This window comes from Pseudokineococcus sp. 1T1Z-3 (assembly GCF_037482365.1).
Taxonomy (GTDB): domain Bacteria; phylum Actinomycetota; class Actinomycetes; order Actinomycetales; family Quadrisphaeraceae; genus Pseudokineococcus.
This window is the reverse complement of record NZ_JBBHZF010000026.1, coordinates 1-55,609: the sequence shown is the minus strand read 5'-3', so window position 1 is coordinate 55,609 and position 55,609 is coordinate 1. Positions and strand designations below refer to the sequence as shown.

Annotated in this window: 53 protein-coding genes, 3 tRNA genes and 1 pseudogene (1 of these 57 cut by a window edge); 26 read left to right on the top strand and 31 right to left on the bottom strand. The window is 75.7% G+C overall.

Translation table 11 applies throughout. The features are described from left to right. Window positions 1-15: the 3' portion of a hypothetical protein gene (locus WDV86_RS12355; RefSeq protein ID WP_339567943.1), read on the top strand. 141 nt of this gene lie to the left of the window's left edge; only the last 15 of its 156 coding nucleotides appear in the window; the start codon falls outside the window, past its left edge; its stop codon occupies window positions 13-15. Continuing rightward, on the top strand, window positions 12-1,166 hold the full coding sequence (locus WDV86_RS12350) for a Fic family protein (protein WP_339567942.1): 1,155 nt from the start codon (window positions 12-14) through the stop codon (window positions 1,164-1,166). Before WDV86_RS12355 ends, WDV86_RS12350 begins: the two co-directional genes overlap by 4 nt. A 284-nt stretch (window positions 1,167-1,450) precedes the next feature. On the opposite strand, the gene WDV86_RS12345 is transcribed toward WDV86_RS12350, so the two are convergent. Further along, window positions 1,451-1,897 (bottom strand): hypothetical protein, encoded by a 447-nt coding sequence (locus WDV86_RS12345; RefSeq protein ID WP_339567941.1) that lies wholly within the window; start codon window positions 1,895-1,897, stop codon window positions 1,451-1,453. 433 nt (window positions 1,898-2,330) lie between these two features. Here WDV86_RS12345 and WDV86_RS12340 point away from each other — a divergent pair, with 433 nt between their 5' ends. From WDV86_RS12340 to WDV86_RS12325, 5 genes and pseudogenes are all read left to right on the top strand, one after another. Beyond that, window positions 2,331-2,576 carry a hypothetical protein gene (locus tag WDV86_RS12340; protein WP_339567940.1) on the top strand — a complete coding sequence of 82 codons (246 nt, stop codon included), beginning with the start codon at window positions 2,331-2,333 and terminating at the stop codon, window positions 2,574-2,576. Window positions 2,577-2,629: 53 nt separating this feature from the next. Then, window positions 2,630-2,803 carry a hypothetical protein gene (locus WDV86_RS12335; protein ID WP_339567939.1) on the top strand — a complete coding sequence of 58 codons (174 nt, stop codon included), beginning with the start codon at window positions 2,630-2,632 and terminating at the stop codon, window positions 2,801-2,803. Continuing rightward, window positions 2,767-3,039: pseudogene (locus WDV86_RS16285) on the top strand (helix-turn-helix domain-containing protein); the annotation flags it as partial. The gene WDV86_RS12335 and the pseudogene WDV86_RS16285, both read left to right, overlap by 37 nt. Before the next feature lie 110 nt (window positions 3,040-3,149). Then, window positions 3,150-4,097, top strand: coding sequence for a hypothetical protein (locus WDV86_RS12330; RefSeq protein WP_339567938.1), 948 nt, complete (start codon window positions 3,150-3,152; stop codon window positions 4,095-4,097). Window positions 4,098-4,188: 91 nt separating this feature from the next. Next, on the top strand, window positions 4,189-4,734 hold the full coding sequence (locus WDV86_RS12325) for a hypothetical protein (RefSeq protein WP_339567937.1): 546 nt from the start codon (window positions 4,189-4,191) through the stop codon (window positions 4,732-4,734). A gap of 13 nt (window positions 4,735-4,747) precedes the next feature. Here WDV86_RS12325 and WDV86_RS12320 read toward each other — a convergent pair whose 3' ends face one another. Next, the gene (locus tag WDV86_RS12320; RefSeq protein ID WP_339567936.1) at window positions 4,748-5,404 is read right to left on the bottom strand and encodes a tyrosine-type recombinase/integrase; all 657 of its coding nucleotides are present in this window, start codon (window positions 5,402-5,404) and stop codon (window positions 4,748-4,750) included. Window positions 5,405-5,425: 21 nt separating this feature from the next. After that, window positions 5,426-5,626 (bottom strand): hypothetical protein, encoded by a 201-nt coding sequence (locus WDV86_RS12315; protein WP_339567935.1) that lies wholly within the window; start codon window positions 5,624-5,626, stop codon window positions 5,426-5,428. Window positions 5,627-5,909: 283 nt separating this feature from the next. On the opposite strand from WDV86_RS12315, the gene WDV86_RS12310 reads away from it, so the two are divergent. After that, window positions 5,910-6,608 carry a hypothetical protein gene (locus WDV86_RS12310; RefSeq protein WP_339567934.1) on the top strand — a complete coding sequence of 233 codons (699 nt, stop codon included), beginning with the start codon at window positions 5,910-5,912 and terminating at the stop codon, window positions 6,606-6,608. An 82-nt stretch (window positions 6,609-6,690) separates the two neighbouring features. Here the strand turns inward: WDV86_RS12310 and WDV86_RS12305 are convergent, their stop codons facing one another. The 3 genes from WDV86_RS12305 to WDV86_RS12295 form a co-directional block, all read right to left on the bottom strand. Further along, on the bottom strand, window positions 6,691-8,031 hold the full coding sequence (locus WDV86_RS12305; protein WP_339568568.1) for a cytochrome P450: 1,341 nt from the start codon (window positions 8,029-8,031) through the stop codon (window positions 6,691-6,693). A 71-nt stretch (window positions 8,032-8,102) separates the two neighbouring features. After that, complete coding sequence (locus tag WDV86_RS12300) at window positions 8,103-8,399, bottom strand: GroES family chaperonin (RefSeq protein ID WP_445263076.1); 297 nt, start codon at window positions 8,397-8,399, stop codon at window positions 8,103-8,105. 147 nt (window positions 8,400-8,546) lie between these two features. Then, the gene (locus tag WDV86_RS12295) at window positions 8,547-8,909 is read right to left on the bottom strand and encodes a DUF3618 domain-containing protein (RefSeq protein WP_339567932.1); all 363 of its coding nucleotides are present in this window, start codon (window positions 8,907-8,909) and stop codon (window positions 8,547-8,549) included. Between the two features lie 134 nt (window positions 8,910-9,043). Here WDV86_RS12295 and bcp point away from each other — a divergent pair, with 134 nt between their 5' ends. Further along, a complete protein-coding gene (bcp, locus tag WDV86_RS12290; protein WP_339567931.1) occupies window positions 9,044-9,556 on the top strand; it encodes a thioredoxin-dependent thiol peroxidase in 513 nt (170 codons plus the stop codon). Between the two features lie 72 nt (window positions 9,557-9,628). Further along, window positions 9,629-9,710: transfer RNA gene (locus WDV86_RS12285), tRNA-Leu, on the top strand. 55 nt (window positions 9,711-9,765) lie between these two features. Here WDV86_RS12285 and WDV86_RS12280 read toward each other — a convergent pair. The 8 genes from WDV86_RS12280 to clpS form a co-directional block, all read right to left on the bottom strand. Beyond that, window positions 9,766-10,464 carry a fasciclin domain-containing protein gene (locus WDV86_RS12280; RefSeq protein ID WP_339567930.1) on the bottom strand — a complete coding sequence of 233 codons (699 nt, stop codon included), beginning with the start codon at window positions 10,462-10,464 and terminating at the stop codon, window positions 9,766-9,768. Window positions 10,465-10,673: 209 nt separating this feature from the next. Next, window positions 10,674-12,260 (bottom strand): molybdopterin-dependent oxidoreductase, encoded by a 1,587-nt coding sequence (locus WDV86_RS12275; protein WP_339567929.1) that lies wholly within the window; start codon window positions 12,258-12,260, stop codon window positions 10,674-10,676. 62 nt (window positions 12,261-12,322) lie between these two features. Beyond that, complete coding sequence (locus WDV86_RS12270) at window positions 12,323-12,955, bottom strand: non-canonical purine NTP pyrophosphatase (RefSeq protein WP_339567928.1); 633 nt, start codon at window positions 12,953-12,955, stop codon at window positions 12,323-12,325. Then, complete coding sequence (rph, locus tag WDV86_RS12265; protein WP_339567927.1) at window positions 12,952-13,773, bottom strand: ribonuclease PH; 822 nt, start codon at window positions 13,771-13,773, stop codon at window positions 12,952-12,954. The genes WDV86_RS12270 and rph overlap by 4 nt, the downstream gene beginning before the upstream one ends. A 10-nt stretch (window positions 13,774-13,783) precedes the next feature. After that, entirely contained in the window at window positions 13,784-14,656 is an 873-nt protein-coding gene (locus WDV86_RS12260; RefSeq protein WP_339567926.1) for an MBL fold metallo-hydrolase, read from the bottom strand. Between the two features lie 78 nt (window positions 14,657-14,734). Continuing rightward, window positions 14,735-15,553 carry a glutamate racemase gene (gene murI / locus WDV86_RS12255; protein WP_339567925.1) on the bottom strand — a complete coding sequence of 273 codons (819 nt, stop codon included), beginning with the start codon at window positions 15,551-15,553 and terminating at the stop codon, window positions 14,735-14,737. Between the two features lie 108 nt (window positions 15,554-15,661). Further along, complete coding sequence (locus tag WDV86_RS12250; protein ID WP_339567924.1) at window positions 15,662-16,273, bottom strand: DUF2017 domain-containing protein; 612 nt, start codon at window positions 16,271-16,273, stop codon at window positions 15,662-15,664. A gap of 135 nt (window positions 16,274-16,408) precedes the next feature. Beyond that, window positions 16,409-16,738 carry an ATP-dependent Clp protease adapter ClpS gene (clpS, locus tag WDV86_RS12245; RefSeq protein WP_445263075.1) on the bottom strand — a complete coding sequence of 110 codons (330 nt, stop codon included), beginning with the start codon at window positions 16,736-16,738 and terminating at the stop codon, window positions 16,409-16,411. A 103-nt stretch (window positions 16,739-16,841) separates the two neighbouring features. Here clpS and WDV86_RS12240 point away from each other — a divergent pair, with 103 nt between their 5' ends. Together WDV86_RS12240 and WDV86_RS12235 are read left to right on the top strand one after the other, a co-directional pair. Then, window positions 16,842-18,116, top strand: a complete 1,275-nt coding sequence (locus WDV86_RS12240) for a nicotinate phosphoribosyltransferase (RefSeq protein WP_445263074.1) — start codon at window positions 16,842-16,844, stop codon at window positions 18,114-18,116. Between the two features lie 135 nt (window positions 18,117-18,251). After that, window positions 18,252-18,899 (top strand): isochorismatase family protein, encoded by a 648-nt coding sequence (locus WDV86_RS12235; protein WP_339567921.1) that lies wholly within the window; start codon window positions 18,252-18,254, stop codon window positions 18,897-18,899. 31 nt (window positions 18,900-18,930) lie between these two features. On the opposite strand, the gene WDV86_RS12230 is transcribed toward WDV86_RS12235, so the two are convergent. The 5 genes from WDV86_RS12230 to WDV86_RS12210 form a co-directional block, all read right to left on the bottom strand. After that, the gene (locus tag WDV86_RS12230) at window positions 18,931-21,381 is read right to left on the bottom strand and encodes a HelD family protein (protein WP_339567920.1); all 2,451 of its coding nucleotides are present in this window, start codon (window positions 21,379-21,381) and stop codon (window positions 18,931-18,933) included. Between the two features lie 81 nt (window positions 21,382-21,462). Beyond that, window positions 21,463-22,881, bottom strand: a complete 1,419-nt coding sequence (lysA, locus tag WDV86_RS12225; protein ID WP_445263073.1) for a diaminopimelate decarboxylase — start codon at window positions 22,879-22,881, stop codon at window positions 21,463-21,465. Window positions 22,882-22,889: 8 nt separating this feature from the next. Then, entirely contained in the window at window positions 22,890-24,572 is a 1,683-nt protein-coding gene (gene argS, locus WDV86_RS12220; RefSeq protein WP_339567918.1) for an arginine--tRNA ligase, read from the bottom strand. 82 nt (window positions 24,573-24,654) lie between these two features. Continuing rightward, a tRNA-Arg gene (locus tag WDV86_RS12215) sits at window positions 24,655-24,729 on the bottom strand. Between the two features lie 52 nt (window positions 24,730-24,781). After that, entirely contained in the window at window positions 24,782-26,233 is a 1,452-nt protein-coding gene (locus WDV86_RS12210) for a GuaB1 family IMP dehydrogenase-related protein (protein ID WP_339567917.1), read from the bottom strand. A gap of 136 nt (window positions 26,234-26,369) precedes the next feature. Here WDV86_RS12210 and WDV86_RS12205 point away from each other — a divergent pair, with 136 nt between their 5' ends. Both WDV86_RS12205 and WDV86_RS12200 read left to right on the top strand, forming a co-directional pair. Further along, complete coding sequence (locus WDV86_RS12205) at window positions 26,370-30,476, top strand: multifunctional oxoglutarate decarboxylase/oxoglutarate dehydrogenase thiamine pyrophosphate-binding subunit/dihydrolipoyllysine-residue succinyltransferase subunit (protein WP_339567916.1); 4,107 nt, start codon at window positions 26,370-26,372, stop codon at window positions 30,474-30,476. 206 nt (window positions 30,477-30,682) lie between these two features. Then, window positions 30,683-31,312 carry a GDSL-type esterase/lipase family protein gene (locus tag WDV86_RS12200; RefSeq protein WP_339567915.1) on the top strand — a complete coding sequence of 210 codons (630 nt, stop codon included), beginning with the start codon at window positions 30,683-30,685 and terminating at the stop codon, window positions 31,310-31,312. Window positions 31,313-31,364: 52 nt separating this feature from the next. On the opposite strand, the gene WDV86_RS12195 is transcribed toward WDV86_RS12200, so the two are convergent. Further along, a complete protein-coding gene (locus WDV86_RS12195; RefSeq protein WP_339567914.1) occupies window positions 31,365-32,330 on the bottom strand; it encodes a zinc-binding dehydrogenase in 966 nt (321 codons plus the stop codon). A gap of 107 nt (window positions 32,331-32,437) precedes the next feature. Next, window positions 32,438-32,806, bottom strand: coding sequence for a hypothetical protein (locus WDV86_RS12190; protein ID WP_339567913.1), 369 nt, complete (start codon window positions 32,804-32,806; stop codon window positions 32,438-32,440). Window positions 32,807-33,083: 277 nt separating this feature from the next. On the opposite strand from WDV86_RS12190, the gene WDV86_RS12185 reads away from it, so the two are divergent. Further along, window positions 33,084-33,977, top strand: a complete 894-nt coding sequence (locus WDV86_RS12185) for a glycerophosphodiester phosphodiesterase (RefSeq protein ID WP_339567912.1) — start codon at window positions 33,084-33,086, stop codon at window positions 33,975-33,977. Window positions 33,978-34,010: 33 nt separating this feature from the next. Here WDV86_RS12185 and WDV86_RS12180 read toward each other — a convergent pair whose 3' ends face one another. The 3 genes from WDV86_RS12180 to WDV86_RS12170 form a co-directional block, all read right to left on the bottom strand. Beyond that, on the bottom strand, window positions 34,011-35,006 hold the full coding sequence (locus WDV86_RS12180; protein WP_339567911.1) for a YhjD/YihY/BrkB family envelope integrity protein: 996 nt from the start codon (window positions 35,004-35,006) through the stop codon (window positions 34,011-34,013). Between the two features lie 89 nt (window positions 35,007-35,095). Then, on the bottom strand, window positions 35,096-36,208 hold the full coding sequence (locus WDV86_RS12175) for a type IV pilus twitching motility protein PilT (RefSeq protein WP_339567910.1): 1,113 nt from the start codon (window positions 36,206-36,208) through the stop codon (window positions 35,096-35,098). Between the two features lie 80 nt (window positions 36,209-36,288). Then, window positions 36,289-36,516, bottom strand: coding sequence for a biotin/lipoyl-binding carrier protein (locus WDV86_RS12170; RefSeq protein WP_445263072.1), 228 nt, complete (start codon window positions 36,514-36,516; stop codon window positions 36,289-36,291). A 152-nt stretch (window positions 36,517-36,668) separates the two neighbouring features. On the opposite strand from WDV86_RS12170, the gene WDV86_RS16280 reads away from it, so the two are divergent. Then, the gene (locus WDV86_RS16280) at window positions 36,669-36,743 is read left to right on the top strand and encodes a 50S ribosomal protein bL37 (RefSeq protein WP_445263071.1); all 75 of its coding nucleotides are present in this window, start codon (window positions 36,669-36,671) and stop codon (window positions 36,741-36,743) included. Between the two features lie 127 nt (window positions 36,744-36,870). Here WDV86_RS16280 and rsrA read toward each other — a convergent pair whose 3' ends face one another. After that, entirely contained in the window at window positions 36,871-37,167 is a 297-nt protein-coding gene (rsrA, locus tag WDV86_RS12165; RefSeq protein WP_339567908.1) for a mycothiol system anti-sigma-R factor, read from the bottom strand. Continuing rightward, on the bottom strand, window positions 37,164-37,895 hold the full coding sequence (locus tag WDV86_RS12160) for a sigma-70 family RNA polymerase sigma factor (protein WP_445263070.1): 732 nt from the start codon (window positions 37,893-37,895) through the stop codon (window positions 37,164-37,166). The genes rsrA and WDV86_RS12160 overlap by 4 nt, the downstream gene beginning before the upstream one ends. Window positions 37,896-38,120: 225 nt before the next feature. Here WDV86_RS12160 and WDV86_RS12155 point away from each other — a divergent pair, with 225 nt between their 5' ends. From WDV86_RS12155 to WDV86_RS12135, 5 genes are all read left to right on the top strand, one after another. Beyond that, window positions 38,121-38,681, top strand: a complete 561-nt coding sequence (locus WDV86_RS12155) for a hypothetical protein (RefSeq protein ID WP_339567906.1) — start codon at window positions 38,121-38,123, stop codon at window positions 38,679-38,681. A 79-nt stretch (window positions 38,682-38,760) separates the two neighbouring features. Beyond that, window positions 38,761-40,104 (top strand): 3-phosphoshikimate 1-carboxyvinyltransferase, encoded by a 1,344-nt coding sequence (aroA, locus tag WDV86_RS12150; RefSeq protein ID WP_339567905.1) that lies wholly within the window; start codon window positions 38,761-38,763, stop codon window positions 40,102-40,104. Then, the gene (gene rsgA / locus WDV86_RS12145) at window positions 40,101-41,204 is read left to right on the top strand and encodes a ribosome small subunit-dependent GTPase A (protein ID WP_339567904.1); all 1,104 of its coding nucleotides are present in this window, start codon (window positions 40,101-40,103) and stop codon (window positions 41,202-41,204) included. The genes aroA and rsgA overlap by 4 nt, the downstream gene beginning before the upstream one ends. 14 nt (window positions 41,205-41,218) lie before the next feature. Continuing rightward, window positions 41,219-42,103, top strand: coding sequence for a histidinol-phosphatase (hisN, locus tag WDV86_RS12140; RefSeq protein ID WP_445263060.1), 885 nt, complete (start codon window positions 41,219-41,221; stop codon window positions 42,101-42,103). Between the two features lie 105 nt (window positions 42,104-42,208). Beyond that, window positions 42,209-42,439, top strand: coding sequence for a DUF6480 family protein (locus WDV86_RS12135; RefSeq protein ID WP_339567902.1), 231 nt, complete (start codon window positions 42,209-42,211; stop codon window positions 42,437-42,439). Window positions 42,440-42,449: 10 nt separating this feature from the next. Here WDV86_RS12135 and WDV86_RS12130 read toward each other — a convergent pair whose 3' ends face one another. The 3 genes from WDV86_RS12130 to WDV86_RS12120 form a co-directional block, all read right to left on the bottom strand. Then, window positions 42,450-43,931 carry a glucose-6-phosphate dehydrogenase gene (locus WDV86_RS12130; RefSeq protein ID WP_339567901.1) on the bottom strand — a complete coding sequence of 494 codons (1,482 nt, stop codon included), beginning with the start codon at window positions 43,929-43,931 and terminating at the stop codon, window positions 42,450-42,452. A 180-nt stretch (window positions 43,932-44,111) separates the two neighbouring features. After that, a tRNA-Met gene (locus WDV86_RS12125) sits at window positions 44,112-44,188 on the bottom strand. A 158-nt stretch (window positions 44,189-44,346) separates the two neighbouring features. Further along, the gene (locus tag WDV86_RS12120) at window positions 44,347-47,430 is read right to left on the bottom strand and encodes a UPF0182 family membrane protein (protein WP_339567900.1); all 3,084 of its coding nucleotides are present in this window, start codon (window positions 47,428-47,430) and stop codon (window positions 44,347-44,349) included. Between the two features lie 184 nt (window positions 47,431-47,614). Here WDV86_RS12120 and WDV86_RS12115 point away from each other — a divergent pair, with 184 nt between their 5' ends. Beyond that, a complete protein-coding gene (locus tag WDV86_RS12115; protein WP_339567899.1) occupies window positions 47,615-48,220 on the top strand; it encodes a PPA1309 family protein in 606 nt (201 codons plus the stop codon). 97 nt (window positions 48,221-48,317) lie between these two features. Here the strand turns inward: WDV86_RS12115 and WDV86_RS12110 are convergent, their stop codons facing one another. Further along, entirely contained in the window at window positions 48,318-49,445 is a 1,128-nt protein-coding gene (locus WDV86_RS12110) for a YlbL family protein (protein ID WP_339567898.1), read from the bottom strand. Between the two features lie 193 nt (window positions 49,446-49,638). On the opposite strand from WDV86_RS12110, the gene WDV86_RS12105 reads away from it, so the two are divergent. Together WDV86_RS12105 and WDV86_RS12100 are read left to right on the top strand one after the other, a co-directional pair. After that, on the top strand, window positions 49,639-51,126 hold the full coding sequence (locus WDV86_RS12105; RefSeq protein WP_339568567.1) for a zinc-dependent metalloprotease: 1,488 nt from the start codon (window positions 49,639-49,641) through the stop codon (window positions 51,124-51,126). After that, entirely contained in the window at window positions 51,123-51,749 is a 627-nt protein-coding gene (locus tag WDV86_RS12100) for an NUDIX hydrolase (protein WP_339567897.1), read from the top strand. The genes WDV86_RS12105 and WDV86_RS12100 overlap by 4 nt, the downstream gene beginning before the upstream one ends. Before the next feature lie 244 nt (window positions 51,750-51,993). On the opposite strand, the gene WDV86_RS12095 is transcribed toward WDV86_RS12100, so the two are convergent. Further along, window positions 51,994-52,629: a M48 metallopeptidase family protein gene (locus WDV86_RS12095; RefSeq protein ID WP_339567896.1), complete on the bottom strand. Its 636-nt coding sequence runs from the start codon at window positions 52,627-52,629 to the stop codon at window positions 51,994-51,996. 165 nt (window positions 52,630-52,794) lie between these two features. On the opposite strand from WDV86_RS12095, the gene WDV86_RS12090 reads away from it, so the two are divergent. Continuing rightward, window positions 52,795-53,898, top strand: a complete 1,104-nt coding sequence (locus tag WDV86_RS12090; RefSeq protein WP_339567895.1) for a hypothetical protein — start codon at window positions 52,795-52,797, stop codon at window positions 53,896-53,898. Window positions 53,899-53,974: 76 nt separating this feature from the next. Then, the gene (locus WDV86_RS12085) at window positions 53,975-55,381 is read left to right on the top strand and encodes an ABC1 kinase family protein (protein WP_339567894.1); all 1,407 of its coding nucleotides are present in this window, start codon (window positions 53,975-53,977) and stop codon (window positions 55,379-55,381) included. The last annotated feature ends 228 nt before the right edge of the window (window positions 55,382-55,609 follow it).

Here is a 55,609-nt window from a genome sequence, read left to right as displayed (position 1 = left end):
CGCCTCGCGCAGTGACCAAGTACCCCAGCGTGGAGGCCGTCATCCGCCTCCACGCCGAGGTCGTCGGCCAGCACGTCGGAATCGTCGACCGCGCCACACTCGAGGGCGCGCTCGCCCGCCCGCAAGCGGGCTACGGCGACCACATCGAGTACCCCACCGTCTGGCTGAAGGCGGGAGTGCTCCTGCATGGCCTCGCGAGCACGCAGTCGTTCCGGGACGGCAACAAGCGCCTCGCCTGGGCGGCCGCGCTGGCGTTCCTCAAGACTAACCGTCACCCGTTAAGGCTCATCAACACCCTGACCGCCGAGGTGCTCGTGCTCGCCACTGCGACCTCCGCGATCACCGTGGACCAGGTCGCCGGGTGGCTGCAGGAGCACGCTGCCGCAGCACCTCGCCCTGACAGCGACGAGATTGAGATGCTCCGCGACGTCGAGGTTGGAGCGGCACGCTTGGGCGGGCTCACGCGTGACGGTGGCTTCCAGGGCAACGTCGTGCGGCTCACCATCAAGTCAGGTGCATCCGGCGAGGTGATGGCTCAACTCGCTCGAGGTCAAGAGCCCACGACCGTCACGAGGCACTTCGCGATCGGTACAGAGAGGGCGAAGTGGCTGGCGGTCCGCCTCGCCATGACCGCGCAGCACCTCGACCCGTTGATACCGATGAGCGCGACCACCGAGGAGGTCACGCAGAGGCCGGACCCGGCGGCGCCTTCTAGCTCGGCGGGCGTGATGCCCCCCGCCACCTCCCCTGCCCCGGCCGACGTCAGCTCGGGCTCGGACGTGGAGCCTCAGCCCCGCTGCAGCGTGATGAAGTGCGCCGCGCTCGAGGAGAGGGTCTGGCACGGCGCCGCCCGTGGTCACCTGCAAGACGCCGGGGTCTGCGAGGAGCATCACGCGGCGATGAGCGTTGGCGAGCCCTTCGACATCGACGTCGAGGTCGTCGACGGATACTGGCAGACGGTCGTGCGTATGGGGACCGAGCGCGAGGACGGCACCTACGACCTGCTAGGCGCTCAGCAGAGCGCGCCGGCCACCGGCTACCGCGCGGCGCTGACGCTACGCCCGCACGGCCGCGAGGACCTGATGCCCGAGGTCTTCGACATTCGCGTCAGCGACGACATGTGGACCTCGCTCTTCGGCGACGACTTCGCCAGGCCGGGTGGGTGACGGGAGCCACACCGGAGAAGTCCAGCACCCGATCGAGCTACGCTCCCGCCCGCGGCAGGCGGCAGGCACCCCGGCGCGGCCCCCAGATCACCTCGCGCAACCGCTAGTTGGCGCGGGCGGGGGCGCTACTCGGCTTCTCGGCGGACTTCAGCGACGAGCTCGAGGCCGAAGTCGCTGATGCCTTCGAAGCGCTGCGGACCCCTCTGGCGGGTGATGATCTCCGGGTCCGGCATGGACGCGCCGGTACGGATCAGCGCGGCCTTGATCGGCTTGTGAATGCTGCTCTATACCTCGCTGGTCCCCGAGCTAGCGCCGTCGGAGGCCACGTGAGCGCGTGTCTGCAGCTCGAGGTGCCACTCGTCGGCGAGCCGCCGGAGGACGCGGATGTGCACGGCGTCGAGGTCGCGGAGCGCGTAGGTGATGAGCATGCTCTCGTCGATTTTCGCGGTGTCGACGACGGCTTCAGCGACGACTCGGGCGAGTAGGCGCCGCTTCCCCTTCATGCCGCTGCGGGGGGCGCTGTCGAAGGCGGAGATGAAGAGGGACTCGACGGCGGGGTCTTGGTCGATGGCGCGGAGCATCTTCTCGAGGTCCCCTGTGCCGGCCTCGACGATGTCCATGAACTCGGCGGCCTTGTAGGCCTGCCGGTCACGCAGGTCGTCGTAGAGGACAAGGGCGCTGCCGCCGATCATCGGAGTGCCGGCGATGACCACTCGGATGCTGGTTTCCATCAGTGGTCGCGGTGGGGGCACGTCTGGCTCAGTCATACTCAGACCATCGCGAGATGTCCGCCCTCGCACCTACGTTTCCTGCCCATGGCAGGCGGCCGGTGCGACCCCGGAACCCCGCTCGGCGTGCGCGCGGTCGACGGCCATCTCGACGCGCCGGCGCCCCCGCCGAGGACGCGAGCCTTCGACCGGCTTATGGGCCGCCAGTGCCCGCCCATGCGCGTAGGGCACTGCGAGGTGCTCGCCGAGTCCCCGCCTCGGGGACGCCGTCGACGGGGCCCTGCCCGGGGTCATCTGCGAGGTCCGCGGCGACCGCGTCCGCGAGGTCTACGCCCTCGACGGCGACCTCATCGAGTCCTACCTCACGGTCGACCAGGTCCAGCAGTTCGTCGGCCCGCCGCCGGCCCGATGACGCCGTAACCAGGAGCGCCGCGAGGTGGGCCCGCCGGGCGTCCAGCGCAGACAGGCGGCGTGGGCGCTTAAGGCGGGCGTCGTCATCTGGGCCTTCAACGCGTTCGTGCAGGCTGTGATCTTCCTGACGAGCGAGGACTCGTCCACGATGTGGCAGGTCGTCCGAGCCGTCTCGTGCGTGCTCTTCATCGGCCTCGCTGTCTCGTCGGCACGCACCCTGCGCCGGCAGCGCCCGGCGCAGCAGACCGAGAGCGACCGCCCGACTGGGTGACATCGACCGACACCCACCGCAGCGCGACGTCGCGCCGCGCGACCATCCCGCTCATGGCCAGATCACCCGTCAGCGCTCGCCGGCGCACCGCCCAGCTGCTGTGGTCCTACGGCCTCCCCCTCGGCGTCGTCGCCGCCTGCTACGGCTTCGGGGCCCGGGACTGGCTGGGCGCCCGGACAGCTGGCGCCGAGTGGGTGGCCGCGACGATCGCCTCCGTCGCCGGCTAAGCGGCCTCGTGGTCTACCCCGGCCGCCCTGTACTCCGACCGCTCCCTCGCTTCGCCGGCACCGCCGGTGACGGCGGCCGCGCTCGTGATGGCGCCTACGCCGACCCCGAACTTGTCGCCTTGGTGCTCGAGGAGTACGCCGCGGGGCGCTCGCTGCGGGAGATCGCCGAACTGACCGACCGGTCGCACAGCGCGGTGCGGAACCTGCTGCAGCGCCGCGGTGTGCTCCGCCGGGGGCGCGGCGCGCCCCCACCTCGGCCCGAAGTTCGAAGCTCATGGGCGAGGGCCGCCGGGTCGTCTGGCACCCTCGACCCCCTCCGCAACGTTGCGTCCCGAGGAGTACCACTGTGCCGAGAGTCAGCAAGATCGTGCGCTTCTACCAGGCTGTCCACCTCGACCAGCAGGAGCAGAGCAAAGAGATCGACGGCGACTTCTGGGGGAAGCTGCACAGCAAGCTCGCGACCCTCGACCCGGACGACCGGGAGTACACGTACAGCTTCAACCGGTACTACGGGGAGGCGCGCACTCCCTCGTCGTGGCCGAGCCCGTACATCTACTTCGGTCGCCTGCGCCCCCCGGCCGATACACCGGACACCTACAGGCCGAAGACGGGCGTCCTCGGCCCGCTTCAGGTCGGAGACCCGGACGACCGGATCTCGGAGCCCACCTTCCTCGTCCCCCTCAACCGGAACAACCAGGTCGCGGTGATGACGCCCGTCATCGGCGCCACCAGGGAGGCGGCCATCGAGTCGTGGCTGAGTGCGGTCCTGGGCCTGACGACGACGGGAGACCGCATCGAGCTGAGACCGCTGGTAGACCTGCGTGTCCTCGAGAAGCTGGCGCGACGGGCGCAGGGAGCGAGCAAGCTGACGGTCGCCGTCCCAGCTGGAACGCCCGTGCCAGTCGACGGTGGTGGCGGGCAGACCGCCCAGGCCATCGCTCAAGCCGCCGCGGCGCGGACGAGTTCCATGGCGCTGGAGCAGACGTGGAGCATGGGGTACGCCCGCGACTCGCAGTCGACGAGCCGCCTGCTCGACGCCGCCAGATGGATCACGCGAGGGCGGTGGGCATCCCGGGCGGAGGTGACCATGCTGGTACCGCGCGAGGGGGCCGACGGCCAAGACGACGGGGGGGTGGAGAACCTGCGAGCGGAGCAGCACAACCTGCTGCGCGACGTCGTCACGATCCGCGCCTCCTTCGGGGTGGACGCGGACAAGTTGCCGGACGAGGCGTCGGTGCTCGGTGCTATCGATAGGGCCATCGCCCGGCTGCGCAAGGAGCACCCCAACCTCTGATGCGCGAGGGCCAACGCGCTGACGTTCGTCTCGGCGCGGAGGATGGAGGCCAACGAGGGCCATGAACAACCACAGGGAGAGGAGGAGGTCCATGCGCAAGCTCCTCGGCGATCGCCCCGGGGTCGTCAACATCCTCTTGGTCGGACTCGTCGCGATCCACCTCCTTGCCGGTCGCCGCTGGTCGCTGGTGGACGTGGCGTCGACCATGGCCACGCAGCCCGTCGGCAATCTCCTGGCCGCCTTCGCCAGTGTGGGCCTGCTCGCCTCGCTGACGGCTGGCTTCGCTGGGGTCGTCGTGATCTTCGGCTTGTCGCAGGAGTCGACCCGCTTCGTCGAGCTGCGCCACGACGGCGGAGCCCCGTTGCAGCGCAACTGGGTCACGACCGTAACGACATCACTGGCTGGCGCCTTCCTCGTGCTCACCGCCGTCGCGCTGACGCTGCTCGACTCGTCTTGGGCGGCCGTCTGGGTCGCGGAGGTCGCGGTGCTCTGGAACCTCCACGGCGCGCTCAGGCTCGTGTGGCTGCTCAAGGGCGTCATGCGCGTCGTCGCGGCCAAGGACCGCGAGGCGCTGACCTTGAAGCCGACCATCGACGTGGACGAGCTCTTCATGAACGCCCGCGCACCACGGAAGTAGGCGCGAGGCTCCGCTACGCCGCCGGCCGCAACGCGGACCAGCGCTCGCCGCCGTGGCCGCGCTCGACGCCGGCGCCCGCGGCGGCGCGACGTCGGGCCCAGTCGGGCACCAGAGTGTAGACCTGCGTGGTCGTGACCTGGGCGTGCCCGAGGGGCTCCTGCACGGCGCGCAGGTCACGCTCTACGGAGTACGCCAGCGAGGCGTACCGGTGCCGCAACGTGTGGGCGGTCCATCCGGGCCCGAGCGCCTCGGACATGAGCCGGGACACCGTGTGCGCGATCAGGTGCTCCCCCGGGCGCGTCGAGGAGGGGAAGACCCACCCGGCGGGCATGAGCCGCAGTATCCGCGCGAGCTCGTCGTCGAGCGGGACCAGGCGCTCGCGGGCGCCCTTGCCGCGCACGTGCAGCAAGTAGCCCTCGATGCCGGGGACGACGTCTTCGCGGCGGACGCGGGCGACCTCTCCGGCGCGCAGGCCGGTGCGTTGGGCGATGACGAGCATGAGCCGCTCGCGCAGCGGGGCGCGCTCGAGCGCATCGAGGAGGACGTCGTCGGGGGTGGGCCGCGGCGTCCGCCGCGGCGCCTTCACGGTCGGCAGTGCGGTGGTCGCGTCCTCCTCGAGGAGGCGGGTGCGCACGGCCCACCCGTAGCAGCCCCGCACGGACGCGCGCACTGAGCGGAGCGTCGCCGGCCCTCACTCGAGCTCGGCCATCCAGCCGACGAGGTCGTCGTGGGTCAGGTCGAAGGGCGCCCGGTCGCGGTAGCGGTGAGCGAGCCTCCAAAGGTGGTAGGTCCGCAGTCCCCTCGTGGTCGACGGGCGTCCGGCGACAGTCAGCCACCGGTCCCACTCGACGAGCTGCTGCTGCCACAGCGTCGTGACGGTCAACTGCCCCATGGGAGCCACGCGAACGCTTGTTCGATACACGGCGCCAGCCGTTGACGGTGAGGTGGGGACGCCGGGTCCCCGCCGCTCGACACCACGGCGCCGGGGCTGCAGCGGGACGACGTCGCCGAGAGTGGTCCGCCGACCAGAACCAGTGGGTTCTCGGTTCGAGTCCGAGGCGGCGCACATCTCGCGGCCCCTGCCTGACGTCGTCGGGCGGGGGCCGTCGTGCGTCAGGCGCCGATCGCCGCACCCCCGTACGGTGCCGGTCAGACCCTCGCCGATCGGAGCCGACGTGCGCACCCGCCCCCTCGCCCTCACCGCGTCCCTCGCCCTCGTGGTGGTGCTCCCCGGCTGCGCCGGCGAGGCAGGGCTGCTCGGCAGCCGCGACGCCGCCGGCGCCGCGCTCGAGGACGGCCGCCTCGACGGCGGTGGAGACATCCCCATGACGACCTACCGGGAGCGCGTCGCGGCCGAGGAGGCACGGGAAGCACGGGACGACGCCGCCCGGCAGGCCCAGGAGGGGCTCGCGGGCTGCGCCGACCCCGGGGACGCGCAGTCCTTCGAGGTCAGCGCCGCCGGCGTCGACGTCGAGCTGCAGGTGCCCGTCGACGCCGACGAGGACCCGGTCGAGCAGCTCGAGGAGTACCGCCAGGACGTGGGAGCGGGGCCGGTGTGCTGGGTGCTCGCGGAGGTCGACGCCCGCGACGGCGCGGAGGTCGTCGACCTCCCCCTCGTCGAGGTGACCACCGCCGACGGACGCACCGTCGCGCTGCAGCGGGCCGCGGACGTCCTGGCCGGCTGGGGAGACCTCGTCCTGCCGGACGAGAGCGACCTCGCGGCCCGCGGCGTCGAGCTCATCACCACGACGGGCGGCGTCGTGGGCCCGGGCGAGCGCGGCGAGGTGGTGCTCGTCGCGACGGTCGACCTGGACGACGCCCGCGCCGTGCGCGTCCAGGTCACCGACGGCGGACCGCTCGTCGCGGCGTCCTGAGCCACCGGCCCCCAGGGGCCTCGCCCCTCCGCCGGGCGACCAGGCCGTCCCTCGCGGCGGCCTGCCGCCCGACGCGACGAGGTCACACGTCGGGGAAGCGGTGGCGCGGGGTGACCTGCAGCCGCAGGCCGCCCCGCGGGCGCATCGTCACGAGGGCGTCGACGCGGACGCGCTCCCCCGGCGCCGGGACGACCGTCGCGCCGCGCAGGAGCTCGGCGACGAGCAGGGTCGTCTCGACGAGGGCGAAGTCCTTGCCGATGCACAGGCGCGCCCCGGCCCCGAAGGGCACGTAGGCGGCGCGGGCGTCGCGCGCGAGCCCCTCGCCCTCGAAGCGCTGCGGGCGGAAGACCTCCGGGTCGGGGAAGAGCTCCGGGCGGCGGTGCAGCAGCCACGGGCTGATGACGGCGGTCGTGCCGGCGGGCACCGCGACGCCGTCGAGCACGTCGTCGGCGAGCGCCCGCCGGCTGACGACCCAGGCGGGCGGGTAGAGCCGCAGCGACTCCTCGACGGCGGCGCGGGTGCGCACCAGCGAGCGCAGGTCGTCCCACCGGGGCGGACGCCCGCCGTCGGCGTCGGGGCCGCCCAGGACGGCGTCGAGCTCGTCGGCGACGCGCGCCTGCTCGCCCGGGTTCTCCGCGAGCAGGTGCAGCGTCCACGTCAGCGCCGACGCGACGGTCTCGTGCCCGGCGATGACCATGGTGACGAGCTCGTCCCGCAGCCCCCGCGGCGCGAGGTCGCCGGCGTCGACGGCGCGCAGGAGCAGCGCGAGCAGGTCCTCGTCGTCCTCGCCCGTCCCCCGGGCGCGACGGCGCGCGACCACTGCGGCGGCGGCGGCGTCGAGCTCGGCCACCGCCCGGCGCAGCCGCCGCCGGGCCGGGGTGGGCAACCACTCGGGCAGGGGCGTGCGGACCCGGGCGACCACGACGTCGAGCGCCTCCAGGACGGCCGTGACGAGCCGCTCGCCGTCCTGCGCGACGTCGGCGCCGAAGAGGGTGCGCCCCACGACCTCCAGCGTCGCCTGCAGGCCCTGCGCGTCGACGTCGACGACCCCGCCGCCCACCGGCCAGGTGGAGCGCATCCGCGCCGCCGCGGCGACCGACTGCTCGGCGACGGCCGCCAGCCCCCGCGGGTGGAAGGCCGGCTGCGCCGTCCGGCGTCGCTCGCGCCAGACGTCGCCGTCGCTGGTGAGGAGTCCCGTGCCGGTCACGGCGGACAGGGCGCCGTACTGCGCCGTCCGCTTCGACCAGGCGCGGTGGTTGTCGACGAGCACCCGGCGGGCCGCCGTCGGGGAGGCGAGGAGCACCACCGGCAGCCGGGGCGTCGGGAAGGCGACGAGGTCGCCGTGGCGCCGAGCCAGCCCCGCCAGGAAGGCCAGCGGGTCGGCGCGGATGCGCGGCACGGCCGCGACCATCTGGTGCGGCAGGGGTCCGTCGGCGTCGACGGGCGTGTAGCGGGCGTTGCGGCGAGACCGGGCGCCGGGGTCGGCCGCCCGCCTCAGAGGTACAGCCCCGTCCGGTCGCGTCGCTGGTCGTCCTCGGCGACGGCGTGCAGGTCCCGCTCCCGCAGCAGCAGGTACTCGCGGCCGGCCAGCTCCACCTCGCCGCGGTCCTCGGGGTCGACGAGCACCCGGTCGCCGAGCTGGACCTGGCGCACGTGCTGGCCGACGGCCATCACCAGCGCCCACACCAGTCGCTTGCCCACGGCCGCGGTCGCGGGGATGACGATGCCGGCCGAGGAACGCCGCTCGCCGCCCGCGCCGTCGGTGGAGACGAGGACGCGGTCGTGCAGCATCCGCACCCCGAGCGACCCGGGCGCCGGCAGGGTGCCCGGCGCGGGAGCGGGCTGGTCGGCGTCGCTCGTGCTCACGCCCGCGACGCTACACAGCCGGCCGGGGTCCCCCGGACGGGCGCGGTGACGGGCGGCCGGGCTGGCGCCGCCTCAGCCCTGCCCGCGCCGGCGGCCGCGCTCGGCGGCCTTCTCGACCTGGCGGCGGCCGCGACGGCGCTTGCGGGAGCGCCGGGCGAGCGCCAGCACCAGGACGCCCAGCGCCCCGGCCCCGACCGCCGCGATGCGCTCGACGCGCGGCTCACCGGTCTCGGTGAGGACGGCGCCCCGCCCGCGCGCCTTGAGGTCGGCGAGCGTGCGCTGGGCGACGTTCTTGGGGTGCACCTTGTCGACGAGGGCGTCGACGCTGGAGGCGAGCTGGTTCTGCTGGCCGCGGATGAGCTTCTCCAGCTCGGCCGGGTCGGTCGGCAGCGGCGCCGACGGGTCCTGGCTCGCCGGGCTGGTGGCGCTGCTCATGGGTCCTCCTGGGTGTCCGGCTCGACAGGCATCGGTGGCCTGCGCGCTCAGCGGCGGCGACGGTACCGCGGCCCGCTGCACCCAGCAGGTCGGGCAGCGGCAGGGCACCCGTCCTGGTGGCTAGCCTCAGCCCCATGAGCGAGAGCGGCACCCCGGCCCCCACGGCGACCTCCAGCGGACGGCGGCTGGAGGTGGGCGACGTCGCGCCCGCCTTCACCCTGCCGACGGCCGACGGCAGCGAGGTCTCCCTGGCCGACTACCGCGGCCGCTCGGTGGTCGTGTACTTCTACCCCTCGGCGATGACGCCCGGCTGCACCACGCAGGCGACGGACTTCAACGACAGCCTCGACCCGCTGCGGGGCGCAGGCTTCGACGTCGTCGGCGTCTCCCCCGACGTCCCCACCCGGCTGGCCGACTTCGCCGCCCGCGAGAGCCTGGCCTTCCCGCTGGCCTCCGACCCCGAGCACGAGGTGCTCGAGGCCTACGGCGCCTGGGGGGAGAAGAGCACCTACGGGCGCCTGTCGGTCGGCGTCATCCGCTCGACCGTCGTCGTCGGGCCGGACGGGCGGGTCGTCCACGCCGCCTACGGGGTCAAGGCCGCCAACCACGTCCAGCGGCTGCGCCGCACGCTCGGCGTGGAGGACTGAGGGCAGGTCCCGCTCGCGGCCGTCTGCGCCCGTCGCGGCCTACGCTGCCCCCGCCGGCCCCTGCGCCGGCACGCGGACGTGGTGGAACTGGCAGACACGCGAGGTTTAGGTCCTCGTGCCCTCGGGTGTGCGGGTTCGAGTCCCGCCGTCCGCACGCGCGAAGGGGCGCCGTCCGCGGACAGCGCCCCTTCGTCGTGGAGAGGTGTCGGTCAGCTGTCGGCCGGCGGCATGAGCACGGCGTCGATGAGGTACACCGTCGCGTTGGCCGTCTGGACCCCGCCGCAGATGACGGACGCGGGGTTGTCGGAGTCGGCGTTGACCATGATGTCGTCGCCCGTGCCGCTCACCGTGACGGTCCCGCCCTCGAGGGTGTCGTAGTCACCCTCGGGCGTCGTGGAGTCCACCGTGGTCGTGGCGACGTGGTAGGTGAGCACCTGGGTCAGGGTCTCGGCGCCCTCGGGGGAGGCCAGCAGGTCGAGCGTCTCCTGGTCCAGCGCCGCGAAGGCGTCGTCGACCGGGGCGAAGACGGTGATGCCCTCGGCGCCGTTGAGGTCGTCGACCAGGTTGACGTCGGGGTTGAGCTCGCCGGAGACGGCGGCGGTCAGCGTGGTCAGCAGCGGGTTGTTGCTCGCCGCCGTCGCCACCGGGTCCTGCGCCATGCCCTCGACCGAGCCGTCGCCCTCGGGGACCTGGGCGGCGTAGTCCGCGCAGCCGGGCCCGACGAGGGCCGCGTCCTCCATGGTCATGTCGTCGGTCATCTCGTCCGACGGCGTCGCCATGGGCGACTCCTCGGTCGTGCCCGGGGTGGCGTCCGGGGTGCCGCCCGTCGGGTCGTCGCTCCCGCACGCCGACAGCGAGAGGGCGAAGGCGGCGGCGCCGGCCGTGACGAGGATCCTGCTGCGCTTCATGGTCTGTCTCCTCCAAGGAGGTCGGTGTGGGGCCTGCTCTGGCCCCGGGGCGCTGTCGTGGGGTCTTCGGTCCGTGCGGCCTGGTCGGATTGCCCTGCGGCGGATCGTGATCCGCTCGTGACGCGACAGGCGACACGTCGTGCCCCCGCCAGACACGGTGCGGGAGAAAGGGCTGCACTGCACGTCAGGACGCCGCCGGGCAGGCTCGGTCAGGCCTGCGTGACGCCTGTCACCGTGATCGAGTGCCACCCGGTGGCACCGTCCGGGATGGGGTCGACACGCTCCTGCGGCTGGGTCGCACCGGTCGTGTCGGTGGCCCGGACGGTGAGCGAGTGGGAGCCCTCGGCGAGGTCGTAGTCGAAGCGCCACTGCACCCACGTCTGGTCGTTGTAGACGGCGGCCAGCTCGGCCTCCTGCCACTCGCCGTCGTCGACGCGGACCTCGACGCGCTCGACGCCACGCCCCTGCGCCCACGCGGTGCCGGCGGCGACCGCAGGCCCGACCGGCTGGCGGGAGAGCGGGCTCGGCACCTCGACCCGGCTGGCCGTCTTGATCGGGGCGCGCTCGGCCCAGCCCCGGTCGGTCCAGTAGGCCGTGCGCTGGTCGTAGCGCGTCACCTCGAGGTCCACGACCCACTTGGTGGCCGACACGAAGCCGTAGAGACCCGGGACGACCATGCGCACGGGGAAGCCGTGCTCGGTCGGCAGCGGCTCCCCGTTCATCTGCACGGCGAGGATGGCGTCGACGTCGTCGTCGGTGAGCGCCTCGATCGGGGTGGACGCCGTCCACCCGTCGACGCTCGTGGACAGCACCATGTCGGCGTCGGCGGTGGGTCGGGCGCGCGCGAGCAGGTCCCGGATCGGCAGCCCGACCCAGCGGGCGTTGCTGGCGAGGTCGCCGCCGACCTGGTTGGACACGCACGTGAGGGTGATCCAGGTCTCCAGCAGCTCGCCGGAGGTGAGCTCGGCGAGGTCGACGACCACCTCCTCCTCGACCATGCCGTGGATGCGCAGCGTCCAGGTGGCGGGGTCCACCTGGGGGACCGTGAGAGCGGTGTCGATGCGGTAGAAGTCCGGGTTCGGGGTCTGCCAGGGGACGACGCCGTCGACGGCGACGTCGACGCCCTCGGGGACGGGCGGGGCGCTCGTGGCCGGCGGGGGCACGCTGAGGGCCTCCCGCGCCGCGCTCACGCCGCGGCTGGCGGCGCCGAGCGCCCGCCCGCCGACGAAGCCGAGCGCGGCCACGGCTCCGGTGAGGCCCGCGGCGGTGAGGAAGCCTCGGCGCGAGGCGCCCTCGTCGGCGCGCCCGTGCCGCGGCGGCAGCCGGTCCAGCAGCAGGTGCAGCGCGGCCAGGCCCGCGGCGGCACCGACGAGGCTGGGCAGGACGGCGAGCGTCGCGGCGTCCGGGCGGACGGCCGCGGCGACCGCGCCGACGCCCCCGAGGACGATGACGACGGCGTCGCCGAAGGGGCGGCGCACCCGCCCGAGCACCCCGGCGACGGCGGCGACCACGGCGAGGACCAGCCCGATGCCGACGAGCAGGGCGACCTTGTCGTTCGTCCCGAAGGTCTCGATCGCGAAGTCCTTGAGCCACGCCGGCGTCAGGTCGATGAAGGTGTCCCCGACGGCGATGACCGGAGCGGACCGGGGCGCCACGACCGCCGCGACGACCTGCGCCACCCCGAGGGTCAGCGCAGCGGCGAGGACTCCCGCGAGGGCGGCGAGCGCGGCGTCCGAGCGTCGGGGGCCCTGCCCCGTCGACCGGGCCTCGGGCTGCGGCGGAGCGGTGGTGGTCATACCCCATGTTCGCTCCCGGCGGCCCCCTGGATGCCCACCCGGACGGCGGTCCCCCAGACGGCTCAGCGCAGCAGGTCGGGCAGCTCCTGCGCGAGCGCACCGAAGGCCCGTGCGCGGTGGGAGATCGCGCCCTTCTCGACCGCGCTCATCTGGCCGAACGTCCGGCGTCCTCCGACGGGCCGGAAGACGGGGTCGTAGCCGAAGCCGCCCTCCCCCAGCGCCTCCCGCGCGAGGGACCCGTCGAGGCGGCCGGTGCGGACCTCCTCCGCCCCCCCGGGCAGGACGAGCGCCGCGGCGCAGACGAAGGCTGCGCCGCGCTCGTCGTCGGGCACGTCGGCCAGCTGCGCGAGCAGGAGCTCGAGGTTCGCCCGGTCGTCCCCGTGCCGCCCGCACCAGCGGGCGCTGAAGATGCCCGGTGCCCCGCCGAGGACGTCGACGGCGAGGCCGGAGTCGTCGGCGAGTGCCGGCAGGCCCGTCGTGGCCGCGGCGGCCCGGGCCTTGAGCAGGGCGTTGGCGGCGAAGGTCGTGCCGCTCTCGACGACGTCGGGCGTCGCCCGGAGGTCGGGGTGGTCGAGCGGCAGCAGCCGCAGCCCGAGCCGGTCCACGGGCTCGGCCGAGCGCAGCAGCGCCTCGATCTCCTGCGCCTTGTGCGCGTTGCGGGTGGCGAGGACGGCGCGGACGCCGGGCTCGCTCACGCGCCGGCGGGCAGGTCGGCGAGCGTCACGGGCGCGCCGGGGGCGGCGTCGAGGGCCGCACGCTGCAGCCGGGCCAGGTCGGCGCAGCCGCCGAGGGCCAGGTCGAGCAGCGCGTCGAGCTCGCCACGCGTGAAGGGCTCGCCCTCCGCGGTGCCCTGGACCTCGACGAGGCGCCCGTCGCCCGTGGCGACGACGTTGAGGTCGGTGCCCGCGGCGGAGTCCTCGACGTAGTCGAGGTCGAGCACGGGCCGACCGTCGCTGAGGCCGACGCTGACGGCGCAGACGCTGCCGCGCAGCGGGTCGCGCCGCACGAGACCTTCACCGCGGGCCCAGGCCACGGCCTCGGCGAGCGCCGTCCACGCCCCCGTCACCGCGGCGGTGCGGGTGCCGCCGTCGGCCTGCAGGACGTCGCAGTCCAGGACGAGGGTGTTCTCCCCCAGCGCCTTCGTGTCGACGACCGCGCGCAGCGACCGGCCGACGAGCCGGGAGATCTCGTGGGTGCGGCCACCGACCTTGCCGCGCACCGACTCCCGGTCGCTGCGCGAGCTGGTGGCGCGCGGGAGCATGGCGTACTCGGCCGTCACCCACCCCTGCCCGGAGCCCTTGCGCCAGCGGGGCACGCCCTCGGTGAGCGAGGCCGTGCACAGCACCCGGGTGCGGCCGAACTCCACGAGCACGCTGCCCTCGCCCGCCTGCTGCCAGCGGCGGGTCAGGCGGACCTCGCGCAGCGCGTCGGGCGTCCGGCCGTCGTGGCGGGGGCGGTCGGCGCCTGCCGGGTCAACCCGCGTCGTCGGGGCAGGGCTCGCGGTGCTCGTCATGCCCGGGACCCTACGGCGACGAGCCGACCGGCCCGACGCCCCGGGACGCCTCCGCCGCGACGGGCTCGACGTCGACGACGAGCCCCGGGCGGGCGAGCGAGACAGGCCCCTCGTACCCGGCCGAGGCGGCGTCCGCGAGGACGACGAGAGGGTCGTTCCACGGGGGCAGGTGCGTCAGCAGCAGGCGGCCGACCTGGGCCTCGCGGGCGGTCTCGGCGGCGCGGCGGCCCGTCAGGTGGACACCGCGCGTGGTGTCGCGGCCCTCCTGGAAGGCGGCCTCGGCGAGCAGCACGTCAGCGCCCCGGGCGAGGTCGACGAGCTCGGGGCAGGAGTCGGTGTCGCCGGTGTAGACGAGCACGGCGCCGTCGCCCGTGTCGGTGACGCGGATCGCGTACGCCTCGACCGGGTGCCGGACCCTGGCCACCTCGACCAGCAGGGGCCCGAGCCGGACGACGTCGCCGACCGTCCACGGCCGGACGTCGAAGGTGTCGAGCGGCTGCGCGTCCTCGCCGGCGCCGAAGGCGGCCGCGAGGTGCCCGGCGGTGCCCCCCGGGCCGTGGACGGGCAGGCGGCGCTCTCCCCCGGGCCGCCCGGGGCGGGGGTCGTAGGTGAGGGCGACGTGCAGGCCGCAGGCGTCGAGGCAGTGGTCGGGGTGCAGGTGGGAGAGCAGGACGGCGTCGAGGACGCCGGGGTCGACCACCGCGTGCAGCGGCCCGAGGGCCCCGCTGCCGAGGTCGAGCAGCAGCCGCCACGTCCTGGCGCCGCCCTCCGGCGCACCGGCGACTGCCTCGGCGGCGCCGCCCTGGGCCTCCAGGAGGTAGCAGGACGCCGGCCCGGTGGGCCCGGGCAGCGACCCCGAGCACCCGACCACGGTCAGGCGCACAACAGCTCCTCCGCCCTGCCGGTCCGGGCTGCCGTGCCGGCCCAGGCCCCCGTGGCCGCGCTCACCGGAGCACCGCCCTCAGCGCCCGGCCACGGCCTCGAGGAGCCCGGCGCTCTCGGCCAGCGCCACCTCCGGGCCCAGGAACCGGCGTCCCAGCTCGGTGAAGGCCTCGGGGTCGCCGGTCGTGAGGAAGCGGTGGTGCGGCGGTGGGCTGCCCGGGGGCCGCTCCAGACCTGCTTCGACGAGGGTGCGGTAGACCTCCTGCGCCGTCTCCTCCGCGCTGCTGACGAGGCTGACGCCGGGGCCCATGACGAGGGACAGCACGCCCGTGAGGAGGGGGTAGTGGGTGCAGCCGAGCACGAGCGCGTCCACCTGCGCCTCCTGCAGGGGCGCCAGGGCCCGACGGGCCTCGGCGATGAGCTCGGGGCCGGTCGTCACGCCGGCCTCGACGAACTCCACGAAACGGGGGACGGCGCGCGTGGTGACCTGCAGCAGCGGCGCAGCCGCGAACGCGTCCTCGTAGGCCCGCGACGTCGCGGTGGCCTGCGTGCAGATGACGCCGACGCGCCCCGTGCGCGTCGTCGCGGACGCCCGGCGCACGGCCGGGCGGATCACCTCGACGACGGGCACGCGGTAGCGCTCGCGCGCGTCGTGCAGGACGGCGGCGCTCGCGCTGTTGCAGGCGATGACCAGCATCTTGACGCCGCGCTCGACCATCTCGTCGAGGCACTCCAGCGCGTACGCGCGGACCTCGGCGATGGGCCTGGGGCCGTAGGGCTGGCGCGCGGTGTCGCCGACGTAGAGGACGGGCTCGTCCGGCAGCTGGTCGAGCACGGCGCGGGCCACCGTGAGGCCCCCGAACCCGGAGTCGAAGATGCCGATCGGGTCGTCCGCCACCGGCGCAGCCTAGGCCAGGGGCGTCCGGCGGGCGCGGGCCGCGCGGGGCGACGTCGGTCACGTCGCCGTCCCCCGCCGGCACCCGCCGGTCGTCCTCCGGTGGGGGCGTCAGCGGCGGGGCCGGCCCCCTCCGGCCGGCAGGTCGCCCAGGAGCACGTCGGCGAGACCCTCCTGGAGCCAGGTGAGGAAGTCGTAGAGGGCGGCGTCCCACGACGAGGGGTCCTGCGGGTCGGCCTCGGCGGCCCGCTGGGAGACCTGCGCGGCGTCCTCGTCGGTCTCGACCCCGAGGCGCTGGGCGAGCACGAGCCGCACGTCGGTGAGCGCGGTGACCCACGCGCGGGCCTCGTCGTCGTCCAGCAGGAGGGGGCTCGGACGACGCAGCGTGGCGGCAGCCTGCTCCAGGGCCGCGCGCTTGCGGGCAGCCAGGCCCTCCTGGGCGAAGCGGCGGAAGTCGGCGGCGGCCTCGTCGTCGTCGCGGCTCGCGGGGGGCAGCAGCCGCGCGAGGGCCGGGTCCTGCGGCGCCGTCGCCGCCGGTCCGTCCAGCTGACGGGCCAGGGCGGCCAGCGGGTCGTCGTCCTCGCCGGCGCCCGCCGACGCCTCGGCCTCCTGCGAGCGCAGCATCGTCGCCACCTGGTCCAGCAGGCCTGCGAGCAGCTCGACCTCGGGGGGGTCGAAGCCGGCGGTGATGCCGCGGCGGGTGCGCCGGAAGCGGCGGGCCATGGGGCTCCTCGGTCTCGGCCGGCGGTGGGGCGGGCGGCTGGGGTTGGGGCTGGGGCGGGCGGCGGGGGTTGGGGCTGGGGCGGGCGGCTGGGGTCGGGGCTGGGGCTGGCGGCTGGGGACGTAGGTGGGGCGCCGTCAGCTGTCGTGGGAGAACGTCGCCCACAACCCGAAGCCGTGCATGGCCTCGACGTCGCGCTCCATCTCCTCCAGCGACCCGGAGGAGACGACGGCACGGCCGACCTCGTGGACGTCGTGCATCAGCTTCTCGGCCTTGGTGCGGGAGTAGCCGAAGTAGCTCTGGAAGACGTAGGTCACGTAGGACATGAGGTTGACCGGGTCGTTCCACACGATGGTCACCCACGGCTTCTCGGTGGCCAGGCCCTCGCTCGCGGCGGGCGCCTCCGCCTCGGCCGGGGCCGCCGTGAGGAGCCACCGCGGCGGGGGCGGCGGGACGCGGGTCCTCACCGCCGGCCTTGCGCTCACCCGACCACTGTAGGTGCGCAGCCGGCCTGGCTAGGGTCGTCGGGTGGCGACCGCAGCGCTGCTCACCGACCGCTACGAGCTGACGATGCTCCAGGCCGCGCTGGCCGACGGCACCGCCGGGCGGCGCTGCGTCTTCGAGGTGTTCGCGCGGCGGCTGCCGCCGGGCCGCCGGTACGGCGTCGTGGCCGGCACCGGGCGGCTGCTGGAGCTGCTGCCCGCGCTGACCTTCGACGAGGCGGCGCTGGGCTGGCTGGACGCCGAGGGCGTGGTCGACGAGGCGACGCTCGCGCACCTCGCCGGGTGGCGCTTCAGCGGCGACGTCGACGGCTACGCCGAGGGCGAGACCTACCTGCCGGGCTCGCCGCTGCTGACCGTGCGGGGCACCTTCGCCGACGCCGTCCTCCTGGAGACGCTCGTGCTCTCCGTGCTCAACCACGACAGCGCCGTCGCCGCGGCCGCCTCGCGGATGACGGCGGCCGCCGGCGAGCGGCCGTGCCTGGAGATGGGCTCGCGGCGCACGCACGAGGAGGCCGCCGTCGCCGCCGCCCGGGCCGCCGTCGTCGCCGGCTTCGCCGGCACCTCCAACCTTGAGGCGGGCCGCCGGTACGGGCTCGCGACGATCGGGACGTCGGCGCACGCCTTCACGCTGCTGCACGACGACGAGGAGTCGGCCTTCGCCGGCCAGGTCGCCGCCCAGGGCACCGGGACGACGCTGCTCGTCGACACCTACGACGTCGCGGCCGGGGTCGAGCGCGCCGTCGCCGCGGCCGGACCGGGCCTGGGGGCGGTACGGCTGGACTCCGGCGACCTCGGCGAGCTGGCGCACCAGGTGCGCCGCCAGCTCGACGCCCTGGGGGCGAGGTCGACGCGCGTCACGGTGACGAGCGACCTCGACGAGCACGCCGTCGCGGCGCTCGCCTCGGCGCCGGTCGACGGCTACGGCGTCGGCACCAGCCTCGTCGTCGGCAGCGGGGCCCCGACCGCCGGTCTCGTCTACAAGATGGTGGCGCGCGAGGACGCCGACGGGTGCCTGCGCGGCGTCGCGAAGGCCAGCTCCGGCAAGGCGGGCGTGGCCGGGGCCAAGCGGGCCTGGCGGGAGGTGACGTCGGGCACGGCGAGCGCCGAGGTGCTCGTCGTCGAGGACGCCGACGGCCACGCCGAGGAGGCGCCCGGCGCCCGGCCGCTGCAGGTGCCGCTCGTGCGCGGCGGCGAGGTCGTCGACGCCCGGACGACGGGCGCCGAGGGGGTGCGGCGGGCGGCCGAGCGCCATGCGGCCTCCCGGGCGGAGCTGCCCGCGGCGGCGCGACGGCTCTCGCACGGTGAGCCGTGCCTGCCGACCCGGGTGCTCGGCGCCGGCTGAGACCGTCCTCCTGCGTCGACGGGGAGGGTGTGGTGCGGTGGTGGCCCGACCCGCACCAGCACCTCCCCCTCGGCGCAGGACGAGGAGGAGGCGCGGGACACGGGCCTTGGTCGTGACGGTCGACGGGAGTGGCTCATGGGCACAGGGACGGACGGCGCCCAGGCGCCGACGGGCGCGGGCACCGGCGTAGGCCCCGGGACGGACCCGTCGGCGGTACCCGCCGCGGTACGGGCGCTCGTCGTCGTCGACGTGCAGAACGACTTCTGCGAGGGCGGCGCGCTCGGCGTCGACGGCGGCACGGCGGTCGCGGGAGCCGTGACCCGGTTCATCCGGGAGCACGCCGACGACTACGCGGCCGTCGTCGCGACGCAGGACTGGCACGTCGACCCGGGCGGGCACTTCAGCGACACCCCCGACTTCGTCCGCAGCTGGCCCGTGCACTGCGTCGCGGGCAGCGAGGGCGCCCAGGCGCACCCCGACCTGGACCTCTCCCTGGCGCAGGAGGTCTTCCGCAAGGGCCAGTACGACGACGGGTACTCCGGCTTCGAGGGCGCGGCCGAGGGCGGCGCCGACCTCGCGGGCTGGTTGCGCGAGCGCGCCGTCACCCGGCTCGACGTGGTCGGCCTGGCGACCGACCACTGCGTGCGCGCCACGGCCCTGTCCGCGGCGGCCGAGGGCTTCGAGACCCGCGTCCTGCTGGACCTCGTCGCCGGCGTCTCCCCCGAGACGACCGACGCCGCCCTCGCCGACCTGCGCGCCGCGGGGGTCGAGCTGGTCGGCTGAGGTGCGCCGGCGGCTCTGGACCGCCCGCGCGTCAGCGCCCTCCCGTGGTAGCGCCGGTGAGGTCCTCGACCCCACGCCCCGGCCGACTCCCGCGGATCGCGTCCGCGACCGCCGGGTCCAGCCCCGGGGGCGCCAGCACGTGCAGCCGCTGGGTCGGGCGGGTCATGGCGACGTAGAGGTCGTGGGCGCCCGCCCGGGGGTCCTCGGCGTCCGGCCCGCCGAGCACCCCGGCCGGGTCCAGCAGCACGACGCCGTCGAACTCCAGACCCTTGGCGTCGGCGACCGTCATGACCGCCACCGGGCTGTCCAGGGCACCCGGCCCGCTCGTCACCCGCAGCGGGCCACCGGGCCCGGGCAGCGAGCTCCCCAGCGCCGCGACGGCCCCCGCCAGCCGCTCCGGCGGCACGAGCACCGCCAGGCGCCCGCCGGCGACCCGCGCCGCCTCGTCGGCCACGACCTCGCGGAGCACCTGGTCGCGCTCGGCGGCGTCGCCAGGGACGGTCGTGAGCACGGGCGGCCCCTCGCCCTCGCGGACCGACGTCGGCGTCCGCCCCGGCGCCCCGGTGACGGCGAGGACCGCTGCGGCGGCGTCCATCACCTGCCGCGGCGTCCGGTAGTTCACCGTCAGCTCCGCCAGCCGCCAGCGGCCCTCGACGAAGGGGTCGAGCACCTCCTCCCACGTCGAGGCACCTGCGGCCGAGCGGGTCTGGGCCAGGTCGCCGACGACGGTCATCGAGCGCGTCGGGCAGCGCCGCACGAGCAGGCGCCACATCATCGACGAGAGCTCCTGCGCCTCGTCGACGACGACGTGCCCGAAGACCCACGTGCGGTCCCCCGCCGCCCGTTCCGCCACCGTGAGGGCCGGCCCGCCGACGTCGCTCTGGCGCGCCGCGAGGTCCTCCGCCGACGCCGTGAAGCCCTCGACGGAGGTCTCCCCCGCCCCGGAGGACAGGACGTCGCGCGCCACCGACAGCGCCTCCTCGCGGCGCCGGTCGGCCTCACGCGCAGCGCTGGCCGCAGCCCCGCTCTCGTCGTCGCCGAGCACCTCCGCGGCCTCGTCGAGCAGCGGCACGTCGTCGACCGTCCACGGCGCCTCGACGCCGCGCACCAGGAGTGCCTGCTCGGCCGGGGAGAAGACGCCGTCGGCCGCCTCCGCGAGCCGGTGCGGACGGGTCAGCAGGTCCCCGAGCAGCTTCTGCGGCGACAGGGGCATCCACGCGAGGTTGAGCGCCCGCCGCACGTCCCGCGCGCCGCGCAGGTCCGCGACGACGGCCGGCCGGTCCTCGGGCTCCAGCCGGTTGCCCTGGGCGCGCGCCACGAGGTCGGCCAGGTGCAGCAGGAGGTCGCGCACGAACCCGGTGCGGGCCTCGTTGTGCGGCTCCCCCGAGGCCCGCGCGCGCTCGACCGCCCGCGCGACCGCCCGCGGGGTCAGCGTGACGGTCGTCCCCTCGACGTCGAGCCGCTGCGCCCGCGCCGGCACCCGCTCGCGTGCCGCGACGGCGCGGCGCAGCACCTCCAGCCACCGGTCGTCGCCCTTGAGCCGTGCCACCGCCGGCCGGTCGGAGGCTCGCGCGTCGACGCCGGGGAAGAGCTGGCCCGCCGTCGAGGTGAGGACGCCGTTCTCCCCCAGCGACGGCAGCACCTGCTCGATGTAGCGCAGGAAGACCGGGCTCGGTCCGACGACGAGGACCCCGCTGCGCGCCAGCCGCTCCCGGTGGGCGTAGAGCAGGAAGGCCGCCCGGTGCAGCGCCACGGCCGTCTTGCCCGTGCCCGGTCCGCCCTGGACGACGAGGACGCCGTCGGCGGGCGAGCGGATGACGGCGTCCTGCTCGGCCTGGATGGTCGCCACGATGTCGCCCATGCGCCCCGTGCGCTGGGCACCCAGCGCGCTCATCAGCGCACCCTCGCCGCCCAGCGCCTCCAGCCCGAGCGCCTCGAGCCCCTCGGCGTCGAGGACGTCGTCCTCCAGGCCCGTCACCGCGCGCCCGCGCAGCGACAGGTGCCGGCGCCGGACGACGCCGGACGGCCGGGCGGCCGTGGCCTGGTAGAAGGGCTCGGACGCCGGCGCCCGCCAGTCCACGAGCAGCCGCTGCTGCGTCTCGTCGGCCAGCCCGAGGCGCCCGACGTAGCGCGTCTCACCGCCGCCCAGGTCCAGGCGCCCGAAGACGAGCCGGTCCTCGACCGCGTCCAGCTGGGCCAGGCGGCTCTCGTGCAGCGCCGCGAAGGAGTCGCGCTCGGAGCGGTTCTGGTGCGTGCCCGTCGTCTCCGAGCGCCGCACCGCCGTCAGCTCCTGCGCGGTCCGGCGCCGCAGGTCGTCCAGCCGCGCGTACCGGCGGCCGACGGCGTCCTGCTCGACGCCGTTCTCCCGCTCGCGCGCGGTCTCGCCCGCCGCGTCGGACGTGCCAGCGTCGGGCGTGCCCGCGGGGGGCTGGCGGTCGCGAGGCTGCTGGTCAGGAGGCGGGCTGCTGGCGGCAGCGGTCACGGGCGGGCAGAGCTCCTCGTCGGTCACGGGTGCGGCGGTCTGCAGGCGGCGGCGGGTGGTCGGCGCTGCCTGCCGGGCTCCTCAGCCCACGTCCAGGGCGAGCAGGTCCTCCTCGGTCTCCCGGCGCACGAGCACCCGGGAGCTGCCCCCGCAGACCGCGACGACGGGCGGGCGGGGCACGTGGTTGTACTGGCTGGCCAGGCTCCGGCAGTAGGCGCCCGTGCCGGGCACGGCGACGAGGTCCCCGGCCCCGACGTCACCGGCCATGAACTCGTCGAGGACGACGATGTCGCCGCTCTCGCAGTGCTTGCCGACGACACGGGTGAGCACGGGCGCGGCCGCCGACCGGCGTGAGGCCAGCGTCGCGGAGTAGTCCGCGCCGTACAGCGCCGTCCGCACGTTGTCGCTCATGCCGCCGTCGACGGCCAGGTAGCGCCGCGCGCCCCCGCCGTCGAGCACGACGTCCTTCGTCGTCCCCGCCGTGTAGAGCGTGAAGGTGCTCGGCCCGACGACGGCCCGGCCCGGCTCCACCGAGACCCGCGGCACGGCGATGCCCTCGGCCTCGCACGCCGCCGCGACGACCCTCGCGATGCCCTGCGCGAGCTCCCGCGGCGGCCGCGGGGTGTGCTGGGTCGTGTACGCGATGCCGAAGCCGCCGCCGAGGTCCACCTCGGGCAGGACGACGCCGTGCTCGCGCTGGACCTGCGCGTGCAGCCGCAGCAGCCGGCGGGCGGCGACCTCGAAGCCCTCGACGTCGAAGATCTGCGACCCGATGTGGGAGTGCAGACCCCGCAGCTCCAGCTCGGGCCGGGCCAGGACCGCGGCGGCCGCGCGGGCCGCCTCGCCCCCGGCCAGCGGGACGCCGAACTTCTGGTCCTCGTGGGCCGTCGCGATGTAGGAGTGCGTGTGCGCCTCGACGCCGACGGTCACGCGCAGCAGCACGGGGGCTCGCACCCCGAGCCGGCGCGCGACGTCGGCGACCCGGTCGACCTCCTGCCGGGAGTCGACGACGAGCCGCCCGACGCCCGCCGCGAGCGCCCGCTCGACCTCGGCGTCGGACTTGTTGTTGCCGTGCAGCGCCATCCGCGCGGGGTCGGTGCCCGCGCGCAGGCCGACGGCGAGCTCGCCGCCGGTGCACGTCTCCAGCAGCATCCCCTCCTCGCGCACCCAGCGGGCCACCGCGGTGCAGAGGAAGGCCTTGCCGGCGTAGTAGACGTCGGCACCGCCGCAGAGGTCGGCGAAGGCCTCGTCGAAGGCCTGCACCCACTCCCGGGCCCGGGCCCGCAGGTCCTCCTCGTCGACGACGTAGGCCGGCGTGCCGTGCTCGGCCGCCAACGCGCTCACGCTCACCCCGCCGACGACGAGGGCGCCGTCCTCGCCGCGGTGCACCGTGCGCGCCCACAGCGGCCGGACCAGCTCGTCGACGTCGTCCGGCACGGCGAGCCAGCCCGGCCCGCCGTACCCGTCGGCGTGCAGCGAGCCGGCCTCGTGGGCGCGCAGCGTGGGGCTCACATCCGCTCCGGCGCGCTGACCCCGACCAGGCCGAGCCCCGCGGCGAGCACGGTGCGCACGGCCTCGGCGAGCCAGAGCCGGGTGCGGTGGACGTCGGTGACCTCCTCCTCGCCCAGCGGGGCGACCCGGCACTCGTCGTACCACTTGTGGAAGGCCCCGGCGAGCACCTCCAGGTGCCGCGCGACCCGGTGCGGCTCGCGCAGCTCCGCCGCCTGCTCCAGCACCCGCGGGTACTCCCCCAGCGCCGCCAGCACGGCCTGCTCGGTGGGGTGGGTCAGCAGCGCCGGGTCGAAGCCGTCCTCGCGCCGCACCCCGGCGGCGCCGGCGTTGCGCGCGACGCCGGAGCAGCGGGCGTGCGCGTACTGCACGTAGAAGACGGGGTTCTCGTTCGTCCGCCGGGTGAGGACGTCGAGGTCGACGTCGATGGTCGAGTCGACCGAGCTGCGGCTGAGGGAGTACCGCGCGGCGTCGACGCCGACGGCCTCGACGAGGTCCTGCAGCGTCACGACGGTCCCGTTGCGCTTGCTCATCCGGACCGGCTCGCCGTCGCGCACGAGGTTGACCATCTGGCCGATGAGCACCTCGACGACGGCCGGGTCGTCCCCGAAGGCGGCCGCGGCGGCCTTGAGGCGGCTGATGTACCCGTGGTGGTCAGCCCCGAGCATGTAGATGCAGAGGTCCGCACCGCGGGAGCGCTTGTCCCGCAGGTAGGCCAGGTCGCCGGCGACGTACGCGGGCTGACCGTCGGACTTGATGACGACGCGGTCCTTGTCGTCGCCGTGGTCGGTGGTGCGCAGCCACCACGCCCCGTCGGCCTCGTAGAGGCTGCCGGAGGCCTTGAGGTGCGCCACGGCCGCGTCGACGGCGCCCGAGGCGTGCAGCGAGTCCTCGTGGAACCAGACGTCGAAGTCGACGCCGAAGTCGTGCAGGTCGCGCTTGACCTCCTCGAACATCAGCGCCACGCCCTCGTGCCGGAAGACCTCCTGGGCCTCCGGCTCGGGCAGCGCGAGGAGGTCCTCGCCGCGCGCGGACGCCGCCGCCAGCACCTGCGCGGCGATCTCGCCGACGTAGTCCCCGCCGTAGCCGTCCTCCGGCGCCGGGCGCCCGTGGGCGCGGGCCAGCAGCGAGCGGGCGAAGCGGTCGATCTGGGCGCCGTGGTCGTTGAAGTAGTACTCGCGCACCACGTCAGCCCCCGTGGCGGCGAGGACGCGAGCCAGGGCGTCGCCGACAGCCCCCCAGCGAGCACCACCGAGGTGCACCGGGCCCGTGGGGTTGGCCGAGATGAACTCGAGGTTGATGCAGTTCCCCGCGCGCCGGGTGCTCGTGCCGTAGGTCGCTCCTGCCTCCACGACGGTCCGCGCCAGCTCGCCGGCGGCCGAGGCCGACAGGACGACGTTGAGGAAGCCCGGCCCGGCGACGTCGACCGACGCGACGCCGTCGACGTCCCCGAGCCGCGCGGCGAGCGCACCGGCCAGGTCCCGCGGCGCGACCCCGCCCTTCTTGGCCAGCTGCAGGGCGACGTTGGTGGCCCAGTCCCCGTGCTCCCGGCTGCGCGGGCGCTCGACCCGCACCTGCGCGGGCACCTGCTCGGCCGTGAGGCTGCCAACGGCCGGCTCGCGCTCGCGCACGGCCTCGAGCAGGCACGTGCGGACGGCGTCGGAGAGCTCGGTGGGGGTCACGACGCCCGAGTCTAGGAGGGCCACGGAGCGCCCGAGGATGGGCCGCGGGCGCCTCCCCGGCGCCTGCGACGAGATCAGGCGATGGTGCCCCCGGCAGGATTCGAACCTGCGCCCCCGCCTCCGGAGGGCGGTGCTCTATCCCCTGAGCTACGGGGGCTCGGGACGGCGCGAGACTACCGCACCCGGCCCGCCGCCCGCCCCGGCCGCCGTCACCACCCCGCGGGGAGCGGGCGGCCCTCCTCGTACCCCGAGGGCGACTGGACGCCCACGACGGCACGCTCGTGCAGCTCGGGCAGCGTGCGCGCCCCGGCGTAGGTGCAGGCGCTGCGGACGCCGGAGGTGATGGCGTCGAGCAGGTCCTCCACCCCCGGCCGGGCCGGGTCCAGGAGCATCCGCGAGCTGGAGATTCCCTCCTCGTACAGGGCCTTGCGCGCCCGGCCGAGCGCCGACTCCTCCCGGGTGCGGTGGGCGACGGCGCGCGAGGACGCCATGCCGAAGCTCTCCTTGTAACTGCGCCCGCGCTCGTCGACCAGCAGGTCCCCCGGGCTCTCGTGCGTGCCCGCGAACCAGGAGCCGACCATGACCGAGGAGGCGCCGGCGGCCAGCGCGAGGGCCACGTCGCGCGGGTGGCGCACCCCGCCGTCGGCCCACACCGACGCGCCGAGCCCGCGGGCCACCGCGGCGCACTCCAGGACGGCGGAGAACTGCGGGCGCCCGACGCCCGTCATCATCCGCGTCGTGCACATCGCCCCGGGCCCGACGCCGACCTTGACGACGTCGGCACCCGCCTCGACGAGGTCGCGGACGCCGTCGCCCGTGACGACGTTGCCGGCGACGACGGGCACGCCTGGGCCGAGCGCCCGCACCAGCCGCAGCGCGTCGAGCATCTTCTCCTGGTGGCCGTGGGCGGTGTCGACGACGAGGGCGTCGGCACCGGCCGCCAGCAAGGCCTTGGCGCTGCCCTCGACGTCGCCGTTGACCCCGATCGCCGCGCCCACGCGCAGGTGACCGGCGTCGTCGACGGCCGGCTGGTAGAGCGCGGAGCGGATGCACCCCCGCCGTGTCATCGCGCCCACGAGCACGCCGTCGCGGACCACCGGCGCGAAGGAGCGGCGCGCGGCGTCGAGCTGCCCGAAGGCCCGGTCGAGGCCGCCCGGCGCCTCCACCTCGGCGGCCTGCAGCGTCAGCGGCTCGCGCGACATCACCTGCTCCAGGGAGGTGAAGCGGTCCACGCCCTCGCAGTCCGCCGCGGTGACGACGCCCACGGGCCGCCGGCGGTCGTCGACGACGACGAGCGCGCCGTGGGCGCGCTTGGGCAGCAGGTGCAGCGCGTCGACGACCCGCCCCGACGGCGCAGCGACGATCGGCGTCTCCAGCACGGTGCCGCGCGCCTTCACCCAGGCGACCACGTCGGCGACGACCTCGAGCGGCACGTCCTGCGGGATGACGGCCAGGCCGCCCCGCCGCGCCACGGTCTCGGCCATCCGCCGCCCCGAGACCGCCGTCATGTTGGCGACGACGACGGGGACGGTCGTGCCCACGCCGTCGTCGGTGGTGAGGTCGACCTCGGTCCGAGAGGCGACCGCCGACCGTCCCGGGAGGAGGAAGACGTCGTTGTACGTGAGGTCGTGGGCGGGGCCGGAGCCGTCGAGGAAGCGCACGGATCGCCAGGGTAGGCCTGCGCGGGCCGCCGTCGGCGCCGACGACGAGCCTGGGCCGCCCGCGGACCTCAGGACTAGGCTTGAGCACGCCAGCGCCGGCGGGCGCACCCGAGCCGTGGAAGAGGGCGATCCCCCCGTGTCCCAGCAGGAGACCACCAGCGCACCCGAGAGCGCGGCCGGGGGCGAGGGCCCCTCCGGCTTCGGCCCGAACGCCTGGCTCGTCGACGAGCTGCACGAGCGCTACCTGGAGGACAAGGACTCCGTCGACCCGGCCTGGTGGGACTTCTTCGAGGACTACACCCCGGGAGAGACGGGCGAGGACGGGACGGCGGGGCCGGACGAGGCCGCGCAGCAGACCCAGCCCCAGGCCGCGCCCACGAACGGGAGCCCGACGAGGGACGCGAGCCCGAGGGGCCAGGGCAGCGGGAGCAACGGCACGAGCCCCAGGGCGGCCTCGGACGGGTCCGCCCGCACCACGTCGTCGACGTCCGCCACGTCCTCGGCCCCCGCCGCGTCCTCTGCCCCCGCCGGATCCTCTGCCCCCGCCGCGAGCGCGGCCCCGGCCACGGGGTCCACCTCGGCGGGCTCCTCGGGCGGGTCCACGGCCTCCCCCGCCCCCACCGCGGCGCAGACGGCCACGGGCGCCGACGCCCCTTCCCCGGCCCCGGCGACGCCGGGCGCCTCCGCCGGCGAGCCGAGCTCGGAGCCCGGCACGTCGGCCCCGGGCTCCGGGGCCGCCACCGCGCCGCGCCGCGCCGACGCCGCCGGCCGCAGGCTCCCCGGGGAGAAGCCCGACCGCCCCGGCCCCTCCGACCGCTCCGGCACGTCGGGCTCCTCCGCCGCCCCCGGGACGGCGCAGGAGCGCCAGGACGAGACGACCCGCCTGCGCGGCCCGGCCGCGCGCGTCGTCACGAACATGGAGGCCAGCCTCGAGGTCCCCACCGCCACGAGCGTGCGGGCGGTGCCGGCCAAGGCGCTCATCGACAACCGCATCGTCATCAACTCCAACCTCTCCCGGGCCCGCGGCGGCAAGGTCTCCTTCACCCACCTCATCGGGTACGCCCTCGTCGAGGCCCTCGCCGAGATGCCGTCGATGAACGCCGCCTACGCCCTCCAGGACGGCAAGCCCGCCGTCACGCAGCCCGCGCACGTCGGGCTCGGCATCGCCATCGACCTGCCGAAGGACGACGGCACCCGCCAGCTCATGGTCCCGGCGATCACGCCGGCGGAGGCGATGGACTTCGCCCAGTTCTGGGCCGCCTACGAGGACGTCGTCAAGCGGGCCCGGCAGGGCAAGCTCGGCGTGGCGGACTTCTCCGGCGTGACGATGACGCTCACCAACCCCGGCACCATCGGCACCGTCCACTCGGTGCCGCGGCTCGTGAAGGGCCAGGGCGCCATCATCGGCGTCGGCGCGATGGACTACCCGGCCGAGTACCAGGGGGCCTCCGAGGAGGCCATCGCCCGGATCGGCGTCAGCAAGGTCATGACGCTGACCTCGACGTACGACCACCGGATCATCCAGGGCGCCCAGTCCGGGGAGTTCCTGCGCGTCGTCCACCAGAAGCTCCTCGGGCTCGACGGCTTCTACGACCGGGTCTTCTCCGCGCTGCACATCCCGTACGAGCCGGTGCGCTGGGTGCAGGACATCAACGTCCGCGAGCAGCTCGACGTGAGCCGCGTCAGCCGGGTCGTCGAGCTCATCCACGCCTACCGCGTCCGCGGCCACCTCATGGCCGACACCGACCCGCTGGAGTACCGCCAGCGCCGGCACCCCGACCTCGACGTGCAGACCCACGGCCTGACGCTGTGGGACCTGGACCGGGAGTTCCCCACGGGCGGCTTCGGCGACGGGCGCCCCCAGAAGCTGCGCCACATCCTCGGGACCCTGCGTGACTCCTACTGCCGCACCACGGGCATCGAGTACATGCACATCCAGGACCCCGAGCAGCGGCAGTGGATCCAGGACCACGTCGAGAAGCCCTACACCAAGCCCGACCGCGACGAGCAGCTGCGGATCCTCGGCCGGCTGAACGCGGCCGAGGCCTTCGAGACGTTCCTGCAGACGAAGTTCGTCGGGCAGAAGCGGTTCAGCCTGGAGGGCGGCGAGTCCGTCATCCCGCTGCTCGACGCGCTGCTGTCCGAGGCCGCCGAGGCCGAGCTCGACGAGGTCTGCGTCGGCATGGCCCACCGCGGCCGCCTCAACGTGCTCACCAACATCGCCGGCAAGAGCTACGGCCAGGTGTTCCGCGAGTTCGAGGGCAGCGCCGTCCCCGGCAGCGTCCAGGGCTCCGGCGACGTCAAGTACCACCTCGGCACCGAGGGCCGCTTCACGGCCGCGACGGGCGCCTCGACGAAGGTCTACCTGGCGGCCAACCCCTCCCACCTGGAGGCGGTCAACCCCGTCCTGGAGGGCATCGCCCGCGCCAAGCAGGACCGCATCGACCTCGGCGGGCGGGACTTCACGGTGCTGCCCGTGCTGGTCCACGGCGACGCCGCCTTCGCCGGCCAGGGCGTCGTGGCCGAGACGCTCAACCTCTCCCAGCTGCGCGGCTACCGCACCGGCGGCACCGTGCACGTCGTCATCAACAACCAGGTGGGCTTCACGACGGCGCCCGCGAGCTCACGCTCGTCGTACTACTCCACCGACGTCGGCCGGATGATCCAGGCGCCGATCCTGCACGTGAACGGCGACGACCCCGAGGCCTGCGTGCGCGCGGCCCGCCTCGCCTTCGCCTTCCGGGAGACGTTCGAGAAGGACGTCGTCATCGACATGGTGTGCTACCGGCGGCGTGGCCACAACGAGGGGGACGACCCCTCGATGACGCAGCCCCTCATGACCGCGCTCATCCAGGGCAAGCGCAGCGTCCGCAAGCTGTACACCGAGGCCCTCATCGGCCGCGGCGACATCACGGTCGACGAGGCCGAGCAGGCCCTGCGCGACTACCAGGGCAAGCTGGAGGAGGCCTTCGCCGAGACGAAGGAGACCCCGGCCGAGGGCGGCAGCCGCGACGACGACGGCGCCGACGTCCCCGGCGGCCTGGAGCGCCCGGCGGCCCAGCAGGACGACGAGGTCGTCGAGACCGGCCCGACAGGGGTCCCCGCGGCCGTCCTGGAGCGCATCGGCTCGGCGCACACGCACCCGCCGGAGGGCTTCGCGGTCCACCCCAAGCTGCAGGCCCTGCTGGACAAGCGGGAGCAGATGTCCCGTGAGGGCGGCATCGACTGGGGCTTCGGCGAGCTGCTCGCCTTCGGCTCGCTGCTCATGGAGGGCGTCCCCGTGCGCCTGGCCGGGCAGGACTCGCGCCGTGGCACCTTCGTCCAGCGCCACGCCGTCCTGCACGACCGGCAGACCGGGCGGGAGTGGACGCCGCTGTCCTCGCTGAGCACCGACCAGGCCCGCTTCTGGGTCTACGACTCGCTGCTCTCGGAATTCGCGGCGATGGGCTTCGAGTACGGGTACTCCGTCGAGCGGCCCGACGCGCTCGTGCTGTGGGAGGCCCAGTTCGGCGACTTCGCCAACGGCGCGCAGTCCGTCGTCGACGAGTTCATCTCCTGCTCGGAGCAGAAGTGGGGCCAGCGCTCGTCGGTCGTGCTGCTGCTCCCGCACGGCCACGAGGGCCAGGGACCGGACCACTCCTCCGGACGCATCGAGCGGTACCTGCAGATGTGCGCCCAGGAGAACATGACGGTGGCGGTGCCCTCGACGCCCGCGTCCTACTTCCACCTGCTGCGGCGGCAGGCGTACGCGCGGCCGCGTCGGCCGCTCGTGGTCTTCACGCCGAAGTCGATGCTGCGGCTCAAGGCGGCCGCCAGCCCGGTGGAGGCCTTCACCGAGGGGGCCTTCGAGCCGGTCGTCGGCGACGCCCGCCTGCTCGGGCCGGCGGACCAGGTCGACCGGGTCCTGCTGTGCACCGGCAAGGTCTCGTGGGACCTCGAGGCGGCGCGGGCCAAGCGGGAGGACACGCGGACGGCGGTCGTACGCGTCGAGCAGCTGCACCCGGTGGACGTCGCGGGCTACCAGCGGGCGCTGGAGCCGTTCTCCGACGCCGAGCTGGTTTGGGTGCAGGAGGAGCCGGCCAACCAGGGCGCGTGGCCCTTCGTCGCCCTCGAGGTGGCGCCGCGGCTGGGCCGCAGCATCCGCCCGGTGACGCGCCCGGCCTCGGCGGCCCCGGCCACCGGCTCCAGCCGCAAGCACGCCGCCGAGCAGGCCGACCTCGTGGAGCGCGCCTTCGCCCGGTGACGTCCGGCCCGGGTGACGTCCGGCCCGGTGACGCCCGAGCCGGTGACGTCCAGCCTGGTGGCGTCCGGCCCTGGAGGGCCGGTCCCGTGAGGTGAGGTCGCGCGCCGCTCGGGGTCGCCCTCGGGGGCACTAGCCTGCCCGCCCGGGCCCTCTCGCCACAGCAGGCCCGACCGGCACCCAGCGGCACGAGCAGACAGCGAGGACGCGTGAGCACCAGCAGCACCGAGCAGCCCGACGCCTACCCCGGACGGCGCATCTGCGTCCTCGGGGACGCCTTCGTCGCCGGTGTCGGCGACCCGCGGGCGCTGGGCTGGACGGGACGCGTGGCCGCCCGCACCCCCGAGGACGACGGGCCGTCGACGGTCTTCCCGCTCGGGGTGCCGGACGAGGGGACGGCCGGGCTGCTGGACCGTTGGGTCGCCGAGACCTCCCGCCGGTTCGCGCCCGGGGCCGACAACCGGCTCGTCGTGGCCCTGGGGGGTTCGGACCTCGACGCCGGGCTCACGCTGGCGCGCAGCCGCCTCAACGTCGCCAACGTCCTCGACGAGGCGGCCTCCCGCGGGCTGCCCGTCCTCGTCGTCGGCCCGGCGCCGGGGCTCGACCACGACCGCAACGACGACCTGGCCGAGCTCGCCGACGCCTTCGCCGACGTCTGCGCCCGGCGCGCCGTCCGGTACGTCGACTGCTTCGACCCGCTCGTCCAGCACGAGCAGTGGCACGCCGACCTCGCCGCCGGCGACGGCGTCCACCCGGGCCAGGCCGGCTACGGCCTCATGGCCTGGCTGGTGCTCCACGGCGGCTGGCGGCCCTGGCTGGGGCTCCCGGACGAGGGCTGAGCGGCGGCGAGGGCTGAGGGGTCCCGCTCGCCCGAGGCGGCCCGGGCTGCGCTCAGGGCCTCAGCACGACCTTGCCGAAGAGCTCGCCGGCCGCCATCGCCGCGAAGCCCTCCGCGGCACGCCCCAGCGGCAGCTCGCGGTCGACGACGGGCCGGACGCCGGTTGCGACGAGCAGGTCGAGCAGCCGCACCAGCTCCTCGCGGGTGCCCATCGTCGAGCCGACGACGCGCAGGCCGCGGAAGAAGAGCCGCTGCAGGTCGGCGCCGGGGGCCGGGCCCGACGTGGCGCCGGAGACGACGACCGTGCCGCCCGGGCGCAGCGCCCGCAGCGAGTGCGCCCAGGTGGCCTCCCCCACGGTCTCCATGACGGCGTCGACCTGCTGCGGCAGCCGCTCGCCGCTCGCGAAGGCCGCGTGCGCCCCGAGCGCCAGCGCCTGCTGCCGCTTCTCCTCGCTGCGGCTCGTGACCCAGACCCGGTACCCCGTGGCGCGGGCGAGGGCGACGAGCGCCGTCGACACCCCGCCGCCGGCGCCCTGCACGAGCACGGTCGACCCGGGCGCGGCCCCGGACTGGACGAGCAGCATCCGGTAGGCGGTCAGCCACGCCGTCGGCAGGCACGCCGCGTGCGCCGCGCTGACCTCCGGCGGTCGGGGCACGACGTTGCGCGCGGGGACGACGACCTCGGCGGCGAGCGTGCCGTCGTGGCGCTCCGAGAGCAGCGAGCGTCGAGGGTCGAGGGTGTCGTCGCCGCTCCAGCCGGGCGAGGTCACGACGGCGTGCACGAGGACGTCGCGGCCCTCCTCGTCGACGCCTGCGCCGTCGCAGCCGAGCGTCATGGGCAACCGCTCGTCGGGCAGGCCGACGCCGCGAAGGCTCCACAGGTCGTGGTGGTTGAGCGACGCCGCCTCCACGCGCACCCGCACCCATCCCTGCGGCGGCTCGGGCGCAGGCCGCTCCCCCACCTGCAGGGCCGAGAGCGGGTCGTCGGCTGACGTCTGCGTCACGAAGGCGGCGAGCACGTCGGCACGCTAGCCGCCGCCGACCGGCCTCGTGCCGCTGCGCACGACGGTCGACGCGCCGGGCGACCGGAGCACCGGCGCCGCAGGACGTGCAGCGCCCGGTCGGCTCAGACGTCCTCGCCGCGGGCAGCGGCGAGGTCGACGGCCGCGACGTCGAGGGCGGACTCCGCCTCCCGCGCGGCGGCGACGGCGGCGTCCCAGGTGTCGCTGCGGGCGGCGGCGCGCTGGGCGGCGGAGACGGCCCCGGCGAGCGGCGCGGTGTCCGCTGCCGGCGGCCGACGGGCTCTGGAGCGCAGCACCCGCGCGAGGGCCGTCGCCTCCGAGGCGACGTGGTGCAACGGGTCTGGCCCAGCCCCCGCCTCGCGCCGGGAGACGTCAGCGAGGTGCTCGGCCGCCTCCTGCATCCCGTCCCGGGCGGCGGCGAGCGCCGCCTCCTGGGCGGAGACGTCCTCCCGGTCAGGGCGTCCGCTGCTCATGGCTCCTCCTGCTGCGCTCTCGTCGCTCGGTCGTCCGGGCCGGTCCGCGGGCACGGCGCCAGCCCAGGCGCCATCGTGCCCGGCGCCGGGGCCACGCCGACGGGGCACCGCCCGGCTGTGGACGGAGACGCCCCGGGGATGGGCGTGTGGACGACGCGTGAAGTCTCGCCGACGCCTGCGTGCCCGGCGCCGTCGCGGCCGTCTCCCGCGCGGTGGCGTGCCTAGCGTCGGGGACGTCGACGCCCGGGCCGCCGGGCGACCCCGGCCAGGAGCCCCCATGACGTCACGTCACGACGTGCCCGCACCACCCCCCTCGACGCCGCGCACCTCCCGGCAGGCGCTCCCGCTGCTGCGGCGGGCCCCCGGCGCCCCACCCGCCGTCGTCGCGCACCGCGGCAGCTCCGCGAGCGCCCCCGAGAACACCCTCGCCGCCCTCGAGGCGGCCCGGCGCGCCGGCGGCTCGTGGATGGAGGTCGACCTGCGGCGCACGGGCGACGACGTCGTCGTCCTCCTGCACGACGACCACCTCAGCCGCACCACCGACGGCTCCGGTCGGCTGGCCGAGACGTCCGCGGTCGACCTGGCCCACCTCGACGCCGGCTCCTGGTTCTCCCGCGAGCACGCCGGGGAGCCGGTGCCCACGCTGGCCGACGTGCTGGTCTGGGCCCGACGGCACCCGGGCGTGCACCTGCTGCTGGAGCTGAAGGGCACCTGGAGCCCCCTGCAGGCGCGGCTCGTCACCGACGCCGTCCGGTCCGCGTCCGTGCGGTCGCGGGTCGTGCTGCAGTCCTTCGACCCCGTGACGGTCGCCTCGCTCGCCGCCGTCGGCGCCGACTGCGCCCGCGGTCTGCTGCTCGACGGCACCGGGCCGGTCGAGGCCACGGGCGCCGAGGTCGCGCGGCTGGTCGCCGCGCACGGGCTCGCCTGCGTCAACCCCGGCGACGGGGTGCTGGCCGCAGACCTAGGCCTGGCCGACCGGCTGCACGCCCTCGGCGTCGCCGTGTGGACGTGGACGGTCGACGACCCGGCGCGGTGGGCCGACCTGGACGCCGCCGGCGTCGACGGCGTCATCACCAACACCCCCGGCGCGATGCTCGGCTGGCTGGCCGAGCGGCCCCGCGTGCCGGCGCAGGCCCGCTCGCGGGTGCGCGCCGACGTCCGGCGCCGCTGAGAGGGCCCCTCGTGGTGCTGCGCCGGTGGCGCCTCAGCGCCCCCGGCGCAGCATGACGGCCGAGAGGGTCGCGGCCAGGCCGACGAGCACGACCACGTGCAGCAGCCACAGCCACAGCAGGGCGGCGATGACGCCGCCGACGGCGACCGAGCCCCCGAAGGGGGCACCGATCGGCACGGGCAGGGCGACGAAGAGCACGATCCCCTGGATGAAGCCGGAGACGAAGGCGCCGGTCGCGAAGCCCCCCGCGAGCGCGGCCCGCCACGACAGCTGCTGCGGCGCCACGGCGCGGAAGGACCACGCCAACGGCAGGGAGACGACGACCCAGTCGACGTTGAGCGCGACGTAGACGCCGATCGCCGTCCCCTCGGCGCCGCGGGCGAAGAGGTCGGCGATGAGCGGCGTCACGCCGAGGACGACGAGCAGGAGCACGGGTGCGGCGGCCAGCACGGGCAGGACGGCCCCGCGGGCCTTCCAGGCCCCGCCGAGGCGGCGCCACCACGAGGTCCGCCCCGGCTGGCTGCCGTCCTGCGTCTCGACCGGGGTGGCCGCCTGGACCTGGCTGCCGTCCCCGAGCGCGGCGTAGGCCCGGCGCAGCCCCTCGCCGTAGAGGCTGGCGGGGAAGAGGCTGAAGAGCACGACCGACCAGGCCACCCCGAGGCCGTAGTCGACGACGGAGCGGGCGAGGGCATCAGCCCCCATGGCCGACGGCAGCGCCTCCTCCAGCGTCTGGCCCAGGGCCAGCATCTGCTCGTCCCCGACGATCCACCCGGCCAGCCGGACGGCGATGAGGACGGACGGGACGGCCGCGAGCGCGCCGTAGAAGGTCAGGCCGGCGGCCGTCAGCGGCAGCTCGTGGGAGCGCAGCAGCCGCCGGGTGCGGGCGGGCAGGCGGCGCAGCACCTCCCGGCGCCCCAGGAGCGGCCCCGGGTCGCCCGCCCCACCCTCGGGCTGTGGCTCGTCTGCCGACGCGCCGTCGGGCCCACGCCTGTCGGCCGGCCTGGTGGCGGCGTCGGCCGGCGGGGTCACCCGCTGAGGGAACCACGCCGTCGCGCCCGCGGCGCCCGGAGGGTCGCGACGCGATCGGACCGGGTCGTGCGGCGGGAGCGGCCGGCGGCTCAGGCGACGAGGCCCAGGCGCCGCATCTCCACCGTCAGGTCGTGCGGCCGGGTAGAGACGGCGAGCGCGTCCTCCAGGGTGATGGTGCCGTCCTTGTAGAGCTCGACGAGGTGCTGGTCGAACGTCTGCATGCCGTAGTAGCCGCCCTCGCTGACGAGGTCGGTGATCGAGCCCGTCTTCGCCGGGTCGGCGATGGCGTCGGCGACCCGGCCGGTGCCCACGCACACCTCGACGACGACGGCGCGACCGCCCTCGTCGGCGCGCGGCACGAGCCGCTGGCAGACGATGCCGCGCAGGGAGCCGGCGAGGGACAGGCGCACCTGCTGCTGCTCGTGGTGGGGGAAGAAGTCGATGATCCGGGCGACGGTCTCGGCGGCGTCGGTCGTGTGCAGCGTGCTGAGCACCAGGTGCCCCGTCTCCGCCGCGGCCAGGGCGGCGCGCACCGTCTCGGGGTCCCGGATCTCGCCGATGAGCATGACGTCGGGGTCCTGCCGCATGGCCGCCCGCATCGCCGAGGCGAAGTCCGCCGTGTCCAGGCCCAGCTCGCGCTGGTTGATCATCGCCAGCTTGTCCTGGTGGAGGACCTCGATGGGGTCCTCGATCGTCAGCAGGTGCACCTCGCGGTTGCTGTTGATGTGGTCGACCATGCCGGCGAGCGTCGTCGTCTTGCCCGAGCCGGTCGGACCGGTGACCAGGACGAGGCCCCGCGGCTCCAGGGCCAGTCCCCCGACGACGTCCGGGACGCCGAGCTCCTCGAGGGGGGTCGCCCCGACGGCGACGCGCCGGACCACGAGGCCGACCGAGCCGCGCGCGCGGAAGGCGTTGACGCGGAAGCGGCCGAGCCCGGGGACGGAGTGGGCGAAGTCGGCCTCCAGCGTCTGCTCGAAGCGCTCCAGGGCGTCGTCGCGCAGCAGCTGCTGGAGCAGGCTCTCCAGGTCGGCGAAGGTCAGGGCGCGGAACTGCAGACGCCGCAGCCGGCCGTCGATGCGCACCCGCGGCGGCGACCCCACCTTGAGGTGCAGGTCAGAGCCCGCCAGGTCGGTGAGGGCGCGCAGGAAGGGGCTGATCGACAGGTCGTCGTCGGCCTCGACGGGGGTGGGGAGCTCGCTCACCTCTCGAGGATCGGCCGGACGCCCGTCCGCCTTGAGCGGCCACCCCGCGGGGTGCTGCGCCGGCGCCGGCGCAGCACCGCTCAGAGGGCCTCCAGGACGACGAGGAGGTCGCCCTCCTGGACGACGTCGCCCGGTGCGACGACGACGCGGGCGACCCGCCCGGCCCCCTCGGGGACGACGGGGATCTCCATCTTCATCGACTCCAGCAGGAGGAGCGTCTGCCCTGCCTCGACGACCTCGCCCACCTCGACCGCGAGGCGCAGGACACCCGCCACCATCTCTGCCCGCACGCTCTCCACGGCGCCGATGCAACCACGCGGTGGACCCCGCGGTGCCGGCAACCAGCAGAGCGGCGCCGGCCACCAGCAGAGCGGTGCCGGTGCTCAGCCGGCGCTCGGCCAGGGCGGTGGCCCACCGCGGGTGTGGGACCCTGGAGGACCAGGACCGGAGGAGGACCACCATGAGCAAGCGAGCCCGCAAGCGCCGCTCTCGCAAGAAGAGCAACGCCAACCACGGCAACCGTCCCAACAGCTGACCAGGACGGCCGGCGGAGCGGACCAGCCGCGCACGTCGAAGGGCCTCGCCCCACCTCCCGGTGGCGGCGAGGCCCTTCGACGTCTGCGCCCTTCATCGGGGCGCGCAGGCCCGCTCTCGGCGACGCCTCAGGCGCGGACCTCGGTGATCTGGGTGATCCTCGTGATGATCTTGACCCGCAGCGCGGCCGGCGCGCAGTCGCTGGCGCACGCCCGACGCACGACGTCCCGGACGACCATCTCCAGGTCGCGCTGCTCCAGGCACGGCGCACACTCCTGGAGGTGCCGCTGGATGCGGCCGACGTCCACCTCGTCGTCGGTGGAGATCTCGTGGTCGAGGAAGGCGTAGAGGCGGTCCACGACCTCGGCGCAGTCGGTCTCGCGCGGGGCGCTCCGCCGGCCGGGACCGCTCGCGGGGGCGCTCATGCGTCGACCCCCGCCCGGTCCTGGTGGCGCCCGGGCTGCGCCGCGCTGACCCCGCGGTCGCGGGCGTAGTCGGTGAGCAGGTCCCGCAGCTGTCGACGCCCCCGGTGCAGCCGGGACATCACGGTGCCGATGGGCGTGCCCATGATCTCCGCGATCTCCTTGTAGGCGAAGCCCTCGACGTCGGCGAGGTACACCGCGATCCGGAAGTCCTCCGGGATCTGCTGCAGCGCCTGCTTGACGTCGGAGTCAGGGAGGTGGTCGAGCGCGTCGGTCTCCGCCGAGCGCAGGCCGCTGGAGGTGTGGGACTCCGCCCGCGCCAGCTGCCAGTCCTCGACGTCCTCGGAGTGGGACTGCTGGGGCTGCCGCTGCTTCTTGCGGTAGGTGTTGATGTAGGTGTTCGTCAGGATCCGGTACAGCCAGGCCTTCAGGTTCGTGCCCGGGCGGTACTGGTGGAAGGACGCGAAGGCCTTGGTGAACGCCTCCTGCACGAGGTCCTCGGCGTCGGCGGGGTTGCGGGTCATCCGCATCGCCGCCGAGTAGAGCTGGTCGAGGTGCTGCAGCGCCTCGGCCTCGAAGCGCGTGACGCGCTGCGCCTGGGTCTCCTCGGCCGGGGCACGGTCGGTGTCCTCGCCGACCTCGACCTCCACCGCGTCCGTGGGCTGTTGAGGGTCCTGCGCTGAGGCGGGGGTGCTGCTGGGCGCGGGCGTGCTGGTGCTGTTGTCGGCCATCGTGACCGAGGGTAGTGCGCCGCCGACGACGGCGCCTGCGGCCAACGGCTCTCGGTCGTGGCGGCTGCTGAGGACGACGAGCACGGGTACCTCCTGTCGCGCCGGGTGGCCGGTCGCCAGGCGACCGTGCGGACGCAGTGGTCAGCGCCGTCGACGGCGCCTCTGTTCCCGGCGCCCGGCCGGCCCCGTCGTGCCGTCCTGGCCCCGATGCGGTAGACCACCGGCATGACGATCATGCGACGCCTCGCCCGCCCGCTGCTGGCCGCTGCCTTCGTCGACCAGGGCGTCCAGCTGGTCCGCCGTCCCGGCGACCACGCCGAGGTCTGGTCGCCGCTCGTGGAGCAGGTGCGCCAGCCCCTCGGCCTCGGGGACACGTCCACCGCGACGCTCGTGCGGGCCGACGGCGCCGCCATGGCCGTCTCGGCCCTGCTCTTCGGGCTCGGCCGGCTGCCGCGCGCCTCCGCCCTGGTCATGGCCGCCTCGATGGCCCCGGCCGCCGTCGCCGAGCACGCGTTCTGGCGCGCCGACAGCGTCGAGACGCGCAAGCAGCAGCGCACCCTCTTCCTCAAGGACCTCGCGCTCGTCGGGGCCGCGCTCGTGTCCGTCGTCGACACCGAGGGCAGGCCGGGTCTGTCCTGGCGTGGCCGACGTGCCGCCAAGGACGCCTCCAGGGCCTCCAAGGCCGCGAGCAAGGTCGCCCGGCGCGAGGCCCGGCACGCCGCGCACACCGCCGGCCGGGAGGTCCGGCTCGCGGGCTACCGGGCGGGCACCAAGGTCGGTCTCTGACCTCGCGGCTCCTCGGGCGCGAGCGGCCGGGGGCGCCGTCGGCCCCGGCCGGCGTCGGTGCGTGCCTACCCTGGCCGTCATGGATCTCCCCCGCTGGCCCGCGCCCACGGCGCCCGGGCCGGTCGACGCCGTCGTCACCCTCCCGGGGTCGAAGTCGCTGACCAACCGGTACCTGGTCGTCGCCGCGCTGGCCGACCGCCCCTCCCGGCTGCGCTCGCCGCTGCGCTCGCGCGACACCGCCCTCATGGTCGGCGCGCTGGAGTCGCTCGGCGTCCGGGTCGAGGACGTCGACGGCGCCGGCCCCGAGCCCGACTGGCTCCTCACGCCGGCGCAGGAGCTGCACGGCGGGCGGGTCGACGTCGGGCTCGCCGGGACGGTCATGCGCTTCGTGCCGCCGCTCGCGGCGCTGGCCCGCGGTGACGTGGCCCTCGACGGAGACCCCCGCGCCCGCGAGCGTCCGCTGGCGCCCGTCGTCGACGCCCTGCGCGCCCTCGGGGTCGACGTCGACGACGGCGGCCGCGGCGCGCTGCCGCTGCTCGTGCACGGCACCGGGTCCGTCGGCGGCGGGTCGGTGAGCATCGACGCCGCCGCGTCCAGCCAGTTCGTCTCGGGGCTGCTGCTGGCCGCCCCGCGCTACGACCGGGGCCTCGTGGTCCGCCACGTCGGGCCGCCGCTGCCGAGCGAGCCCCACGTGCTCATGACCGTCGAGACGCTGCGCGACGCGGGCGTCCTCGTCGACGACTCCGAGCCGGACACCTGGCGCGTCTCCCCCGGACCGGTCTCGGCGCTCGACGTGCACGTCGAGCCCGACCTGTCCAACGCCGCGCCCTTCCTCGCCGCCGCCGCCGTCACCGGTGGACGGGTGCGCGTCGCCGGCTGGCCGCAGCACACCACGCAGGCCGGTGACCTGCTGCGGGACCTGCTCGACGAGATGGGCGCGGAGGTCTCCCTCGACCGCGAGGGGCTGGAGGTGCGCGGCGGGGACCTCTACGGCGTCGACGCGGACCTGCGTGAGGCCGGCGAGCTGGTCCCCGTCGTCACCGCCCTCGCCGCGCTGGCGGCGACGCCGACGCGGCTGCGCGGGGTCGCGCACCTGCGCGGGCACGAGACCGACCGGCTCGCCGCGCTGGCCACCGAGCTGGGGCGGCTGGGCGGGTCCGTCGAGGAGACCCAGGACGGGCTCGTCGTCCGCCCGGCACCGCTGCACGGCGGGCTGTTCCGCACCTACGCCGACCACCGCATGGCCCAGGCGGGCGCCGTCCTCGGCCTGCGGGTGCCGGGCGTGGAGGTCGAGGACGTCGCGACGACGGGCAAGACGCTGCCGGGCTTCGTCGGCCTCTGGGACGCGATGCTCGCGGGCGGGGCGGTTGGCGACCGGGCGCCCGAGCGGTCGCCCTCCGTGCGGCCGGCCCCCGCGCGGTGAGCCGCCGCACCCCGGACGAGGACGACGTCCGCACCCGCCCGAACCCGCGGGGCTCGCGGCCGCGCACCAAGGAGCGGCCGCGCCACGCCGACGCCGTGCCCGGGCGGGTCCTCACGGTCGACCGGGGCCGCTCGACCGTCCTGGTCCGGGAGGGGACGCCGCAGGAGGCCGAGGTGGTCGCCGTCAAGGCGCGCGAGCTGGGCCGGGCCGGCGTCGTCACCGGGGACCGGGTGCGCCTGGTCGGCGACGTCTCGGGCGAGCCCGACACCCTCGCCCGCGTCGTGCGCGTCGACGAGCGCCGCACGGTGCTGCGCCGCTCGGCCGACGACGAGGACCCGGTCGAGCGCGTGGTCGTGGCGGGGGCCGACCAGCTGGCCGTCGTCGTCGCCGCGGCCGACCCCGAGCCCCGGACCGGCCTGGTCGACCGGTGCCTCGTCGCGGCGCTGGACGCCGGGATGGACGCGCTGCTCGTCGTCACCAAGGGCGACCTCGCCGACCCGGCCGGGCTGCTGGGCCAGTACGCCGCCCTCGACGTCGGCGCCGTCGTCCTGGCGCGCGCGCCGGACGACCCGGCGCGGCCCGGGGCGCACCGGCACGACCCCGCGGGCCTCGCCGTGCTGCGCGAGCGGCTGCGGGGGCGCACCACCGTGCTCGTCGGCCACTCCGGCGTCGGCAAGTCCACGCTCGTCAACGCGCTCGTGCCGGGCGTCGACCGCGCGACGGGGCGGGTCAACGACGTCACCGGCCGCGGCCGGCACACCTCCTCCTCCGCGCTGGCGCTGCGGCTGCCGGTCGGCACGAGCGACGGCGAGGGAGCCGTGACGGGGGTCGCCGACGGCTGGGTCGTCGACACCCCGGGCATCCGCTCCTTCGGGCTGGCGCACGTGCGCCCGGAGTCGCTGCTGGCGGCCTTCCCCGACCTGGAGCCCGGCAGCGAGGACTGCCCGCGGGGGTGCTCGCACGACGAGCCGGAGTGCGGCCTCGACGCCTGGGCGGCGTCGGCGGCCTCCGGCGAGGGGGCGCAGGCCCGCCTGGCGTCGCTGCGCCGGCTCCTGCGCAGCCGGGCCGGCGAGGACGCCGACGCGGGCGGGGCGCGCTGAGGGAGGCGACCACGATGCAGGACGTCGCCCGCGCGGGTCGGGGGCGGGCCTCCTCGTCCCGGGTAGCGTCCGCGCCCGTGAGCCCCACCTCGCCCGAGAGCCTGCGCCGTGCCCGAGGGGTCGACGACGACCTGCGGCTCGCCCACGTCGTCGTCGACGCCGTCGACGCGCTGACGACCGAGCGGTTCGGCGCGCAGGACCTCGCCGTCGAGGCCAAGCCCGACCTCACCCCGGTCACCGACGCCGACCGTCGGGCGGAGGACCTGGTGCGGGCCCAGCTGGCGCGGGCGCGCCCGCGCGACGCCGTCCTCGGGGAGGAGCGCGGCTCGACCGGCAGCGGAGCGCGCCAGTGGGTCGTCGACCCCATCGACGGGACGAAGAACTTCGTGCGGGGCGTGCCGGTCTGGGCGACGCTGCTGGCACTGCTCGTCGACGGCGAGCCGGTGGTCGGCGTCGTCTCCGCGCCGGCCCTCGGACGGCGCTGGTGGGCCGGGACGGGTACGGGCGCCTGGACGGGGCGGTCGCTGTCCTCGGCGCGGGCGCTGCACGTCTCGGGCGTCGACGACCTCGCCGACGCCTCCCTGTCCTACTCCAGCCTCACCGGCTGGGAGGAGCGGGACCTGCTCGACCCGCTGCTCGACCTGACCCGCTCGGTGTGGCGGACCCGGGCCTACGGCGACTTCTGGTCGCACGTGCTCGTCGCCGAGGGTGCCGTCGACGTCGCCTGCGAGCCCGAGCTGGAGCTCTACGACATGGCCGCGCTCGTCCCCGTCGTCACGGAGGCCGGCGGCCGCTTCACCTCGCTGGCCGGCGAGGACGGCCCCCACGGAGGCAGCGCCGTCGTCACCAACGGCCTGCTGCACGAGCGCGTGCTCGAGGCGCTGGCCCCGAGGTCCTGACCTTCCGACGACGGCCGGGCGGCACCGACGCGCCGACGTCGCGGGCGCTCGGCGCACCGGCGCGTCCGGCGCGCGCGCGGCACCGGACCTGCGCAGACTGGCGCGATGAGCACACCCAGCGCCGACCCGCCCCCCGACGACACCCCCGGGCTGGACGACGGCGAGAGCGTCCGCCCCGGCGACACCCCGCCGTCGGAGTCCGGCACCTCCGGGCTCTCCCACCACGAGGGCAAGCCGCCGTCGGGTGCGCTCAACAAGGCCGTGCCCATCGCGATCATCGCGCTCGTGCTGCTCTTCGTGCTCTTCTTCCTCGTGCGCGCCGCCTGGCCCGGCTGAGCCGCCGCCGTCAGCCCTGGCCCTCGCCGCGCAGCACCCAGCCACGCGGTCCGGTCAGGGCGTCGGCGGCCTCCGGCCCCCAGCTGCCCGGGGCGTACGGCAGCACCTCGGGGCGGTCGGCGAGCACCGGCTCGACGACGGCCCAGGCATGCTCCAGCCCCGTCGAGCTGGTGAACAGCGAGCGGTCGCCCGTCATGACGTCGTGCAGCAGCGCCACGTACGGCGGCAGGGGGTCGCCGTCACCGGCGTCCGCCAGCGACAGGCCCGCCGTCGCGGCGGCGAGCGCGAGCTCGGGCCCGGGCGCCTTGACGACGACGCCCAGCTCGACGGCCCCGGGGCCCTTGAGGTCGACCGTCAGCACGTCGCCCCCCACGGGCAGCTCCCCCAGCGGCGAGCGCTCCGGGCGCCGCAGCAGCAGGCTCACCCGCTGGGCGTCGCCGGCCAGCCGCTTGCCGGTCCGCAGCACGAAGGGGACGCCCCGCCAGCGGTCTGTGTCCACCCACAGCCGCGCGGCGACGTAGGTGTCGGTGCTCGAGTCGTCGGCCACGTCCTCCAGGTCGCGGTAGCCCTCGTACTGGCCGAGGACGACGTCGTCGCGGGAGAGCGGCCGGACCGCCGCCAGCGCGGCCGCACGGGCCTCCTGCAGGTCAGCGGGCGCGAAGGAGGCGGGCGGCTCCATCGCCACCTCGGCGCTCACCTGCAGAAGGTGCGTCACGAGCATGTCGAGCAGGGCGCCCGTCTCGTCGTAGAACTCGGCCCGGTCGTCGACGTCGAGCGGCTCGGGGACATCGACCTGCACCTCCTCGACGAGGTCGCGCCCCCACGCCGTCCCGAGCAGCGCGTTGCCGAAGCGCAGCACGTGCAAGGACCGCGTGCCCTCCTTGCCGAGGAAGTGGTCGATGCGGAAGACCTGCTCCTCCTGCAGCACCTCGTGGACGAGGGCGTCGAGCTCGCGGAACTCCTCCGGCGAGGCGCCGAAGGGCTTCTCGTAGACGACCGTCGCCCCCTCGGTGAGCCCGTGCGTGCCGAGCGCTCGGGTGTAGCCCGGGAACGCGCTGGGTGGCAGGGCGAGGAAGTGCACCAGGTGGACGTCCTCGCCGCCGACGCCGTCCGCCTCCTGCAGCTGTCGCCGCGCGTCCGCGAGGACGTCCGTCAGGCTCCCCGGGTCCTCCTCCGTGAAGCCACCCCCGGCGAAGAGCAGCCGCTCGGAGAAGTCCTCCCACGGGCCGTCCTGCGGTGCCGGGCCGAACTCCTCCAACGCCGAGCGGACGCGGTCGCGGAACTCCTCGTGCGAGACGTCGCCGCGGCCGTTGCCGACCAGGCGCCAGTCGGCCGGCATGAGGTCTCTGCGGGCCAGGTCGAAGAAGGCCGGGAGGACCATCCGGCGGGCGAGGTCGCCCGTCGCGCCGAAGAGGACGAAGACGGTGGGGGGCGTGCCCTTCGCGCGCTCGTCGGAGGAGGGCGCTGCCGGCTGCGAGGTCTGAGGAGCCATGCCCCGACGCTAGGACGGCCCGGTCCCGCGCGCCCGCCCGGTCGCCGGTGCCGGCCCTCGGCCGGCCGCACACGGACTCCTGGAGCACGAGCCCGGCGACAGAGGACCCGGCGGCAGGAGCCCGCGACGCGAGCCGGACGCACGAGAGGCCCGGACCGTGTGGTCCGGGCCTCTCGGCACTGGTAGCGGGGGCAGGATTTGAACCTGCGACCTCTGGGTTATGAGCCCAGCGAGCTACCGAGCTGCTCCACCCCGCGTCGCGAGATGAACACTACGTCAGCCGGCCCTCAGCACCAAATCGCCAGGCACGCGGCCGGCGCCCCGTGGCGGAGAGGGCGCGGCGTGGGGGCGCGACGCGGCCACGACGACGTCGGGGCCGCCGGGGTGTCCCCCGGCGGCCCCGACGAGCGGCGGCTCAGCCGCCCGCGGCGGAGGTGTCCTCCTGCGGGCTGTCCTCGGCGGCGGCGTCGGCGGCCGCAGCGCCGCCCTCGATCTGCCCGCGCACCTCGACGGCGCGACCGATGGCGTCGGCCAGCTCCTGCTGGGAGGTGCCGTAGGCGGCGAAGTCGCCGTCGGCGAGCGCCTGCTGGCCGGACTGGAGCGCCGCCTGGGCGTCCTGCAGCGCCTGGTCCAGCTGGTCCTGGAGGTCCGTCGGGACCGGCGTCGTGCCGTCGCCGGTGTCCCCGCCCAGCGGCGGCCCCGGCTCGGGCTCCTCCGCGGTCGGCGGGACGACGTCTGCGCCCAGGTCGGCGCCGGCGTCCCCGGCGGTCGCGCCGGAGTCACCGCCGAAGACCTGGTTGAGCGCCTCGTCGAGGGTCTCGGCGAAGCCGATCTCGCTGCCGAAGGACACGAGCGAGTACTGCAGGCGGGGGATCTGCGTGCCGCCCGAGCTCTGCACGTACACCGGCTGCACGTAGAGCAGGCCGCCACCGACCGGGAGCGTCAGCAGGTTGCCGAAGGCGACCGCCGTGTTGTTCTGGCTCAGCAGGTTCAACGTCGTCGAGATCTGCGGGTCGGCGTTGAAGTCGTTCTGCACCTGCCCCGGGCCGTTGATGACGAGGTTGCGGGGCAGCTGCAGGAGCCGCTTCTGCCCGTAGCCGTCGGCCACCTCGCCGTCGGCGCCGCCGCCGGCGTCGGCGTCCACCGCCAGGAAGCCGGTGAGGATGTTGCTCGCGCCCGACACGCTGGAGTCGGGGATGTACGTCGAGGTCAGCGAGAACGCCGGCGTCTCCTGGCCCGGCATCTGCAGCGAGAGGTAGTACGCCGGCTGGGCGGGGGCGCCCGCCCCCTGGCCCGAGACGGTGGGGTCGGTGGGCACCTGCCACCGGTCGCTGTTCTGGAAGAAGACCGACGGGCTCGTCACGTGGTAGGCGCCGAGCACCTCCCGCTGGACCTTGAAGAGGTCGTCCGGGTAGCGCACGTGGTCCATCAGCTGGGCGCTCATCTCCGACGACGGCGTCAGCACCCCCGGGAAGATCTGCGCCCACGCCTGCAGCACCGGGTCCTGCGAGTCCCACTCGTAGAGGACGACCTCGCCGGAGTAGGCGTCGACCGTCGCCTTCACCGAGTTGCGGATGTAGTTGACGTCCTCGGGCGGGAGCGTGGAGAGCGTCTGCGCCGCCTGGTTGGTCGTCGCCCCCGTCCCCGTGCCCCCGGTGCCCTGCACGAGCCCGGCGGTCTGGGAGTCCGCGGTCACCGACTCCAGGGTCTGCCGGTCGGAGTAGGGGTACTGGTTGCTGGTCGTGTACCCGTCGACGATCCACAGCACCCGCTCGTCGACGACGGCCGGGTAGGGGTCGCCGTCGAGGGTGAGGAAGGGGGCGACCTTCTGCACCCGGTCGCGGGGGTCGCGGTCGTAGAGGATCTGGCTCTCGCTGTTGAGGGAGTCGGCGAACAGGATGTTGTACTCCTGGTACTTCACCGCGTAGAGCAGCCGCTGCCACCAGGAGCCGATCGAGGGCCCGCCCTCGCCCTGGTAGGTGTTGAAGGCGACGCCGTCGCCCCCCTCCTCGTCGGTCGGGAAGTCGACCTCGATGGGGTCACTGCCGTCGGGGGCCCCGACGATCGAGTAGTCCGGCGAGTTCTGGCCGAAGTAGATGCGCGGCTCGAACACCCCGAGCGCCCCCTCGGTGTTGATGCCCGACTGGAAGTACGCCGGGAGCCCGCCCGGGCCGCGCTGGTTGCCGTAGGCGGCCACGACGCCGTACCCGTGGGTGTAGATCGTCGCCTGGGCGACCCAGCTCTGCTGGCCGCCCGGCAGGCCGTCCAGGTCGAGCTCGCGCACGCCGATGACGGCGTCCTCGACCTGGCCGTCGATCTCGTAGCGGTCGACGTCGAGCGGGTCGGAGAACGTGTAGTACTGCCGCTGGCGCTGGTCCTGCTGGAAGGCGGGCTGGACGATCGCCGGGTCGAGGACGCGGATGTTCGCCGTGGTCGCGGCGTCGTCGCGCAGGGCGCCCGGCTCGGCCTCGGTGACGGCGTTGTAGCTCGTCACCTCGGTCGTGTCGACGTCGTAGGCCGCCCTGGTCGCGTCGATGTTGTGCTGGAGGTAGGGCGTCTCGCGCTGCAGCTCGCTCGGCGTCACCTGGAAGCGCTGGACCACCCACGGGTAGATCGCCCCGACGACGACGGCGGAGACCAGCAGGACGACGACGCCGAGCGCCGGCAGCCGCCACGAGCCGCGGACGGCGGTCACGAAGAACATCACCGCCACGAGCAGGGCGATGGCCGCGAGGATCGCCCGGCCCGGGATGACGGCGTTGACGCCGGTGTAGGTGGCCCCGAAGAAGCGCCCGTCGGGGTCGACCAGCGCCGAGTAGCGGTCGAGCAGGTAGGAGCCCGCCTGCAGGAGCACGAGCAGCCCCGCGGCGAGCGACAGCTGCACGCGGGCGGTCGTCGTCGCCCGCGGCCCCTGGCCCTGCAGGCGCAGCCCGCCGTAGAGGTAGTGCACGAGCGCCCCGCCGATGCCGGCGAGCAGGACGACGGCCGTGAGGAAGGAGAGCAGGAAGGACAGGAAGGGCAGCGTGAAGACCCAGAAGCTGACGTCCATGTCGAAGATCGGGTCGGGCACGTCGAAGGGCTCGCGGTTGAGGAAGAGCAGCACCGTCTCCCACTGCGCCGAGGCCGCCGAGCCGGCGAACAGGCCGAGCACGGCGGGCACGGCGAGGCCGAGGAGCCTGCGCAGCGGCTCCAGCGACTCGCGGTAGCGGTCCAGGTTCGCCGACTCCGCGTCGACCGGCGCGTACACGGGCCGGGAGCGGTAGGCGACGCGCAGGCTGAGCGCGACGGCCGCCGCCATCACGGCGGCGGCCCCGACGAAGAGCAGCGCCTGCGTCACCAGGCGGGTCGTGTAGACGCCCGCGAAGCCGAGCTGCTGGAACCAGAAGATCTCGGTGACCACCTGGCTCGCGACCACGACGGCCGCCACGATGACGACCACGACGACGACGGCGGGCAGGAGCGCGCCGCGTCGGCGCGGCGGGGAAGCGGTGGAGCTCACGTGGTGGGCACCTCTCGGGTCGTCGGACGAGCGACTTGTCCGGGACGGTCTCGGACGGGTTCCTCCGCGCACCGGGGCGGTACCAGGGTCCCACGCCGGGGTGCGGCCTCCCCCCGGGGGCACGTGGCGCCGAGGTCGTGGCGTCGCGCGGGCACGGCGTGCCCGGTGCGGCACCATCGTCTCCGTGCACCAGGACGTGGCCCCCTCCCCGGACGACGACCGCGCCGCCTCCCGGGTTCCCGGGGCGCCCCCGCGGCTCGGGGAGCCGCCGCTGGCGCCGCTGGAGCGCGTCGCCCTGGAGGTCGAGCGGCACGCGGCCTCGGGCGGCTGGGGCGCCCTCCCCCGGGTCTTCGCCCTGGTCCGGACGGCGCAGGCGCTCGCGGCCGACCCCGCCCTCGCCGGTCGGCTCCCGGCCGACGTCGTCGCCGACGCCCGGGCCGACCCGGGCCACCTCACCTCCGTCGAGCAGGAGGAGCTGCCCGAGGCCGCCGACCTGGAGGAGCTCCTCGGCCGGCTCGCGTGGCCGCCCGCGGTCGCCGGCGCCGCCGTCGTCGTGGAGCGCTCGGTCCTGCCGCCCTCGACGACCCTGCCCGCGGACCCGCGCGAGGCGCTCGCCCTCCTCACCTCCTCCCCCGACCGCGAGGAGGTCCGGCTCGCCGTCGCCGTCCTGCGCGAGGGCGGCACGGGCACCGCCGTGCGACGGCGGGAGGACGACGACGACCTGCGCGTCGTCGTCGACGAGGACCTCGCCCCCGGGCTCGCCGCCGCGCTGCGGGCGACGCTCGGCTGACCCGTCCGCCCCGTCCTCCGCACGGCGGGCCGGAGCCAGGGGGCGCGCCAGCATCGCTCCAGGAGGCGCGCCAGGGGTGGGGCCAGGAGGCGACGGCTCAGCCGGGCCCGGCCGCCTCGGCCGCCTCGCAGCCTGGCAGGTCGTCGCCCTCGCCGGCCGCGACCGCCTCCAGCGCCGCGACGGCGTCCGCCACGGTGGCGACGGCGACGACCTGCATGCCCTCGGGCACCGCGCCGGCCAGGTCGGGGCAGTTGGCGGCGGGCGCCAGGAAGAGCGTCGCGCCGGCGCGCGAGGCGCCCACCAGCTTCTGCCGGATGCCGCCGATCGGGCCGACGACGCCCTCGGCGGTCACGGTGCCCGTGCCGGCGACGTGCTCCCCGCCGGTCAGCGAGCCCGGCGTCAGGAGGTCCACCAGCCCGAGCGCGAACACCATGCCGGCGCTGGGACCGCCGATCTCGTCGATGCTGATGCCGACCTCGAAGGGCACCTCGACCTCCGGGTCGAGCAGGACGCCGAGCAGCGTGCGCCCGTCCGCGTCCTGCGTCGTCACCGGCACGACGAGCTCCTCCTCGCCCCGCCGCAGGCCGACCTCGGCGACGGCACCCGGCTCGACCTCCTGCAGGCGCTCGCGGAGGGCGTCGGCGGTCTGCACGGCCTCGCCGCCGACGGCGGTGATGACGTCACCCTCCTCCAGCCCCTCGGGCAGCGTGTCCCCCTCGGCGGCCCCGGCGACGCGCAGCCGCACGTCCACCGGGACGTCGAGCTCGCGCAGCGCCGCCGCGATGGCCGCCTGCTGGGAGGAGGACATCTGCGCCTGGCGGGCCTCGTCGACGTCCTCGCGCGTCAGGGCGGGGTCGAAGACCTGGCCGACGGGCAGCGCGTCCTCGTCGCGGCTGAGCCAGGCCCCGACCACCTGCGCGAGGACGACGTCGCGCCCCGGCCCGCCCGACGTGCTCACGGTCAGCAGGTCGAGCTGGCCCTGCGTGGGGTAGGTCTCGCGCCCGTCGACGGTGATGAGCGGCTCGCCGTCGGGCGTCTGCCCGAGCACGTCGACGACGGGCCCGGGCGCCTCCACGGCGAAGGGGGTGCCCGCCGAGCCGAGCAGCACCAGCCCGAGCAGGGACGCCAGGAAGGAGGCCGCGAGGGCGCCCGCCGGGCCCCCGAGGCCCCCGCGCCCGCCGCGACGGGGCGAGCCGGCGGGAGGGGTCTGCTGCTCCTGCACCACCGAGTCCTCCTCGCTGCTCTCCGGCGTCTCGCGCCTCGACGGGTCCACCGGCGCGGGCCGGCTGACCGCCTGTCCGCTCTGGGCGCAGCCCCGGGGCCGTCGCCGGGAGGGATCATCCCCCGCGGCTCGTTACCGTGGGCACCAGGGGCCTGCCACAGGCCCCTCACACGCCGCAGGAGGAGCCGTGAGCCAGATGCCACCCCCACCGGGTCCTGGTGGCGACGACGAGGGCCGCAACCCGCTCGAGGAGCTCATGCGCCAGCTCATGGCCGGCATGGGCGGCGCACCGGGCGGCAACCCCTTCGCCGGCGTCGACCCCGAGGCGCTGCGCGCCGCCGGCCTGCCCGCGGACCCCGCGGCGATGGGCGCGATGATGGCGCAGGTCCAGCAGATGATGGCCGGCGGCGGCGACGGCCCGGTGAACTGGGACATCGCCTCCGACGTGGCCCGCAAGCGCGCGGCGCTCGAGGGGGACCCGACGGTCGGGGGCTCCGCCCGCCGCGCCGCCGACGAGGCGCTGCGGCTGGCCGACCTGTGGCTCGCCCAGCAGACCGACCTCGGCGCCGGGGGCGCCAGCACGGCGGCGTGGTCGCGCGCGGAGTGGGTGGAGGCCACCCTGCCCGTGTGGCGCCAGCTGGCCGAGCCCGTGGCCGTCTCCGTGGGCGACGCGATGGCCGCCGCGATGGCCGAGCAGGCCCCGCCGGAGGTGCGGCCCATGCTCGCGGCCGCCGGCGGGATGGTCCGCCAGGTCGGCGGGGCCGTCTTCGGGCTGCAGCTCGGGCAGGCGGTCGGGGAGCTGGCGACCGAGGTTGTCTCCGGCACCGACATCGGACTGCCGCTGGCGCCCGAGGGCACCGCGGCCCTGCTGCCGGCCAACGTGGACGCGTTCGCCGAGGGCCTCGGGCTGCCGGCCGACGACGTCCGGCTCTACCTGGCCCTGCGCGAGGCCGCCCACGCCCGCCTGTTCTCGGCCCGGCCGTGGCTGCGCGCGCACGTGCTGGGCATCGTCGCGTCCTTCGCCGCCGGCATCCGGATCGACACCGACCGGATCGAGGAGGCGGTGCGCTCGGTCGACCCGACCGACCCCGAGGCCCTCCAGAAGGCGCTCGGCTCGGGGATGCTCGAGCCGGAGCGCACTCCCGAGCAGCAGGTCGCCCTGGACCGCCTGGAGACGGTGCTCGCCCTGGTCGAGGGCTGGGTCGACCACGTCGTCGACGCGGCCGCCGCACCGTTGCCGAGCAGCGGCGCGCTGCGCGAGGTCGTCCGGCGGCGCCGGGCGGCCGGCGGCCCGGCCGAGCACACGCTCACGAGCCTCGTCGGCCTGGAGCTGCGGCCCCGCCGGCTGCGCGACGCCGCGGCCCTGTGGGCGGCCATCGAGGCCGAGCACGGCCAGGAGGGCCGGGACGCCGCCTGGAGCCACCCCGACCTCCTGCCGACCGCGGAGGACCTCGACGACCCAGCCGGCTACGCGACGCGCCGTTCCGAGGCGGAGTCGGCGAGCGCCGACGTCGACGCCGAGCTGGAGCAGCTGCTCGGTGGCGACCTGGGCGAGGCGCAGCCCGAGCGCTCGGCCGACGAGCGCGTCGCCGACGCGGGCGGGTCGGACGACGACGGGCCGAGCGGGGACGGGCCGGGCGGGGACGGGCCGAGCGGGGACGGGGAGGCGGGCCCGCGGACGTGAGCTCGCCCGTGCCGGCAGCCCCGCCCCAGGTCGACGTCGTCCGGGAGGTCCTCGAGCGGTGGGCGGTCGAGGCCAGCCCCCTGCCACCAGGGCAGGAGGAGCTGCGCCGCCGCTACCTCGACCAGCTCGACGTGCCCGGCGCGCTCCGCAAGGGCGGCGCCCCGGACCACCTGACGGCCAGCGCGCTCGTGCTCGACCCGTCCGGGACGCGGGCCCTGCTCGTGCTGCACCGCCGCGGCGGCTTCTGGGTCCAGCCCGGCGGGCACCTGGAACCGTCGGACACCGGCACCCGCGAGGCCGCCCTGCGGGAGGTCTGCGAGGAGACCGGTGTTCCCGTCTCCGCCGTCGCGCTCTCGGACCTGCCCGCCGACCTCGACCACCACCAGCTGGGCGCCGCCTTCGGCCGCTGCCGCTCCCACCTCGACGTCGCCCACCTGGCCGTCGTCGACCCGGCCGTGCCGCTGCACGTCAGTGCGGAGAGCGACGACGTCGCCTGGTGGCCGCTGGACGCCCTGCCGGGCACGCCCGACGGCGAGCCCGAGAGCGAGCTGCTGCCCGCCGTCGTGCCGGACCTGCCGCCCCGGCTGCACCGCGCCGTCAGCCTGCTGCCCCGGGCACGGTGACGTCAGAGCTCCAGCGGGGCGCTCCGCCGGTGTCCTCGACCCCGCCTGCTCGGCCTACCGGCTGGCCCTCGTGGACCTGTCGGGGCTGACCAGGGCAGGCGCCGCCTGGTCGACCAGCGGCAAGGCCGCCCGGCCGGTCCTCGCCCTCGCCGGCGGGCTGCTGGCCGAGCTCGTCGGGGTCCGGGGCCCTCGCCGTGGTCCGCCCGAGCCGTGGCCACGCCCTCCCGGCCGTGAGAGGTGTCGGCTAGCCCGGGGCGTCGTCGACGTCTGCGTCACCGGCGTGCGTCCCGCCCTCCTCACCCGGCCCCTCCTCGCCAGAGGGTCCTGAACCACCGCGCTCCTCGGAGGCGGTCCAGCCCTCCAGGTAGCCGCGGGCGCGCTCGGTGCGGGGGTAGCCCTCCAGCAGGGCCCAGAAGTCCTCGCCGTGGCCGGGCACGAGCAGGTGGGCGAGCTCGTGCAGCAGCACGTAGTCCTGGACCCACCTGGGCAGCCCCTGCAGGTGCGAGGACAGCCGGATGGTGCCGTCAGCCGGCGTCGTCGAGCCCCACCGGCTGTGCTGGTTGCCGACCCACCGCACCGAGGTGGGGACGGCCCGGCCACCGAGGTACCGGCTGGAGAGGGTGCGCGCTCGGGCCGCGAGGTCACCGTCGCCAGGGGGGCGGCGCCGCTCGCGAGCTGACAAGCGGGCCAGCATGCGGGCGACCCACGCCTCCTCCTCGGCCCGGGTGAAGCGGGCGGGGATGCACACGACGACCGCGCCGTCCTCGTGGAAGGCCGTGACGGTGCGGCGTCGTCGCGCGCTGCGGCGGACGCGCACGGGGACGTCCGCGGCGACGGCTCGCTCGGGCGGGGACGGGCCCGCAGCCCCTCCGGGCTCCATCTACCGCACCGTAGCGGGCGGGAGCCCGCGCGCCGGCAGACGCGCTGGCCCTGTGGAGGACGCCGACGCGTCCGGCGCGGCGACGGCAGGCTGACCGACCGGACCCGCCGGCTGCGGGCCCAGGTGCGCACCCACCGGTGCGGGCGATGGATTAGGAGGTACCTGGTGCTGCTGCGGACACGCCCCGGTCTTCGACGCGCGTGGCGCGACGTCGGCCGGGTCCAGCTGGGCGAGGACACGGCGCACGCCGTGGTGCTCGACGGGTTGGCCGCCGGGGAGGAGGCGGTGCTGGACGACCTCGTCGAGGGTGTCGAGGCGACCGAGCTGCTCGCCCGGTGCGGCGAGCGCGGCGCGAGGGGGCTCTCACCGGCCGCGCTCGAGCACCTGCTCGGGCTCCTGCGGGACGCCGGCGCGCTGGAGCCGACGCCGGTGGCCGGCGGTGCGGGGACCCTCGGCTCGGTGGCCGAGGCCGACAGCCTCGGGCTCCTCCACGGCGGCAGCGGCTGGGACCTGCTGGCCCGGCGCTCGCGGGCCTGCGTGCGCGTGGAAGGACTGCCGCGCACGGCCACGGCCCTCGCGGCCGGCCTCCTCGAGGCGGGGGTCGGCCGGGTGGACCTGCGCCTCGACGGCGCGCCGCAGGTCCGGCCCGAGGACGTGACGTCCGGCGGTCTGCGGCAGGAGGACGTCGGCTGGAGTCTCCCGGCCGCCGCGGAGCGGCTGCGTGCCCGCTGGGAGGAGCAGCTGGGCCGGGCGCCCGGCTCGACGCTGCCGGGCGCCGACGGCACGACGGCGCCGGACCTCGTCGTCCTCGCCGCCCGCGGCGCGCTCCCGCCAGAGCGGGGCACCGAGCTCGTGCGTCAGGACCGCCCGCACCTGGCGGTGGTCCTCGGTGTCCGCAGCGCCGTCGTCGGGCCCTTCGTCCTGCCGGGCCGCACCCCCTGCCTGCGGTGCGTCGAGCTCCACCGCGGCGACCGCGACCCCGAGTGGCCCCGGGTGGCCACCCAGCTGGCCTACCCCTCGACCTGCGGAGGTGAGGACAGCTGGCCCCGCGAGGACGTCGTCCTCGTCCGGCTGGTCTCGGCGCTCGCCGTGGCGCAGGCGCTGGCCCACCTCGACGCGACCTCCTCCCCCGCCGGCCCGTCGTCGAGCGACCCGGGCCTGGTCACCGACGGGCGCGCGACGAGCTGGGAGGTCGACCTCGCCGACGGTCTCACCCGCGGCCGGCGCGTCGAGCTGCACCCAGACTGCGGGTGCGCGTGGTTCCGGTGAGCGCCGACGGCCGCCCACGGCGGGCGTGTCGCCGGGCCGCCCGGACACTTCTTCCACCGGGGGCGATGATGGAGCGGTGAGCGACGGACCGGCGAGCGAGGGCACCACGGACGAGCAGCCGGGCGCCGGCGCCAAGGGTGCCCAGGTGACCGGCGCGAGGAGTGCCCCGGCACCGGAGCTGCCGCGCCGGGCCTTCGCGCGCGGCGTCCGCCTGGCCAGCCTCCCCGCGGGCTTCGCCGGCCGCACGGCCATCGGCCTGGGCAAGCGCCTGGGCGGGGCCTCCGCCGAGGCCGTCGCCGCCGAGATGCAGGCACGGACGGCCGAGCAGCTGTTCGCCGTGCTCGGCCAGCTCAAGGGCGGCGCCATGAAGGTCGGCCAGGCGATGAGCATCTTCGAGGCGGCCCTGCCCGAGGACGTCGCAGGTCCGTACCGGGCGATGCTGACGCGGCTGCAGGACTCCGCGCCTCCCCTGCCCGCTGCCACCGTCCACGCCGTCCTGGCGCGCGAGCTGGGGCCGGGGTGGCGCTCGTCCTTCACCTCCTTCGACGACACACCGGTGGCGGCCGCCTCCATCGGTCAGGTGCACCGCGGCACCTGGGCCGACGGGCGGCGCGTCGCCGTCAAGGTCCAGTACCCCGGCGCCGCCGAGGCCCTCGTCGCCGACATCACCCAGGTCTCGCGCGTCGCGCGCCTCACCGGGGGATGGATCCCTGGCGTCGAGCTCGGACCCATCCTCGCGGAGATGCGGGAGCGGCTCGTCGAGGAGCTCGACTACACCGTCGAGGCCGCCTCGCAGCGGGCCTTCGCCGACGCCTTCCGCGGCGACGAGGACTTCGTCGTCCCCGACGTCGTGGCGAGCACGGAGAGGGTCATCGTCTCGGAGTGGCTCGACGGCGAACCGCTGTCGACGCTCATCGCCGGCGGCACGCAGGAGCAGCGTGACGTCGCCTCCCGGCGTTACCTCGAGTTCCTCCTGCTCGGCCCGGCCGAGGTGGGTCTGCTCCACGCCGACCCCCACCCTGGCAACTTCCGGCTCACGCCCGACGGCCGCTTCGGCATCCTGGACTTCGGGGCGGTGAAGCGGCTCCCCGACGGGATGCCTCCGGCGGTAGGGCGCCTCCTCGGCGTGGCGCTCTCCGACGACGCCGACGGGGTCGTCACCGGCCTCCGGGAGGAAGGTTTCATCAAGCGCTCGATCGAGCTGGACGGGCGACAGCTCCTCGACTACGTCTCGCCATTCCTGCGGCCGGTGCTGACCGAGACCTTCACCTTCGACCGGGCCTGGTTGCGCGAGCTCTTCGGCCACATCAACGACGTCAGGACCCCCACGTGGGCGGTGGGGCTGCGGCTCAACCTCCCCCGCGAGTACGTCCTCATCCACCGCGTCTGGCTGGGTGGCCTCGGGGTCCTGTGCCAGCTCGGCGGCACGGTCGCCTGCATCGACGTCCTCGAGGACCACCTGCCCGGGTTCGCCGACGCGTGACGTCGGCGCTGGTCCTCACGCGCCTGCCCGCCACGCAGCCACCGCACACGTCCCAGAGCCAGGCGACGTCGGCCCGCCGGTCAGACCACGCCGGTCAGGGCTCGCCGGTCAGAGCCTGCCCGTTCAGAACCCACCCCCCGCCGGGGGCCCGGCCCGCCCGGGAACGCCAGAAGGGCCGCCCGCTGGTAACAACCAACGGGCGGCCCTTCTGATGAAGAAGTCCGGCGG

What these genes read in the sequence shown, in the direction of transcription:
- WDV86_RS12345 (WP_339567941.1), bottom strand. Translation starts at nt 1,897, where the DNA reads ATGGAAACCAGCATCCGAGTGGTCATCGCCGGCACTCCGATGATCGGC.
- WDV86_RS12335 (WP_339567939.1), top strand. Translation starts at nt 2,630, where the DNA reads ATGGCCAGATCACCCGTCAGCGCTCGCCGGCGCACCGCCCAGCTGCTG.
- WDV86_RS12325 (WP_339567937.1), top strand. Translation starts at nt 4,189, where the DNA reads ATGCGCAAGCTCCTCGGCGATCGCCCCGGGGTCGTCAACATCCTCTTG.
- WDV86_RS12315 (WP_339567935.1), bottom strand. Translation starts at nt 5,626, where the DNA reads ATGGGGCAGTTGACCGTCACGACGCTGTGGCAGCAGCAGCTCGTCGAG.
- WDV86_RS12300 (WP_445263076.1), bottom strand. Translation starts at nt 8,399, where the DNA reads ATGCTGCACGACCGCGTCCTCGTCTCCACCGACGGCGCGGGCGGCGAG.
- WDV86_RS12295 (WP_339567932.1), bottom strand. Translation starts at nt 8,909, where the DNA reads ATGAGCAGCGCCACCAGCCCGGCGAGCCAGGACCCGTCGGCGCCGCTG.
- bcp (WP_339567931.1), top strand. Translation starts at nt 9,044, where the DNA reads ATGAGCGAGAGCGGCACCCCGGCCCCCACGGCGACCTCCAGCGGACGG.
- WDV86_RS12280 (WP_339567930.1), bottom strand. Translation starts at nt 10,464, where the DNA reads ATGAAGCGCAGCAGGATCCTCGTCACGGCCGGCGCCGCCGCCTTCGCC.
- WDV86_RS12275 (WP_339567929.1), bottom strand. Translation starts at nt 12,260, where the DNA reads ATGACCACCACCGCTCCGCCGCAGCCCGAGGCCCGGTCGACGGGGCAG.
- rph (WP_339567927.1), bottom strand. Translation starts at nt 13,773, where the DNA reads ATGACGAGCACCGCGAGCCCTGCCCCGACGACGCGGGTTGACCCGGCA.
- WDV86_RS12250 (WP_339567924.1), bottom strand. Translation starts at nt 16,273, where the DNA reads ATGGCCCGCCGCTTCCGGCGCACCCGCCGCGGCATCACCGCCGGCTTC.
- WDV86_RS12240 (WP_445263074.1), top strand. Translation starts at nt 16,842, where the DNA reads ATGCTCCAGGCCGCGCTGGCCGACGGCACCGCCGGGCGGCGCTGCGTC.
- WDV86_RS12235 (WP_339567921.1), top strand. Translation starts at nt 18,252, where the DNA reads ATGGGCACAGGGACGGACGGCGCCCAGGCGCCGACGGGCGCGGGCACC.
- WDV86_RS12190 (WP_339567913.1), bottom strand. Translation starts at nt 32,806, where the DNA reads ATGAGCAGCGGACGCCCTGACCGGGAGGACGTCTCCGCCCAGGAGGCG.
- WDV86_RS12185 (WP_339567912.1), top strand. Translation starts at nt 33,084, where the DNA reads ATGACGTCACGTCACGACGTGCCCGCACCACCCCCCTCGACGCCGCGC.
- rsrA (WP_339567908.1), bottom strand. Translation starts at nt 37,167, where the DNA reads ATGAGCGCCCCCGCGAGCGGTCCCGGCCGGCGGAGCGCCCCGCGCGAG.
- WDV86_RS12160 (WP_445263070.1), bottom strand. Translation starts at nt 37,895, where the DNA reads ATGGCCGACAACAGCACCAGCACGCCCGCGCCCAGCAGCACCCCCGCC.
- WDV86_RS12155 (WP_339567906.1), top strand. Translation starts at nt 38,121, where the DNA reads ATGACGATCATGCGACGCCTCGCCCGCCCGCTGCTGGCCGCTGCCTTC.
- aroA (WP_339567905.1), top strand. Translation starts at nt 38,761, where the DNA reads ATGGATCTCCCCCGCTGGCCCGCGCCCACGGCGCCCGGGCCGGTCGAC.
- hisN (WP_445263060.1), top strand. Translation starts at nt 41,219, where the DNA reads ATGCAGGACGTCGCCCGCGCGGGTCGGGGGCGGGCCTCCTCGTCCCGG.
- WDV86_RS12135 (WP_339567902.1), top strand. Translation starts at nt 42,209, where the DNA reads ATGAGCACACCCAGCGCCGACCCGCCCCCCGACGACACCCCCGGGCTG.
- WDV86_RS12130 (WP_339567901.1), bottom strand. Translation starts at nt 43,931, where the DNA reads ATGGCTCCTCAGACCTCGCAGCCGGCAGCGCCCTCCTCCGACGAGCGC.
- WDV86_RS12105 (WP_339568567.1), top strand. Translation starts at nt 49,639, where the DNA reads ATGCCACCCCCACCGGGTCCTGGTGGCGACGACGAGGGCCGCAACCCG.
- WDV86_RS12095 (WP_339567896.1), bottom strand. Translation starts at nt 52,629, where the DNA reads ATGGAGCCCGGAGGGGCTGCGGGCCCGTCCCCGCCCGAGCGAGCCGTC.